The following is a 56,658-nucleotide window of genomic DNA, read 5'->3' on the forward strand; positions in this document are numbered from 1 at the left end:
TCCGGCGCCGGTGACCTGAGTTCCTGGGGTGCGGTGACCCTTCTTTCCCGTCACACCCGCGAAAGCGGGTGTCCACGAACACCGGGCGGCATCCCGGCCAGGGTGGATGCCCGCTTTCGCGGGCATGACGGGAAATGGCGCGGCGCGGGGAACCGGACCACGAACCAAGGACCCCTGCAATGACCTCTCCCCTGCTCGACGTGAGCGCATTGGAAGCCGCGCTGCAGCGCTTTGCCGATGCGCGCGACTGGAACGGCTTTCACACGCCGCGCAACCTGGTGCTGGCGCTCACCGGCGAGGTGGGCGAGCTGGCCGAGCTGTTCCAGTGGCTCACCGACGAGCAGGCCGCGCGCCTCGCGCAAGACCCCGCCACCGCCCGCGCCGTGCGCGACGAGCTGGCCGACGTGCTCATGTACCTCGTGCGCCTGTCCACCGTGCTCGGCGTGGACCTGGACGCCGCCGTGCGCGACAAGATCGCCGCCAACGCCGTGAAATACCCCGCGCCACCCGGCGCGGGCTACAGCGGGCCGGCCTGATCCCTGGCGCCCGCCGGCCGCCCCCGCCCCGTCGGCGCACTGCGCGTGGGCAGCTCCATGGGCAGCCGGGTTTCGGACTTCACCTCCTTCATCACCACGCTGGAGCGCACGTGCGTGACGCCGGGCAGGCGAAACGCCGTCTCGTGCAAAAACCTCTCGTACGCCTTGATGTCCGGCACCAGCACCTTGATGACGTAGTCCGCCTGCCCCGTGGTGGACCAGCAGGCCACGATCTGCGGGCTCTGCGCCACGGCGGCCTCGAAGCGCTGCACCTCGCCCTCTTCATGGCGGCCCAAGTTGATCTCGGCCAGCACGCAGAGCTGCAGGTTGACCTTCTCGCGGTCCACCAGCGCGGTGTAGCCGCGTATGACGCCACGGGACTCCAGCTCCTTGATGCGGCGCCAGCACGGCGTGCTGGAGAGGCCGACGGCCTCGGCCAGCTGCTGCACGGTCTGCCGTGCGTCGCGCTGCAGCTCCTGCAGCAACAGCACGTCATGGCGATCCAGCGAATCCATTCCAAACCTCCGCTTTTATTGAGAATGATTTTCTACCGCACCGCGTGAGGTGGAGCAGAAAAGAATCCCTTTCCAGTGCCGTGCGCCTAGGCTTGACCCCGATCAGAGCAGCCAAAGAGAGCGCGCATGAGCACGGAGACAAACCTGGCGGCCCCGCAGGCGGCGGCCGCACAAACACCCCTTCACGGCTACCGGCTGGACGACGCCCTGTGGGCGCCGAGCGGCCGCGTCTTCCTCACCGGCACGCAGGCGCTGGTGCGGCTGCTGCTGATGCAGCGCCAGCGCGACGCGGCCGCGGGCCTGGCCACGCGCGGCTTCATCAGCGGCTACCGCGGCTCGCCGCTGGGCATGGTGGACCAGACGGTGTGGAGCTGCGGCGAGCGGCTGAAGGCGCAGGGCATCGAGTTCCTGCCCGCCATCAACGAGGAGCTGGGCGCCACCGCCGTGCTGGGCACGCAGCGCGTGGAGGCCGACCCCGAGCGCACGGCCGAGGGCGTGTTCGCCCTGTGGTACGGCAAGGGCCCGGGCGTGGACCGCGCGGCCGACGCGCTCAAGCACGGCAACGCCTACGGCGCCTCGCCGCACGGCGGGGTGCTGATGGTGGCGGGCGACGACCACGGCTGCGTCAGCTCCTCCATGCCCCACCAGAGCGACCAGGTGTTCCAGAGCTTCCACGCGCCGGTGCTCTCGCCCTCCAGCGTCAGCGACCTCCTGGAATTCGGCCTCTACGGCTGGGCGCTGTCGCGCTTTTCCGGCTGCTGGGCCGGCCTGACCGCGCTGTCGGAAGTGGTGGAGAGCGGCGCCACGGTGGACCTGGACCTGATACACGGGCGCGCCGCCACCTGGCTGGACGGCGACGCCGTGCGCCAGCTCACCGGCCACGCGGCGCCGGCCGACGGGCTGCACTACCGCTGGCCGGACCTGCCCTCGCTCAAGATCGAGGAGCGGCTGCACGCCAAGCTGGAGGCGGTGCGCGCCTTCGCCCGCGTCAACTCGATAGACCGCACGGTGGTGGAGTGCCGGCAGGCGCGCGTGGGCATCCTCACCGCCGGCAAGGCGCACCACGACTTCATGGAGGTGCTGCGCCGGCTGGACATCTCGCCGGCCACCCTGGCCGGGCACGGCATACGCGTGCACAAGCTGGGGCTGACCTATCCCATCGAGCCGCGGCGCGCGCTGGACTTCTGCGAGGGCCTCTCGGAGGTGCTGGTCATCGAGGAGAAAGGCCCGGTGGTGGAGACGCAGCTTCGCGAGCTGCTCTACAACCGCGCGCGGCGGCCGGCCATCGTGGGCAAGCGCGACGCGGCGGAGCGGCCGCTGGTGTCCGCGCTGGGCGAGCTGCGGCCCTCGCGGCTCATCGCCCTGGTGGCCGACTGGCTCGTCCGCCACTGCCCGGACCTGGACCGCCGCCACCTGGTGCGCGACTTCACCCTGCCGGAGCTGCTGAGCAACGAGGCGGACGCCGTCAAGCGGCTGCCCTACTTCTGCGCCGGCTGCCCGCACAACACCAGCACGCGCGTGCCGGAAGGCTCCAAGGCGCAGGGCGGCATCGGCTGCCACTTCATGGCGAGCTGGATGCAGCGCGACACCGAGGGGCTGATCCAGATGGGCGGCGAAGGCGTGGACTGGGTGTCGCACGCCCTCTTCACCCGCGTGCCGCACGTGTTCCAGAACCTGGGCGACGGCACCTACGCGCACTCCGGCTACCTCGCCATACGTCAGGCCGTGGCCGCGGGCACGGCCATGACCTACAAGATCCTGTTCAACGACGCCGTGGCCATGACGGGCGGGCAGCCGGTGGACGCGCCGGTGAGCGTGGACGGCATCGCGCGCCAGGTGGAGGCCGAGGGCGTGAAGCAGGTGGCGGTGGTGTCCGACGACATCCGCAAGTACGACCTCATCCGCGACCGCTTCCCCGCCGGCACCACGTTCCACGACCGCGCCGAGCTGGACGCCGTGCAGCGCCGGCTGCGCGAGCTGCCCGGCGTGACGGTGCTGATCTACGAGCAGACCTGCGCGGCCGAGAAGCGCCGCCGCCGCAAGCGCGGCCAGCTGGAGGACGCGCCACGGCGCCTCTTCATCAACGAGGCCGTGTGCGAGGGCTGCGGCGACTGCGGCGTGCAAAGCAACTGCGTGGCCGTGCTGCCGCACGAAACGCCGCTGGGCCGCAAGCGCCGCATCGACCAGGCGGCCTGCAACAAAGACTATTCATGCGCCAACGGCTTCTGCCCGTCCTTCGTGAGCGTCGAAGGGGGCAAGCCGCGCAGGAAAGTCGGCTCGCTGACGGACCTGGGCGCTTTCGTCCGCGCCGTCGATGAGCTGCCGCACCCCGCCCCGCACGCGTGGAGCGGCCCCTACGACCTGCTGGTCACGGGCATGGGCGGCACGGGCGTGGTGACGGTGGGTGCGCTGGTGACGATGGCGGCGCACCTGGAGGGCAAGTCGGCGTCGGTGCTGGACTTCATGGGCTTCGCGCAAAAAGGCGGCGCGGTGCTCAGCCACGTGCGCCTGGCCGACCGGCCGGAGCGGCTCAACCAGGTGCGCATAGACACGCAGCAGGCGGACGCGCTGCTGGCCTGCGAGCTGGTCGTGGGCGCCAGCGCGGACGCGCTGCAGACCGTGCGGCGCGGTCGCACGCGCATCGTGGCCAACGTGCACGAGGTGCCCGTGGCCGAGCACCTGCGCAACCCCGACGCCACGCTGCGCGTGCCGCAACTGCTGCAAAAGCTCCACCACGCCGCGGGCGAGGAGCAGGTGGAAACGCTGGACGCGCAGGCGCTGTGCGAGACCTTCATGGGCGACACGGTGGCATCCAACATCCTCGCGCTGGGCCATGCCTGGCAGCGCGGCCTGGTGCCGGTGGGCCTGGAAGCGCTGCTGCGCGCCGTGGAGCTCAACGGCGTGGCGGTGGAAGCCAACAAGCTCGCCTTCTCGCTGGGCCGGCTGGCCGCGGGCAACCCGCGCGCGCTGCTGGCGCTGGGCAAGGCCGAGGTGGAGCCCGACCATGCCGACGAGCCGCTGGCGCTGCTGCGTGCGCGCGGCGTGGAGCTGCTGACGGCGTACCAGAGCGCCGCCTGGGCCGCGCGCTTCACCGCACTGGTGGACGAGGCCGCCGCGCGCGAGCGCGCGCTGCAGGCGGATGCGTCGCTGCCCTTCAGCCGTGCCGTGGCGCGCAGCCTCTTAAAACTCATGGCCTACAAGGACGAGTACGAAGTCGCCCGCCTCTTTGCCGACGGCAGCTTCGAGCGCGAGCTGCACCGGCAGTTCGAGGGCAATCTGAAATTGCGCTTCCACATGGCGCCGCCGCTGCTGTCGCGGGGCAAGGACGGCAAGCCGCCGGGGAAATGGACCTTCGGCCCCTGGCTGCTGCCGGCGCTGAAACTGCTCTCGCGCGGCAAGGCGCTGCGCGGCACGGTGCTGGACCCGTTCGGCGCCACGGCCGAGCGGCGCATGGAGCGCGCGCTCATTGCCGAGTACGAGCAGCGCGTGCGCGCCCTGCTGCCCTTGTTGAGCGCTGAAAAGCTGGCGCTGGCGGTGGAAGTCGCGCGCCTGCCGCTGTCCATGCGCGGCTACGGCCACGTGAAGGCGGCAGCCGTGGCGCAGGCCCGCGTGCGCGAGGCCGAACTGCTGTGGCGGCTGGACCCGGCCCACCACCCGCGCCCGGCGCCCTCGCGCGAGGCCGGGCAGATTCGCGGCATACGGGTGACGGCGCCGCTCCTGCGCTAGCCTCGCACTCCCAAACCAACGAGAGACACCTACACATGCAAGGCATCGTTTTGCGCGCACCGGCCGGCCTGGACCGCCTGGAGACCGTGGATCTGGCCGACCCCGGCGCGCCGGGCGCGGGACAGATCCGCGTGAAGCTGCACGCCAGCTCGCTCAACTACCACGACTACGCCGTGGCCCTAGGCTGGATTGCGGCGGCCGACGGGCGCATCCCCATGTCCGACGGCGCAGGCGTGGTGGAAGCGGTGGGCGACGGCGTCACGGAGTTCGCCGTGGGCGATTCGGTGGTCTCCTGCTTCTTCCCCACCTGGCAGGACGGCCCGGCGCGCATCGGCGACTTCTCCGCCACGCCGGGCGACGGCATCGACGGCTACGCGCGCGAGGCCGTCGTCACCCCCGCCACCTGGTTCACCCGGTCGCCCAAGGGCTACAGCCACGCCGAGGCCGCCACGCTCACCACCGCCGGCCTCACCGCCTGGCGCGCGCTGGTGGTCGAGGGCCAGATCAAGGCCGGCGACACGGTGCTGGTGCAGGGCAGCGGCGGCGTGTCGGTGTTCGCGCTGCAACTGGCCAAGGCCATGGGCGCGACGGTGATCGCCACCTCCTCCTCGGACGCCAAGCTGGAGCGGCTGCGCGCCCTGGGCGCCGACCACCTCATCAACTACAAGTCCCAGCCCAACTGGGGCCGCGCCGCGCGCGACTGGACCGGCGGCCAGGGCGTGGACCACGTGGTGGAAGTGGGCGGCCCCGGCACGCTGGCGCAGTCCATCGAGGCCGTGCGCATCGGCGGGCGCATCGCGCTCATCGGCATCCTCACCGGCATGGCGGGCGAGGTGCCCACGCTGGCGCTGATGGCGCGCCAGGCGCGGCTGCAAGGACTCATCGTCGGCAGCCGCACCCACCAGCAGGAGTTCATAAGCGCCCTGGACGCCACCGGCATCCGCCCGGTGATCGACTCGACCTACCCGCTCAAGGACCTGGCCGCCGCCTTCCGCCACCAGGGCGCCGGGGCGCACTTCGGCAAGATCTGCGTGGCGATCTGAGCGCGGGCCACCCGGCGTTCAGGCGACGGTCAACAGCAGGCCGTTGTTGCGGGCGTAGTAGGTGAGCAGTTCCATGGCCACGCCCGGGCGGGCGTGCAGGCGCTTGAAATCCAGGCCGTCGTGGAACAGGGGCGCGAGCTCGGCGGGCAGGTCCGGCGCGGGCTCGCCGTTGTCCACCCAGCGGCAGGCCATGGCCCACTGGCCGAAGCTGCGCTGCTCCACGGGCCCGCGCAGCAGCACCGTGACGCGGCGGTGGCGCGGGTCCTGGCGGATGCCGTCGAACACCTCGGCGACGGCGTCGCCCTCCCCTTCCAGGACTTGCATGTAGCCGCCATGCGCATACAGCAGCAGGCCGGTGATGCCCAGGCGGCGGTTGTTGCGCACGGACGTGGCCAGCAGGCCCTGCAGATCGGCAAGCGAAGGCTCCGCACCGGCCACCATGCTGATGTAGATGAGGTGCTGCAGCGGCATGGGGGTTCCTTCCCGGAAGGGCGACAGGTGCTCGTTCTGAGTCTCACGAGCAAATCCCGTGCGGGAAGGCCATGGCGGCCAGCGCGGCCTCAGTACGGCGTGCCGTCCTTGTGCTCGAAGCGCCAGCCCGCGGGCGTGCTGACGGCGCGCAGGTCGTCGTCCGGGTAGGTGGCCGCGTCGCCGGGGCTGCGGTCGCCGACCTCCAGGTAGACGGCCTCCTCGTCCGTGTCGTTGCGCAGGCAGTGGGCGTCGCCCATGCCGGCCTGGAAGCCGGCGCACATGCCGGGCGACAGCGGCGTGTCGCCCGCGTCCGTGCACAGCGTGGGGTGGCCGCGCAGCACGTAAACGAACTCGTCCTGCCGCGCATGCGCGTGGCGCAGCGCCGACACCGCGCCCGGCGCCAGGTGCACCAGGTTCACGCCGAAATTCCCCAGGCCGAACAGGTCGCCCAGCGGCCGCTTCAGCCGGCCGGCCATGCGTGAGGCGAAGGGCTCCGGGTAAATGGACGGCTTCGTTCGCAGCGGCGCCTCCTCGGCGACGACGGCAACGGGACGCTTGGGCTCGCTCATGGCTGGTGGCTCCGGGCTGGGACGGCGGCTCAGGCGGCCAGGGCGCGCCGCGCCTTCACGCTGTCGGCCAGGCGGCGCAGCACGCCGGCGGTCTGGGCCCAGCCGATGCAGGCGTCAGTGACGGAAACGCCGCGCTGCAGCGCCACGCCGGGCTTGATGTCCTGGCGGCCTTCTTCCAGGTGGCTTTCGATCATCAGGCCGGCGATGCGGCGCTCGCCCGCGGCGACGCGGTCGGCGATGTCGGCGGACACCTCGATCTGCCGGCGGTGCTGCTTGGCGGAGTTGGCGTGCGAGCAGTCCACCATCAGCGTCTCGCGCAGGCCGGCCTTGGCAAGCGCCGCGCAGGCGGCGTCGATGCTGGCCACGTCGTAGTTGGGGCCGCGCGATCCGCCGCGCAGGATGACGTGGCAGTCGTCGTTGCCGCGCGTCTCGAAGATGGCGGCCTGGCCCATCTTGGTCATGCCCATGAAGGCGTGCGAGGCGCGCGCGGCCTGCAAGGCGTCCACGGCGACTTGCACGCCCCCGTCGGTGCCATTTTTAAAACCGACCGGGCAGCTCAGGCCGGAGGCGAGCTGGCGGTGGCTCTGGCTCTCGGTGGTGCGCGCGCCGATGGCGCCCCAGCTCACGAGGTCGGCGATGTACTGCGGGCTGAGCAGGTCCAGGAACTCGGTGCCGCAGGGCAGGCCCAGGGCGGAGATGTCCAGCAGCAGCTCGCGCGCCTTCTTCAGGCCCTCGTTGATGCGGAAGCTGCCGTCCAGGCGCGGGTCGTTGATGTAGCCCTTCCAGCCCACCGTGGTGCGCGGCTTTTCGAAGTAGACGCGCATGACCAGCAGCAGCTCGCCCTTGAGCTCCTCGTGCAGGGCCTTGAGGCGGTGGGCGTACTCCATGGCCTGGCCGTGGTCGTGGATGGAGCACGGGCCGACGACGACGAGCAGCCTGTCGTCCTGCCCGCGCAGCACGGCGGCGGTGGCGCGGCGGGCGTCTTCCACCAGGGCGAGCACGGTGTCGGAGACGGGCACCTCGTCCTGCAGCAGCGCAGGCGAGATGAGCGGGCGCACGGCGCGAATGCGCACGTCGTCGATGCGCGTGAGGTCTTGCGTGCTGTCGGCGCTGCCGGCTTCGTGGTCGTGCTGGGGGTCGTCGATGCGGGAGGTCATTGGCGTTGGCCTGGTTTTCAGAGTTCGAAGATTTTTCCGGGATTGAGGATGTTCTTGGGGTCCAGCGCGCGCTTGATGGTGCGCATGACTTCCACCGCGCCGGCACCGGCCTCCTCCACGAGGAAACCCATCTTGTGCAGGCCGACGCCGTGCTCGCCGCTGCAGGTGCCGTCGAGCTGCAGCGCGCGGTGCACGAGCTTGTGGTTCAAGTCCTCGGCCACGGCGCGTTCGTGCTCGCTGCCGGGGTCGATCAGGTAGCCGAAGTGGAAATTGCCGTCGCCCACGTGGCCGACCAGGAAGTACGGCAGCCCTGAGGCCTCCACTTCCGCCACCGAGTCCAGCAGGCAGTCCGCCAGGCGCGAGATGGGCACGCAGGTGTCGGTGGACAGCGCCCGGCAGCCCGGGCGGGACTGGATGGCCGCGAAGTAGGCGTTGTGGCGCGCGGTCCACAGCCGCGTGCGCTCCTCCGGCGTGGTGGCCCATTCAAACGCCTGGCCGCCGAACTCGGCCGCGATCTCCTGCACCGTCTCAGCCTGCTCCTGCACGCCCGCGGGCGAGCCGTGGAACTCCATCAGCAGCATGGGCTCCTCGCGCAGGCCCAGTTTCGAATGCGCGTTGACCATGCGCACGGTGTTCGCGTCGATCAGCTCCACGCGGGCGATGGGCACGCCGAGCTGGATGGTCTGGATCGTCGTCCGCACCGCCGCCTCGATGCTCGGGAAGGAGCACACGGCCGCCGACACGGCCTCGGGCAACGGGTACAGCTTCAGCGTGATCTCGGTGATGACGCCCAGCGTCCCCTCGCTGCCCACCATCAGGCGCGTCAGGTCGTAGCCGGCGCTGCTCTTCCTGGCGCGGGTGCCGGTGCGGATGATCTTGCCTTCCGCCGTCACCACTTCCAGCGCCAGCACGTTCTCGCGCATGGTCCCGTAGCGCACGGCGTTGGTGCCGGAGGCGCGGGTGGCGCACATGCCGCCGATGGAGGCGTCGGCGCCCGGGTCGATGGGGAAGAACAGGCCCGTGGATTTCAGCTCGTCGTTGAGCCGCTTGCGCGTGATGCCGGGCTGGACGGTGACCGTGAGGTCGTCGGCGTCGATGGACAGCACCTGGTCCATGCGCGAAACGTCCAGGCTGATGCCGCCCTGCACCGCCAGCAGGTGCCCTTCCAGCGAGGAGCCGGCGCCGTAGGGAATCAGGGGCACCTCGAACTGGCTGCAGAGGTCCATCACCTCGGCCACCTCGGCGCTGCTCTGCGCGAACACCACGGCGGCCGGCGGCGGCACGGTGAAGGTGGACTCGTCGCTGCCGTGCTGCTCGCGCACGGCCTGGGCGGTGGAGCAGCGCGCGCCGAAGCGGGCGATGAGGGTTTCGACGAGGGCCGGCGGCACCGGGCGCTGCCGCACCACGGGCAGCGACGCGGCGGCAAGATCCGAGGGGTGTTGCATGAGGAGTCTCCGCGGGGGATGGAGCCCGGCGGCCGGGGGCCGGCGCTCACGGTGAGGCTGTGAGGAGCGGGGCACTATACGCCCGGGGGTGAGGCGCTTCTCCCAGGCGCGGACCGGGTGCAGGACGGCCCTCCGGCCGCGTCCCGGGGCGTGAGAAAAGTCGCGGCTGGTACAACAACGCCCGCCGGGACCGGCCTGTCCGCGCGCCGGCCATCCCCCATGGACCACCGCACCCAAGGAGACCGCATGCAGCTCGCCCAATGGCTGAACATTGATTTCCCGCTGATCCAGGCCCCCATGGCCGGCAGCCAGGACAGCCGCCTGGCCATCGCGGTGTCGAATGCCGGCGGCCTGGGCTCCTTGCCCTGCGCAATGCTCACGCCGGAGGCGCTGCACGCGTCGCTGCAGGAAATCCAGGCCGAGACGCGCCGGCCCTACAACGTCAATTTCTTCTGCCACGAAACACCCACGCCGGATGCGCAGCGCGAGGCCGCCTGGCGCCAGGCGCTGCAGCCCTATTACGACGAATTCGGCATAGACCCGGCCGACATCCCGACCGGCCCCGGCCGCGCGCCCTTCAGCCCCGAATTCGCCGACGTGCTGCAGGATTTCAAGCCGCCGGTGGTGAGCTTCCATTTCGGATTGCCGGCGCCGGATCTGCTGGCGCGGGTGAAAAGCTGGGGCTCGAAAGTGTTGTCGTCAGCCACGACCGTTGAAGAAGCCCTCTGGCTGGAAAAGCATGGCGCCGATGCCGTCATCGCCCAGGGTTTGGAAGCCGGCGGCCACCGAGGCATGTTCCTGACGGACGACGTGACCACGCAAATCGGCACCTTCGCGCTGGTGCCGCAATTGGTGAAAGCCTTGAATGTCCCGGTCATCGCCGCGGGCGGTATTGCCGATGCGGCGGGCGTGAAAGCCGCCATGGCCCTGGGTGCGGCCGGGGTGCAAATTGGCACCGCCTATTTGTTGGCCGAGGAATCGACCATCAGCGCCATTCACCGCGCGGCATTGAAAAGCGAGGCGGCCCGGCACACGGCATTGACCAATTTGTTCAGCGGCCGGCCGGCGCGCGGCATCGTGAATCGGTTCATGCGGGAAATGGGACCCCTATCGGCCTTGCCGCCGGCATTTCCCCTGGCGCCTGCCGGCATGACGCCCCTGCGTACCCAGGCCGAAGCCCAAGCATCGGGCGATTTCTCGCCCCTGTGGTCCGGCCAGCATGTCAATACCTCGCTGGGCGAAAGCGCGGCAGAAATCACGAAATCGCTGGCCCAGGCTTTCGCGGCCTGACGTGAGCCGCCAGGCAATTTAAAACCCGGTTACAGGCAAAACACGCGGATAAAGAATCAGGGCTCAAGAAGCGCAGGACGTTGACGATCAAGGCTGCAGACAGCCGGACAAGGAAGACCGCGAAATTCCCTTGATGCTTTGGGATTAGCGAACAACCACCGCTCCGGCCTGTTTCTCCCTCCACGGGGCGGGAGATATTTCACGGAATCGTCCCATGCGCTTTATGTCCTGGCGCCTGCGCCTTGCTGTGTCCGCATTTTTGTTTTGCTCGGCGGCAATTTCTCACGCTGCACCGGCCGGGGTGGATGGCGGCTGCCAGCCCTCGGTCACCGTGCGCACCGCGCCGCTGACCTACACCGAGGACGATTCCGGCGACGTGCGCGCCGTGACGGCGCTCAACCGCAAATCGTCCCTGCCGCTGACGCAGCGCAGTTTTGGCCTGGGCTCCACCTACGCCGAAAGCCGCGTCACGTCTTATTGGAAAAAGGACGCCAAGGGCTGCCCCGTGCTCGACCTGGAAGTGGGCTACCAGAAAACCGCCGTGCACATCGCCAGCGAGTTGAAGGACGACGCCTGCGCCTACGAGCATGTGCATGCCCATGAAATGCACCACCTGGCCATTTACCGGCAGTGGCTGGAGGAATCGCCCATGCGGCTGGGCGCCTTTTTCAAGGAGAAATTCTCCTCGCTGACGGCCATGGATTCGCTGTCCCGCAACCAGGAAACCATTCGCCTGGCGCTGCAGGAATTCGGCAAGGTGCGCGCGCAGCACGATGATTTTGATTCGGATACGGAGTATCAGGGGAATCAGGCGGTGTGCGGGCGGTTCATTCCGAAGATGCTGGACAGGTTGGAGAAGGAAGGGAAGTTGCCTTGAGGGCAGCGATTTGAGAATCGATGCACGAAGGCTGAGGTTTGAAAGTGCTGACCGGAGACTGATTCGCCACGCTTCCTACCTCGTCATTCCCGCGAAGGCGGGAATCCAGGCGGTCCCGCGTCAGAGCGTAGGAATAACGCAGGAAGCACGGTGTATTGCGCCTCGGCACGCCGATTCATGGACTTGCGGCTGACTTGGGGCCTCCTGGATTCCCGCCTTCGCGGGAATGACGAAGTAGAGAGGCCGAGATATTCGCTTGCGATATATACCCCAATACCTCAATACTTCAATACCCAAATATTTCACCAAATAATTTCAATTAAACCCTTTACTGAGATATCGGGACCCCTTCAACCCAAACCTCCACAGCTCATGCGCCGCCTTGGAAATTCCGATGCGTGGCCCAATGAGCAGTTCCACCGGCTCGGCCGGCCCGGGCAGCAGCTCAAAAGGCGGCTCGGACAGGGACAAGCCGTCCATCGCCCGCGTGATGCCCAGCGCCTGCGCCAGCCGCCCCGGGCCGGCGCACAGCAGCTCCACCTTTTCCACGCCCCGGCGCTCGCGCATTTGCTCCAGCCCGTGCGTGGGCTCCAGCGCGCGTATCAGCACCCCGGCGCCGTGGCCCGGCTCGCGGCACACGAAGTTCATGCACCAGTGCATGCCGTAGGAGCGGTAGACGTAGGCGTGCGCCGGGGGGCCGAACATGGAGGCGTTGCGCGGTGTCTGGCCTGAATAGGTGTGCGAGGCCGGGTCGCTCTGGTCGTAGGCCTCCGTCTCCACGATGCGGCCGCCCACGCCCTCCACCAGCAGCGTCACGCCTATGAGCTGCCGCGCCACCAGCAGCGAGTCGGCCGAGAAGTCGATGTGGGCGAGCGGAGTCATCGGCCCAGTATGGGCAAGGGTTGGGCCAGCCCCGGCGTTGCGGCCCGTCAACACCGGTCACATCCACCCATGTCTCCCGGTCGCCGCCGGCCCTACCGTGCGCGTTGCAGTGGCAGCTCTGACACAACCCACGGGAGAAGCGCATGGCGCAGGGCATGGCGAAGGTCAAACGCAGCGGGCTGGCCGCTGCGGCAGTGGTACTGGTGGCCCTGGCCGCCCTTCTGGTCTGGCACTTCTCCGGCACGCGGCCGGGCGGCGCGGCGCCCACGGCCCTCGCCGACCCGGACGCGCCCTTCACCGCGCTGGAGTGCAAGCCCCGTCTCTTCGACGACCGCCCCGCCCTGGCCGTCGTCTTCACCCAGCCGGTGGACGGCAGGCAGAACCTCAACGAGGCCCTGCGCGTGGTGGACCTGGGCCCGGCCGCCGCGGACGGCGACGCCCAGGAGCGCGGCGCCGAGCAGCCCGCCGCGTCCGCCCCCGGCACGCCGCTCGCGGGCTCGGCCCCCGCGGGCAAGCTGCTGCAGGGCGCCTGGGTCGTGGGCGACAACCCGCGCATCGCCTACTTCCCCTACGTCCAGCCGCAGCGGCGCTTCCACATCGAGGTGGCCGACACGCTCAAGGCGCAGGACGGGCGGCGCATCGCCGCCGCCCACGCCTGCGACGTCGCCAGCGAGGCCATGCCGCCCTCCTTCTTCTTCGCCAGCCGCGGCGTGGTGCTGCCCGCGGGCCAGAACGGCGGACTGCCGGTGGTGACCGTCAACGTGCCGGAGGTGGACATCCAGTTCCTGCGCGTGCTGCCGGAGCAGTTGCCCAAGTTCCTGGAGCGCGTGGCCGGCGCCCGCAAGAACGCGCGCGGTGAAGGCAGCGACGAGAACGGCGCCGGCCAGGAGGAGGAAGAAGACCCCTACCGCTACGACGACGGCAACAACCGCCGCCTGCAGGGCCTGGTGGGCGGCTGGCAACTGGACGAGCTGCGCAACCAAGCCCAAAGCGTGCACTTGGGCCGCTACGCCACCGACGACCAGCCCAACCGCCGCCACGTGAGCTTCATCCCCGTGGAAGGCATCAAGGAGCTGCAGGAGCCCGGCATCTACATCGCCGTGATGAGCCAGCCCGGCCGCTTCGCCCAGGAGTACCAGACGACCTACTTCTACGTCAGCGACATCGGCCTGATGGCGCGGCGTTACGCGCGGGGGCTGGACGCCTTCGCCAGCTCGCTCAAGTCCGGCGAGGCCCAGCGCGGCGTGGTGTTCGAGCTGCTGGACGAGAACGGCCGCAGCTTGGGCCGCGCCGAGGGCGACGGCGACGGGCACGGCCATTTCGAGGACGCGCCGGAATCCGCCGCCGTGCTCGTGGCCCGCCGCGGCGAAGGCGCCAAGGGCGCCATGAGCGTGCTGGCGCTGCGTGCGCCGGGGCTGGACCTGTCGGAGTTCGACGTCGGCGGCCACCCCTCACGCAACACCAAGCTGTTCGTGTGGGCCGGGCGCGACCTCTACCGCCCCGGCGAGCGCTTCGACGTTTCCGTGCTGGTGCGCGACGCGGACGGCAAGCCGCTGCCGCCGCAGCCGCTCACCGCCACGCTGAAGCGGCCGGATGGCCGCAGCGTCAGCACCACCGCCTGGAAGCCGAACGAGAAATTTCCCGGCTACCTGAGCCACGCCGTGGTGCTGCCGCCGGATGCGCCCACCGGCGCCTGGCAACTGGAGCTGCGCGCCGACCCCGGCGCCAAGCGGGCGGACGCGGCCTGGAAATTCCAGGTTGAGGAGTTCCTGCCCGAGCGCATGAAGCTGGAGCTGAACACCGCTCGCCCGGTGCTGCTGCCGGGGAATGATTTCGACGTGGCCGTGCGCGGCGACTACCTCTTCGGCGCCCCGGCCGCCGGCAACCGGCTGCTGGTGGCCGCCGCCACCTCGCGCCAGCGCTATGCCCTGCCGCAACAGTGGCCCGGCTTCGTGTTCGGCGACTTCAACGATGACGGCCAGGCCAAGCGCCAGGAAGTAGGCGACCAGGAGCTGGACGCCCAGGGCCGCACCCGCGTGAGCCTGCCGCTGCCGGACATGAAGCTGGACTCGCCCATGCTGGTGCGCGGCAGTTTCAGCCTGCTCGAAAGCGGCGGGCGGCCCGTGGTGCGCTCCATCGAGCGCGTGCTCTGGCCGGCGCCCAAGCTGTTGGCGGTGCGCCCGCTCTTCGACCGCGACGTGGCCCCGGACAACGCCCAGGCCGGCTTTGAGCTGACTCGGGTGGACGCCAATGGAAAACCGCAGCCGCTCAAGAAAGCCACCCTGCGCCTGGTGCGCGAGGACCGCCAGTGGTACTGGCGCCATGACGACCAGCGCGGCTGGACCTCCGGCTACACGGAGACGGACGAGCTGATCGAGTCCGGCGCCGTGGCCATCGCCACCCAGGGCGACCGCAGCCGCGTTTCGCTGCCCGTGCGCTGGGGCCGCTACCGCCTGGAGGTGGACGACCCCGAGACCGGCCTCACCCTGCGCTACCGCTTCCACGCCGGCTGGGGCGCGCAGGAGTCCGAAGACCTGGGCAACCGCCCCGATCGCGTGCAGTTGAAGCTGGCCCAGGCGCCGTTGAAAGCCGGCGAGCGGGCGCGGCTGACCATCACCCCGCCGCACGACGGCACGGCGCTGGTCACCGTGGAGGGCGACAAGCTGCTGTGGAGCCAGCGCGTGGACGTGCGCGCGGCCGGCACGGACATCGCCATTCCCGTGGACGCGGCCTGGGCGCGGCATGACCTTTACGTCGCCGTCACCGCGCTGCGGCCGGGCAGCCAGGGCGAGCGCGTGACGCCCGCGCGGGCCGTCGGCCTCATCCACCTGCCGCTGGCCCGCACGGAGCGGCAGTTGAAAGTGGCGCTGCAGGCGCCGGCCAAGGTGCTGCCGGAAAAGCGCGCCACGGTGCGGGTGAAGGCCGAGGGACTCGGCGGGCAGGCGGCGCTGGTGACCTTGTCGGCCGTGGACGTGGGCATCCTCAACATCACGCGCTTTCCCACGCCGGACCCGCTGGACTTCTTCTTCGGCAAGCACCGCTACGGGGCCGAGCAGCTCGACCTCTACGGCCGCCTGATCGAGAAGATGGAAGGCAGCACCGCCAGGCTGCGCTGGGGCGGCGACGCCAGCCTGCGCGACAGCAAGAGCCTGCCCAAGAAGGTGAAGCTGGTGGACCTGTTCAGCGGCCCGGTCCAGCTCAACGCCCAAGGCGAGGCGGACATTCCCGTGGACGTGCCGGACTTCAACGGCACGCTGCGGCTGATGGCGGTGGTGGCCACGGCCGACCGCTTCGGCAAGGCCGACGCCGAGATGGTGTCGGCCGCACCCATCGTCGCCGAGCTGGCCACGCCGCGCTTCATCTCGCCCGGCGACAGCGCCTTCATCGCACTGGACGTGACGAACCTGAGCGGCGCGCCGCAGGACCTCCAGATCAGCCTGCAGGGCGCCGAGCCCGTGCGCGTGGGCGGCAGCGAGCAGTCGCTGTCGCTGAAACATCAGCAGCGCGTGACGCTGCGTTTTCCGGTGGAGGCGACGGACGCTTACGGCCTAGGCCGGCTGCGGCTGCAGGTGGTGAGCGCCAGCGGCATCCGCATCGCGCGCGAGTCCGTGCTGCAGGTACAGCCGGCCGTGCCGCTGGAGACGGAAGTGCGCCGCCTGCGCGTGGCGCCGGGCGAGTCGCTCAAGCTGGAGGCGAACCTGCTGGAGCGCTTCCACAAGGGCTCGGCCACGCTGTCCCTGGCCGTGTCGGACAAGCCGCCGCTCAACGTGCGCCAGCTCGTCCAGGGGCTGCTGGACTACCCCTACGGCTGCCTGGAGCAGACCACCAGCGCGGCCTACCCGCACCTCTTCATCGACGAGGCGCAGGCCCAGGCGCTGGGTTTGAAAGCCCGCACGCGCGAGGAGCGCACGGCCTTCGTCGAAGGCGCCCTGGGCCGTCTGGCCGGCCTGCAAAAGGCCAACGGCGGGTTCACCTTGTGGGGCGACGGCGGCTATGAAACCTGGCTCTCGGCCTACGTGATGGGCTTCATGCAGGACGCCCGCGACCAGGGTTTTGCGGTGCCGGACGCCTTCTACCGCAAGGCGCAAGGCTGGCTGCTGCAGGAGCTGCAACAGGCGCCCAACCGCTTCCCGCAACTGCCGGCGCCCTTGCAGGCCGCGTTGGGTGCGAGCGCGGCGCGGCCGGCGGCCTCGGCGGCCAGCGCCGCGATGGACCGCGGCCTGAGCAGCCGCGACCTGGCCCTGCTGCGCGACAGCCACCAGCGCTTCGCGGAGCTGGCGCACGTGGGCTACATCCTGGCGCGCGACCAGAAGGCGCCGCTGGCCATGCTGCGCTACCTGCACGACCAGCAGCGGCTGAAGGCCCGCTCGCCGCTGCCGCTGGTGCACCTGGCCATCGCCTTGAAACTCATGGGCGACGAGGCGCGCTCGCAGGCCGCCTTGGACGACGCCCTGCGCCGCCCCTACGGCCTGCCCGGCGCCCGCGATGCGTGGTATTTCGAATGGCTCGGCGACTACGGCACCCCCGTGCGCGACGCCGCGCTGGCCTACGCGCTGCTGGCGCGGCACGAGATCAAGGCGGCGCGGCGCGACAACCTGCTCTTCGACGCGGCGGACCGATTGAATGGGCGCCCTTACCTCTCCACGCAGGAGCGGCTGTCGCTGTTCCTGGCCGCGCGCGCGGCCGGGCTCACCGGCGGTGGCGGCAGCGGCGACGGCTGGCAGGCGCAGTTGAGCGTGGGCGAGGCGGTGCAGGCGCTGGCCTCCAAGGGCGTGGAGCAGCGCAGCCTGGACGCGGCGGCGCTGGCGCGCGGCGTGTCGCTGGCCAACCGGCATGCGCAGCCGCTGCTGGTGGAGGTGCAGGCCTCCGGCTACCCGGTGAAGGCCCCGGCGCCGCGCGACACGGACATCGAGCTCAAGCGCGACTGGTTCGACGCGCAGGGCCAGCCGCTGGCGGCCGGGCGGGCGCTGCGCGTGGGCGACCTCGTGATCGTGCGCGTGCGGGCACGCGCGTCGCAGACGTTGGAGAACGGCCTGATCGTGGACCGCGTGCCGGCCGGCATGGAGGTGGAGAACCTCAACCTGTCGCAGGGCCCCAAGGCCGAGGAGTTCAGCATCGAGGGCGTGAACGTGGCCGCCGCCATGGCCGACGGCCGCTTGAAGCACCGCGAGTACCGCGACGACCGCTACGTGGCCGCGGCGCGGCTGGACCGCGAGTGGCTGCCGGTCTTCTACATGCTGCGCGTGGTCAGCCCCGGCCGCTTCGTGGTGCCCGCCCCCTTCGCCGAGGACATGTACCGGCCGGAGCTGCGCGGCGTGGGAGCGGACGGCGGCACGGTGCTGATCGAGGACCCGCGGGGGGCTGCGGGGCAGTGAGGGCGTGCAGGTCGGAGGCCGTGAGGACGATGCGGACAAAAGGCCATGAGATGCCCGCCGTGAGCCGGTGCCGACCGCCTCCTGCTTCGTCATGCCCGCGAAAGCGGGCATCCACGCCAGCCGGGGTGCTGGCGCGCCGACGCCACCCCTGGGCGATGCCGTTCGAAAACCACACCCCGGTGTTCGTGGATGCCCGCTTTCGCGGGCATGACGAAGTAGTAGGGGAGCCTCGCCGGCTTGCGGCCGGCGCCCAGGACGCTTCCCGAACCGCAGTGCGCCTTCGCGGGGATGGCGAAGTCTCGGTGGAGGCTCATCGGCTCACGGCGGGCGGCAAAGCGCCATGAGCCGACTGCGCCGCCTCGAACTCACCCTGGCCGCCCTGCTCGCCGTGCTGCTGGCGCTCGATCTGGCCTTCCCGCCGCCCATCCCCCGCGACGCCCCCGGCGCCGTGGTCGCTGCGCGCGACGGCACGCCGCTGCGCACCTGGCCGGACGCCGACGGCATCTGGCGCCAGCCCGTCACGCCGCAGAGCGTCTCCCCGCTCTACCTGCAAGCCGTACTCGGCTACGAGGACCGCTGGTTTCACCTCCACCCCGGCGTCAACCCGGTCGCCTTGGCGCGCGCGGCGGCGCAGTGGCTGCGGCATGGGCGCATCGTCTCCGGCGGCTCCACGCTGACCATGCAGGTCGCGCGCCTCCTGGACCCGCCGCCGCCCGGCGCCGGCAGCCGCAGCCTGCGCGCCAAGCTGCGCCAGATGGCCCGCGCACTGCAACTGGAGCTGCGCCTGTCCAAGCGCGAGATCCTGACGCTGTACCTCAACCGCGCCCCCATGGGCGGCATCGTCCAGGGCGTGGAGATGGCCAGCCGCGGCTACCTGGGCCGCCCCGCGCTGCACCTGAGCGCGGCGGAAGCCGCCCTGCTGGCCGCGCTGCCCCAGGCGCCCTCGCGGCTGCGCCCGGACCGCGACCCGGCCGCCGCCCAAGCCGCACGCGACAAGGTGCTGCAGCGGCTGCTGGACGTAGGCGTCTGGGATGCTCGAACCGTCGCCGACGCCCGCATGGAAAAGGTCGCCGTGCAGCCGCTGCGCGCGCAGTGGCTGGCGCCGCTGGCGGCCGAGCGCGTGCGCACCCAGGCTCGCGCCGCCGCAAAGGCCGCCAGGCCAGGCGCCGCCGCCACCGTGCTGCGCACCACGCTGTCGGCCGAGTTGCAGGCGGGCGTCGAGCGGCTGCTGCTGGACCGGGTCGATGCGCTGCCGCCGCGCGTGTCCATGGCCGTGCTGGTCATGGACAACGACACGCTGGAGCTGCTGGCCTACGCCGGCTCGGCCGACTTCACCGACCCGCGCCGTGCCGCGCACGTGGACATGGCGCGCGGCGTGCGCTCGCCGGGATCGACGCTCAAACCCTTTCTCTACGCGCTGGCGCTGGACGAGGGGCTGATCCACTCCGAGAGCCTGCTGGTGGATGCGCCGCAGAACTTCGGCGGCTACGCACCGGGCAACTTCCAGGCGTCCTTCAGCGGGCCGGTGAGCGTGGCCGAGGCACTGCAGAAGTCGCTCAACGTGCCGGCGGTGGACCTGCTGGAGCGGCTGACGCCGCAGCGCCTGGCCGCCGTGCTGCGCGCAGGCGGCTTGAAGTTGCGCATGGCGCCGGGGGCGGAGCCGAACCTCAGCCTCATCCTGGGCGGTGCGGGCACCACGCTGGAGGAGCTCGTGGGCGCCTACCGCGCGCTGGCGCGCGGCGGCCTGTCCGGCCTGCCGCGGCTCACGCCCGGCGCGCCGCGCGTGGAGGCGCGGCTGATGAGCGCGGGGGCGGCCTTCATCGTCCGCGACATCCTGGAAGGCGGCGGCCATCCCGAGCGGCCCTTCACCGAAGGCACGCGGCGCCTGGCCTGGAAGACGGGCACCAGCTTCGGTTTCCGGGACGCCTGGGCCGTGGGCGTGACAGACCAGCACACGGTGGGCGTCTGGGTGGGCCGGCCGGACGGCACGCCCAACCCGGGCTTCTTCGGCGCCAACACCGCTGCGCCGCTGCTGCAGGACATCGTGGCCCTGCTGCCGGAGGCCGAGGCGCCGACCGGCCAACGCACGCCCCCGCCCGGCGTGGCGCCGCTGCGCAGTTGCTGGCCGCTGGGCCTGAGCGCGCAGGCCACGGCGCCACGCCACTGCCTGGTGCAGCGCACGGGCTGGATGCTGGACGGCGCCGCGCCGCCCACCCTGCCGGACCGCGAGCGCAGCGGCGGCCTGCTTGGGCCGGGCTGCGCGGACAGCAGCGACGGCACCCCCGTGGCACGCTGGCCGCTGGCGCTGGCGCCCTGGGTGCAGGGCGGCGCGGGCGATTGCGGTGACGGCGGCAGCGCGCTGCGCATCGCCGGGCTGGAAGCCGGCACCGTGCTCAAACCCGTGCCGGGGCGCGCGGCGGTGGAGCTGAGCGTTTCGGCCCAGGGCGACGTGCCCGCGCGCGAGCCGCTGTACTGGCTGCTGGACGGCGTGCAGCAGCAGCGCAGCCGCGTGGGCGAAACCGTGACGCTGCGCCTGGAGCAGCCCGGCACGCACACGCTCACGGTGCTGGATGGCCAGGGGCGCTGGCAGCGCGTGGCGTTTCGCGTGAGCCGCTGAGCGCGGCGGGCCGGCAGGCGCCGTCCACGCCGCGCCTGTTAAGCAACCGTTGGTGACCGCATGCCTCATCCCGAGGGACGACAGGCGCCGTGGGCCGGGCTATTGCTAGTGCCGTCTGTACCAGGAGCAGCCCATGGTCGAAGACGGCACGGCATTCCCCACCACGCTTGCACCGCGGCGGCGGTGGCGGTGGCGGACCGCCGCAGCGCTGCTCCTGCCCCTGCTGCTGGCGCACGCCACGGGCTCCACGCAAAACAACACCCCACGCCTGCGGCCGCTGGCGGCCAACGCCCCCGCCCTGGCGCCGGCCTCGCGCATGCCGCCCGCCGCGGCCTCCCGCCATGCCGCCATAGACGCCGTGCTGGCCGCGGACCTGCTGGCCTGGGCCAGCCGGCTCTCAGGCCTGCCCAACCCGCCCGGCGAGGCGCTGCCGCGCTTCATCCCGCTGCCGCAGCGCGAGATCGCCAGGACGGTCTGCGACGACCGCCCCGCGGGCTGCGAGTCGCTGGTGGCCGTGTACGACACCGACCGGCGCCACATCCTCTACCGCGACACGCTGGACATGCGCGACCCGACGGACCAGTCCTTCATCGTCCACGAGCTGGTGCACCACCTGCAGTTCCTGCAGCGTGGCGAGTCGCTGTTCGCCAGTTGCCAGAGCACCTTGTCCGGCGAGGCCCAGGCCTACCGCGTGCAAAACCTCTACCAGGACCATTTCCGCCAATGGCAGCGCATGGGCGAGGTGCTGCGCTACATGCACTGCGACGGCAGCGGCGCCGAGCCGGTGGCGCGCTTGATGGGGCTGCCGGGAATGCCCGCGCGGTAAGGGGCCGGGCCGGCGCGGCGGCGCCGGCCGCGCCCTACACCCCCAGCCGCTGCGCCAGATCGACGAAATCCGACGCCACCACGTCCCAGTCCTGCTCGGGGCCGAGATTCTTCGTCTGCGACGGCCCGTACTCCGTGGGCCGGGGCATGAAAGCGGTGCGCAGCCCTTGCGCGCGGGCGGCCGCCAGGTCGTCGTTGTGCGCAGCGCACAGCATCAGCTCACCCGGCCGCAGGTCCAGCATGTGCGCCGCGCCCAAGTAGGTCTGCGGCAGCGGCTTGTAGGCATGGAAGGTCTCGGCGGAAAAGACCACGTCCCACGGCAGATCCGCATGCTTGGCCATGTTCACCAGCAGCGCCACGTTGCCGTTGGACAGCGTGCCGATGACGTACCGGGACTTCAGGCGCCGCAGCCCTTCGCGCACGTCGGCCCAGGGGTTCAGGCGGTGCCAGACGCGGTTGAGGTGGCAACGGTCCGCCTCGTCCAGGTGCTGCAGGCCGTACTTGGGCAGCAGCTCTTCCAGCGCCTCGCGGTGCAGCGCGTCCAGCACCGTCCAGGGCACGGCGCCGCTGCGCACGCGCTGCATCTGCGGCTGGTAGCGAGCGCGCCAGTCGTCGGCCAGCGCGGCCCAATCGCAGGCGATGCCGCGCTGCGCCCCCCAGGCGCCCAGGTCGGCGGCGATGCTGCCGCGCCAGTCCACCACCGTGCCGAACACGTCGAACACGAGGGCTTGAACTTGCGTCATGACGGTCTCCTCTCGCAGGCGCTGGCGGCCTGGCGCAAACGTGGGGAAACCAGTGTGCCGCAGGCCGCCAGCCCTGCCGGCTTGAAGGCAGGCACCCAAGAAAAAGCCCGCCGGAGGCGGGCTTGATGGCTGAAGGGCGCGGGGCCGATCAGAAGCGGTGGCGGATGCCCACGCCGTAGCTCTTGGCGGTGGTGTAGGTGGCCTTGGCCTCGTCCTTGTCGCTCATGGCGGCGACGTAGACGTCGGTGCGCTTGGACAGGAAGTAGTCGTAGCCCAGGCTGAAGGTCTTCTGGTCTGCGGAGCCGGGCCGGTTGAGCAGGCCGTAGGCAGCCAGCACCTTGCCGTTGCCCAGCGGGATGGCGGCGCTCACGTCGCTGAGCTTGCTCTTGGGCGAGCCGGCCACGGAGCGGTTCTCGACCTGCGTGTGCTGCGCGAACACCTTGACCACGCCGAAGTCATACGTGGCGCCGAGCTGCCACGTGCGGGTGTCGTCCACCTTCAAGGCGGTGGAGATGTCCTTTTCCACGTCCTGGTACACGGCCACGGCGGAGAAGTTGCCGACGTCGTAGTTCAGCCCGGCGCTCACGTTGCGATGGCCCACCTTCTCACCGGCCGCGGCCAGCACGCTGGCCTTGAAGCCGCCCAGCTTGGGCGAGGTGTACAGCACCGAGTCGCTCCAGCCGCTGTCGCCGGTCACCGGCGCCGTGATGGCCGAGGGCAGGAACACGTGGCGCACCGTCGGCGAGAAGGTGTAGGAGTCGCCGAAGGCGTTGTAGACGATGGTCGAGACGAACAGCAGCGTGGTGTTGCGGCCCAACTGCACGGTGCCCAGCGAGGCGCTGCTCAGGCCCACGTAGGCGTTGCGCGCGAAGAAGGCGTCGCCGTTGAAGCGGCCGCTGGCGCCGGTATCGGCCAGGAAGAAGCCTTCGGCCGCGAACACCGCGGACAGGCCGCCACCCAGGTCTTCCTTGCCGCGCAGGCCCCAGTAGCTGGTGGTCATGCCGCCAGGCTGCATCTTGGTCATGGACTTCGCGCCCGGGTCCTGGTAACGGCCGGCCGACAGGTCCACCAGGCCGTACAGCTGCACCGTGCTCTGCGCCTGCGCGGCACCGGCGCAGGCCATCAACGCGGCCAGAGCCAGGCCGCTGCGAGCAAAAAATTTCTTCATGGAGTCCCTCGGGGGGTAATGGGTTGTGGGGGTTATGGGTAATGCAAGCGCCGACCCGCCACGCAAGCGGCCCGGCCAGGGAACCGCTTCATGCAGTTTGTGTGCCAATTTGCGTGCACCGTAACGGGTCGCGTGTATACGATTTTCGAGGCTGCGGATTGCACGGCCCTTGCGCTAAGTCGTCAGGGCTTGAGATCGGCCGCCTTGATGGCCGGCGCCCAATCCGAGACCTGGTGGGCCACGAAAGCGGCGAAGGGTTCGCCGCCGGGCTTGGCCGGCGTGATGCCCAGTTCGGCGAAGCGCTTGACGGTGGCCGGGTCGGCCACGATGTCGGCCAACGCCTTGGAGAGCTTGTCCACCACGTCCTTGGGCAGCCCGGCCGGGCCGGAGACGCCGAAGTAGTTCTCCGCCACCAGTTGCGGCAGGCCCAGCTCGGTGACGCTGGGCACGTCGGGCAGCAGCGGCGAGCGCTCGCGCGTGCTCACGGCCAGGGCCTTGATCTGCCCGGCCTTGACCATGGGAACGAAGGCGGTGATGACGTCTATGCCCAGCGGGATGGTGCCGGCGATGAGGTCCGTGGTCATGGGCGCGCCGCCGCGGTAGGGCACGTGCGTCATCTGCAGCTTCATGGCGGCCTTGGTCATCTCGCCCACGATGTGGCCGATGGAGCCGGGGCCGCCGCTGCCGAAGGTGTAGCCCGGCGCGGCCGCGGCCTTGGGCAAGTCCTTGAGCGAGGCGGGCCCGCTCTTGGGATTGGCCATGAACAGCACCGGCGCCACGCCCAACAGCGCCACGTGCGTGAACTGCTTGACCGGGTCGTAGGGCTGGCGCGGCACGGCCCACGGGCCGATCGAGAGCGGCGTGGAGTTGGACAGCAGCAGCGTGTAGCCGTCGGCCGGCGCGCGCGCCACCTCCGACCCGCCAATCGTGCCGCCGGCGCCGGGCTTGTTGTCCACCACCACCGGCTGGCCAAGCGCGTGGGCCAGCGGATCGGCAATGGCGCGCGCGACGATGTCGCTGGCGCCGCCGGCGGCAAAGGTCACCACCAGCCGCACGGGCTTCTCCGGCCACGCGGCCTGCGCCGCGCCGGCCTGCAGGCCCAGCAGCAGCGTGCACGCGAGCACGGCACGACGACGCATCTTCAACATGGCTTGTCCTCCATCACAACGGAAGCCGCCCTTGACGCAAGGCATGCGCCAGCAACGTTGAACGGCCGGATCAGGAACCGCGGTAGGTGCTGTAGCTCCAGGGGCTCACCAGCAGCGGCACGTGGTAGTGCGAGGCCGGGTCGGCAATGCCGAAGTCCAGCGGCACCTCGTCGATGAAGGGCACCGCAGGCAACTCCGTGCCGCGGGCGCGGAAATACGGCGCCACCGAGAACACCAGGCGGTAGCGGCCGGCCTGCAGCGCCTCGCCCTCCAGCAGCGGGCCGCCGCCGCGGCCGTCGGCGTCCAGCGTGAGGCGGCGCAACTCCTGCGTGCCGCCTTCAGGCAGCAGCCGCAGCAGCGTCACCTGCATGCCCGCGGCGGGGCAGCCGTTGGCGGTATCGAGCACGTGGGTGCTGAGTTTTCCCATGGTTGTCGTCCTGGCTGATGATTGAAAGGCCCTGAGGGCTGCGCCGGCTACTGCCGGCTTGCCGTGGTGCGCAGCGCACCGCCCTGGCGCATGGCAAATCGCAATTGGTGCATACCATCATGCTGCGGGTTTGCACGCTGCGAATGCACGCCAAACTGTATACACTTTGGCGCACAGACCGCAAGCACTGATGTGGTGACGGCCTACACTTCGCCGCATCAGAACAACCTTTTTCGAGACACCATGCCACGCAGCCGCAGCCCGCTACAGCTCGTCGCCCCCGCCGCCCAGGCCAAGGCGGCGGCGTCCGCCCAACCGTCCGCGCGCAGCGAGGCCAGCGCCACGCAGCGCATCGCCGAGTCCATCACCACGGCCATCGTGGAGCGGCGGCTCATGCCCGGCACCAAGCTGGCCGAGCAGCAGATTGCCGACATCTTCAAGGTCTCGCGCACCCTCGTGCGCCAGGCCCTGAACCAGCTCAGCCGCGACCGCCTGGTGACGCTGGAGCCCGCGCGCGGCGCCTTCGTCGCGCAGCCCAGCGTGGACGAGGCGCGCCAGGTGTTCGAGGTGCGCAAGATGCTCGAAGGCGCCATGCTCAGGCAGTTGTGCACGCGCATCACCGACGCGCAGCTCGCCGAGCTGCGCGCCCACCTCAAGGCCGAGCGCACCGCCGTCACGCGCACCGACGTGACCGGCCGCACCCGGCTGCTGGCGGACTTCCACGTCATCCTGGCGCGCATGCTGGGCAACGAGGTGCTGGCGCAGATGCTCACGGACCTGCTCTCGCGCAGCTCGCTCATCAGCCTGATGTACCAGAGCTCGCATTCGGCCGAGCACTCGCAGGCCGAGCACGTGGCCATCGTGGACGCGCTGGAGCGCCGCGACGCGCGCGCGGCCGTCAAGCTCGTGGAGCAGCACCTGGGCAACGTCGAGCGCAACCTGCGCCTGAACCCGCGCGCCAGCGACCTCGCGCTGGCGCTGCAGCCGCTGGAGTGACGGCCCGGCCCGCTTCAGCCTCCTTCTCCCCCGCCCAAGGCCCGCTGCCCCCGCAGCGGGCAGACACACCCCACAAGCAAAGGCAGTACGAGACATGAGCACGAACCGCTACCCCCGCGACCTGGCCGGTTACGGCCGCAACGCCCCGCATGCGCGCTGGCCCGGCCATGCCCGCGTGGCGGTGCAGTTCGTCCTCAACTACGAGGAAGGCGGCGAGAACTCCGTGCTGCACGGCGACGCCGGCAGCGAGCAGTTCCTCTCCGAGATGTTCAACCCCGCGGCCTACCCCGCGCGGCACCTCTCCATGGAAGGCGTCTACGAGTACGGCTCGCGCGTGGGCGTGTGGCGCATCCTGCGCGAGTTCGAGCGCCGCGGTCTGCCGCTGACCATCTTCGGCGTGGGCATGGCGCTGCAGCGCTGCCCCGAGGTCACCGCCGCCTTCGTGGAGCTGGGCCACGAGATCGCCTGCCACGGCTGGCGCTGGATCCACTACCAGAACCTGGATGAGGCCACCGAGCGCGAGCACATGCGCTTGGGCATGGAAGCCATCGAGAAGCTCACCGGCGAGCGCGCCCTGGGCTGGTACACCGGCCGCGACAGCCCAAACACCCGCCGCCTGGTGGCCGACTACGGCGGCTTCGAGTACGACAGCGACTACTACGGCGACGACCTGCCCTTCTGGCTGCAGGTGAGGAAGACCGACGGCGAGCTGGCGCCGCAGTTGATCGTCCCTTACACGCTGGACTGCAACGACATGCGCTTCGCGCTGCCGCAAGGCTTCAGCCACGGCGACGAGTTCTTTGAATACCTGCGCGACGCCTTCGACGTGCACTACGCCGAGGGCGACGAGCGGCCAAGCATGATGAGCATCGGCATGCACTGCCGGCTGCTGGGCCGCCCGGGGCGCATGCGCGCGCTGCAGCGCTTCCTGGACCACGTGCAGCAGCACGAGCGCGTGTGGGTCGCGCGCCGCGTGGACATCGCCCGCCACTGGAAGGCCTACCACCCCTTCGACGCGGCCACGGCCTTCGTGTGGGAGTGAACGCCATGCTGACGCTGGACACCCTCAATGCCGCCTCGCAGGCGCAGTTCACCGAGCTGCTGGACGGCACCTACGAGCACTCGCCCTGGATCGCCGAAAAGGCCTGGCACCGCCGCCCCTTCGCCAGCCTCGCGCACCTGAAACGCGCGCTGGTGGAGGTACTGCAGGAAGCCGGGCGCGAGGCGCAACTGGGCCTCATCCGCGCCCACCCGGAGCTCGCCGGCAAGGCCATGGTGGCCCAGTCGCTCACGGCCGAGTCCACCAACGAGCAGGGCAAGGCGGGCCTGACCGACTGCACGCCCGCGGAATTCGACAAGCTGCAGCGCCTGAACGCCGACTACAACGCCAAGTTCGGCTGGCCCTTCATCCTGGCCGTGCGCGGGCCGCGCGGCGCGGGGCTCAACCGCTGGCAGATCATCGAGACCTTCGAGCGGCGCTTGATGAACCACCCGGACTTCGAGTTCGCCGAGGCGCTGCGCAACATCCACCGCATCGCCGAGATACGGCTGAACGACAAGTTCGGCTTCACGCCCACCATGGGTAACCTGGTGTGGGACTGGGCCGAATCGCTGGCCGAGTTCAGCGAGTTGCCCGACGCGCTCACCGTCACGTACCTGACCGAGCCGCACCGCGCCTGCGCCGCGCGCCTGGCCGAGTGGATGCGCGAGGGCTGCGGCTTCGACGAGGTGACGATTGACGCCGTGGGCAACGTGGTGGGCATCTACCACGGCAGCGACCCGCAGGCCAAGCGGCTGCTCACCGGCAGCCACTACGACACCGTGCGCAACGGCGGCAAGTACGACGGGCGCCTGGGCATCCTCGTGCCCATGGCCTGCGTGCGCCTGCTGCAGCGCGCCGGCCAGCGGCTGCCCTTCGGTATCGAGGTGGTTGGCTTCGCCGAGGAAGAGGGCCAGCGCTACAAGGCCACCTTCCTGGGCTCCGGCGCCTTGATCGGCCAGTTCGACTGGGGCTGGCTGGACCAGACCGATGCCAGCGGCGTCTCCATGCGCCAGGCCATGCAAGACGCCGGGCTGCGCACCGAGGACATTGCCTCGCTGCAGCGCGACCCGGCCCGCTATCTCGGCTTCGTGGAAGTGCACATCGAGCAGGGCCCGGTGCTGGACGCGCTGGACCTGCCGCTGGGCGTGGTCACGTCCATCAACGGCAGCGTGCGGCTGATGGGCGAGATCACCGGCCAGGCCAGCCACGCCGGCACCACGCCCATGGGCCAGCGCCGCGACGCGGCAGCCGCCGTGGCCGAGCTGCTGCTGTACGTGGAAAAGCGGGCGGCTGAAGTGCCGGACCTCGTGGGCACGGTGGGCATGCTGGAGGTGCCCAACGGCTCCATCAACGTCGTCCCCGGCCGCTGCCGCTTCAGCCTGGACATCCGCGCCACCACCAACGAGGTGCGCGACGCCTGCCTGGCCGACGTGCGCGCCGAGGCCCAGCGCCTCTGCGAGCGCCGCGGCGTGGCCTTGAAACTGGAAGAGACCCTGCGCGCCGCCGCAGCGCCCAGCGCGCCTGAGTGGCAGCAGCGCTGGGAGCAGGCCGTGCAGGCGCTTGGGCTGCCCGTGTTCCGCATGCCCAGCGGCGCCGGCCACGACGCCATGAAGCTGCACGAAGCCATGCCGCAAGCCATGCTGTTCCTGCGCGGCGGCAACGCCGGCATCAGCCACAACCCGCTGGAAACCATCACCAACGACGACGCCGAGCTGTGCGTCCAGGCCTTCAACCAGTTGCTGGCGCAACTGCAGTAAGACCGCCAGCAAGCCACCACATCATCATGACCAAGCCCTACGCCCAGCTCGACGCCTGGATAGACGCCCACTTCGACGAGGAGGTGTCTTTCCTCCAGGAGATGGTCCGCGTCCCCACCGACACCCCGCCCGGCAACAACGCCCCGCACGCCGAGCGCACCGCGCAACTGCTCGCGGGCTTCGGCTTCGAGGCCGAAAAGCACGCCGTCCCTGTCGAGGAAGTGAAGGCCGGCGGCCTGGAAAGCATCACCAACCTGATCGTGCGCCGCCGCTATGCCGACGGCGGCCGCACCATCGCCCTCAACGCCCACGGCGACGTGGTGCCGCCCGGCGAAGGCTGGACCCACGACCCCTACGGCGGCGAGATCGAAGGCGGCCAGCTCTTCGGCCGTGCCGCCGCCGTCAGCAAGAGCGACTTCGCCACTTTTACTTTTGCCGTGCGCGCGCTCGAAGCGCTGGGTAACCAGCTCAAAGGCGGCGTGGAGCTGCACTTCACTTATGACGAGGAGTTCGGCGGCGAACTGGGCCCGGGCTGGCTGCAGAAGAAGGGCCTGACCAAGCCCGACCTCGCGATGGCGGCAGGCTTCAGCTACCAGGTGGTGACGGCCCACAACGGCTGCCTGCAGATGGAAGTGACGGTGCAGGGCAAGATGGCCCACGCCGCCATTCCCGACACCGGCGTGGACGCGCTGCAGGGCGCCGTCACCATCCTCAACGCGCTGTACGAGCAGAACCGGCTCTACAAGCAGGTGACGTCGCAGGTGCCGGGCATCAACCACCCCTACCTCAACGTCGGCCGCATCGAGGGCGGCACCAACACCAACGTGGTGCCGGGCAAGGTGGTGCTGAAGCTGGACCGCCGCATGATCCCCGAGGAGAACCCCGAGCAGGTCGAGGCCGACATCCGCCGCGTCATCACCCAAGCCGCGCAGAGCTTCCCGGGCATCGGCGTGGACATCCGCCGCATGCTGCTGGCCCGCGCGCTGCAGCCGCTGGCGGGCAACGCGCCGCTGGTCCATGCGCTGCAGCAGCATGGCCGCGAGGTGTTCGGCGAAGAGATTCCCACCTCCGGCACGCCGCTCTACACCGACGTGCGCCTGTACTGCGAGCACGGCATCCCGGCCGTGATCTACGGCGCGGGCCCGCGCACCGTGCTGGAGAGCCACGCCAAGCGCAACGACGAGCGCCTGGACCTCGAAGACCTGCGCCGCGCCACCAAGGTCGTGGCCCGCAGCCTGCTCGACCTGCTGAGCTGACCTGCCCCGCGCACCAGGCTTGGGCCGGCCCTGGCCCGCCCTGGTGCGCGGCGTGCCGCCGCGGGGCGCGCACGCTGCAGTGGCTGTCCGGCCGCCACCTCGCGCCGCGCGTACATGCGGGCACGGATCATGCGATTGCATACACAACCGCATACCGGAGCCCTCATGATCCCGACCCCTTCCCGCCGTTTCGTCCTGACGCGCCTGGCCGGCCTGGCCCTGGCGTGCGCCGTGGCCGCTCCGGCCCTGGCGCAGGAGCGCGACGTACGCTTCCAGCTCGACTGGCGTTTCGAGGGCCCCGCGGCCCTGTTCCTCACGCCCGCGGCCAAGGGCTACTTCAAGGCCGAGAAGCTCAACGTCACCGTGGACGCCGGCAACGGCTCGGGTGGCGCGGTCACCCGCGTGGCGTCGGGCTCCTACGACATGGGCTTTGCCGACCTGGCCGCCCTCATGGAGTTCCACGCCAACAACCCCACGGCGCCCAACAAGCCGGTGGCGGTGATGATGGTCTACAACAACACGCCCGCCGCGGTGCTGGCGCTCAAGAAGAGCGGCATCAAGACGGCCGCGGACCTGAACGGCAAGAAGCTGGGCGCCCCGGTGTTCGACGCCGGCCGCCGCGGCTGGCCCATCTTCGCCAAGGCCAACCAGGTGCAGAACGTGGCCTGGACCAGCATGGACCCACCGCTGCGCGAGACCATGCTGGTGCGCGGCGACATCGACGCCATCACCGGCTTCAGCTTCACCTCGCTGCTCAACCTGGAAGCGCGCGGCGTGAAGACGGAGGACGCGGTCATCCTCCCCTACGCCACCCACGGCGTGAAGCTCTACGGCAACGCCATCATCGCGGGCGAGGAGTTCCTCAAGAAGAATCCCGAGGCGGTGAAGGCCTTCCTGCGCGCATTCACCCGCGGCGTGAAGGACGTGGTGGCCGACCCGCAGGCGGCCATCGCCACCGTCAAGGCGCGCGACGGCATCATCAACGAGGCGCTGGAGCTGCGCCGGCTGAAGCTGGCCATGGAGCAGACCGTGCTCACCGCCGACGCCAAGGCCGAGGGCTTCGGCGAGGTCAACCCGGCGCGGCTGTCGCTCATGGCCAGCCAGGTCTCCGATGCCTACGCAACCAAGGCGCGCGTCGATGCCACGGCGGTGTGGAACGGCGCCTTCCTGCCCAGCGCGGCCGACCGCAACATCTTCGCCGCGGCCAGGAAGTGAAGCCCTTCGTCGAGTTCCGCCAGGTCTGGCTGGCCTACAACGACGCGCTGCTGGCCCAGGGCCAGTACGCGGTCGAGGACATCTCGCTGCAGGCCCGCCAGGGCGAGTTCATCGCCATCGTGGGCCCGTCGGGCTGCGGCAAGAGCACCTTCATGAAGCTGGCCACCGGCTTGCGCCGGCCCAGCAAGGGCACGGTGGTCATCGACGGCCAGGAGGTCAGCGGGCCGCTGAAGATCACCGGCATGGCCTTCCAGGCGCCCAGCCTGCTGCCCTGGCGCACCACGCTGGACAACGTGCTGCTGCCGCTGGAAATCGTGGAGCCCTGGCGCTCGTCTTTCCGCGCCCACCGCGCCGAGTACCGCGAGAAGGCCCGCGCGCTGCTGGCAGGCGTGGGCCTGGCCGGCTACGAGGACAAGTTTCCCTGGCAACTGTCGGGGGGCATGCAGCAGCGCGCGAGCATCTGCCGTGCGTTGATCCATGAGCCGCGCATGCTGCTGCTGGACGAGCCCTTCGGCGCGCTGGACGCCTTCACCCGCGAGGAGCTGTGGTGCACGCTGCGCGACCTGCAGGCCGCGCGCGGCTTCAACGTCATCCTGGTCACGCACGACCTGCGCGAGAGCGTCTTCCTCGCCGACACGGTGTACGTGATGAGTAAAAGTCCGGGCCGCTTCGTGGTGCGACGCGACATCGAGCTGCCGCGCCCGCGCGACCTGGAAGTGACCTACACCCCCGCCTTCACCGACATCGTGCACGAGCTGCGCGGCCACATCGGCGCCATGCGCAAGAGCGGCACGGCGCTGGCCCAGTGAGGAGCACCACGCCATGACCCCCTTGGACAAGAAACTCGAAGCCGCCGCGCCCTGGCTGCTGCTCCTCGCCACCGTGCTGCTGTGGCAGGGCCTGTGCATGGCCCTGGACGTCAGCGAGTTCGTCTTCCCCAGCCCCGCGCGCATTGCAGAGCAGGCCTGGGAGCACCACGCAGCCATCCTCGCCCACGCCTGGCGCACTTTCTGGGTGACGATGGTGGGCTTTGCCATCGCCATCGTGGTGGGCGTGCTGTTGGGCGCGCTCATGGGCAGCTCGCGCCTGGCCTACAACGCCATGTACCCGCTGATGACGGGCTTCAACGCGCTGCCCAAGGCGGCCTTCGTGCCCATCCTGGTCGTGTGGTTCGGCATTGGCGTTGGGCCGGCGGTGCTCACGGCGTTCCTGATCAGCTTCTTCCCGATCATGGTGAACATCGCCACCGGGCTGGCGACGCTGGAGCCGGAGCTCGAAGACGTGCTGCGCGTGCTGGGCGCGCGGCGCAGCGACGTGCTGCTCAAGGTCGGCCTGCCGCGCTCGCTGCCCTACTTCTACGGCTCGTTGAAGGTGGCCATCACGCTGGCTTTCGTGGGCACGACGGTGAGCGAGATGACGGCCGCCAACGAAGGCATCGGCTACCTGCTGGTGTCGGCCGGCAGCTCCATGCAGATGGGCCTGGCCTTCGCCGGGCTGCTGGCCGTGGGCGTCATGGCCATGGCCATGTACGAGCTGTTCGCGGTGGTGGAAAAGCGCACCACGGCCTGGGCGCACCGCGGCCAGGGCTGATGCCTGAAGGCGGTGTGCGCCCTGCGCAGAATCGGGCCATGACGCACGCCGCTTCCACCCTCACCCCCGACCTCGCGCTGCACCTCCTGCGCCGCGCCAACGACATCGCCCGCCACGCCCTGGCCCGCGGCCACCATCCCTTTGGCGCGCTGCTGGCAGGGCCGGATGGCGAGGTGCTCATGGAGCAGGGCAACGTGGACAGCGTGAACCACGCCGAGGCCGTGCTGGCGCGCGAGGCGGCCGAGCGCTTCGACCCCGGCTTCCTCTGGCGCTGCACCCTGGTCACCACCGTCGAGCCTTGCGCCATGTGCGCGGGCACGCAGTACTGGGCCCACATCGGCGGCCTGCTCTACGGCATGAGCGAACGCGAGCTGCTGGCGCTCACCGGCGCCCACCCCGAGAACCCCACGCTGGACCTGCCCTGCCGCGAGGTCTTCAGCCGCGGCCAGAAGCCCATCGCCGTCACCGGGCCGGTGGCGCAGATGCGCGAGGACATCGCGGCCCTGCACCGCGACTTCTGGCGCACGCGCTGACGGCGCCGCCCCCCGGGGGCGGCCCGTGCGTCTGAGACACTTGCGCCTTTCCTTGACGTCCCCGACGCCGGCCCGCCGCGGCCGATGTCCCGCCGCATGGCCTGGCACGCAGAACTCTCCATCCGCTATTTCCGCGACAACGAGCGCACCACCGCGCTGGACCGCCACCAGGGCCCGCTGCGCGTGCTGCAGCGGCTCTACCCCGAAGGCCCGCGCACCTGCCACCACGTGCTGGTGCACCCGCCCGGCGGCGTGGCCGGCGGCGACGAGCTGCACCTGAGCCTGCAGCTCGAACCCGGCACCCACGCCCTGCTCACCACGCCCGGCGCCACGCGCTTCTACCGCAGCGCGGGCGAGACGGCGCTGCAGTCGGTCAAGGCCACGCTGCAGGGCGACGCGCGGCTGGAGTGGCTGCCGCTGGAAGCCATCGCCCACGACGCCTGCCGCGCCGAGAACCACCTGCGCTTCGAGCTGCAGGACCAGGCGCAGATGATGGGCTGCGACGTCATCGCCCTGGGCCTGCCCGCCGCGGGCGACCCGTGGCGCCGCGGCAGCTTCCTGCAGCACATGGAGTTGCCCGGCGTGTGGCTGGAGCGCGGCCACCTGGACGCCGCCGACACCCGGCTGCTGGACAGCCCGCTGGGCTGGGCCGGGCAGCGCGTGCTGGCCACGCTGTGGTTCGCCTCGGCGCAGCCGCTGCCCGCCGCGCTGCGCGAAGCGCTGCTCGAAGCCGGCCGCGCGCTGTGCGAGGGCGAACCCCGCGCCGGCGTCACCAGCCCCTCGCCGCGCGTGGTCGTCCTGCGCATGCTGGCCGCGCGCGTGGAGCCCGCGCAGCGGCTGCTGCAGCAGGTGTGGATGCGCTGGCGCGAGAGCGCCTGGCAACTGCCGCCCTGCCCGCCGCGCGTGTGGCGTACCTGAGGCCGCCGCGGGCCCGGCCCAGCCCGTCCCCGCGCGAAGGCAACAGAGTTTTTACTGGCGCAACAAATCACCGGACCGTGCTGGATAGAGTTTTGATGTCCAGGCACCACCTTGCACCGCGGCACCGGCCACCGGCATGGCGCGGCCAGGCGCAGGACGGCGGGACGGCGGGACGGGGCGAGTGCGGCTCGGCAGCCGGCTCACCCGTGATCAAAACGGCTGTATTTCGGTTTATGTCCAAGCTTGATCGTCGCCCGGTCTCGGAACCGGCTTACGGCACCACGCGTCGCCGCCCTGCGGCCACGGCGCCTGGGCGGCTGCGGCGGGGCCCGCGTGCCGACGCCGCGGGCAGGCTGCGGCAAAGCGAAGCGGCCCTGCGGGACAGCGAGCAGCGCTTCCGGCAGATGTTCGAGAAGAACCGCTCGGTCAAGCTGATCATCGACCCGGCCACCGGCCGCATCGAGGACGCCAACCAGGCCGCCTGCGACTTCTACGGCTACACCCGCGCGCAACTGCTGGCGCTGCGCATCTGCGACATCAACACCCTGCCGCCGGCGGAAGTCTCGCGGGAAATGGCGCAGGCCCGCGCCGAGCAGCGGCTGTACTTCAACTTCCGCCACCGGCTGGCCAGCGGCGAGGTCCGCGACGTCGAGGTCTACAGCGGGCCGCTGAGCACGCCGCAGGGCCAGCGGCTGTACTCCATCGTCCACGACGTGACGGCGCGCAAGGAATCCGAAGCCGAGCTCAGCAAGTTCCAGTTGTTCAGCGAGCACGCCAGCGACGCGCACATCCTGCTGGACCAGAACTCGCGCATCCGCTACGCCAACCGCCGCGCCTGCGAGCGGCTGGGCTACGGGCGGGAGGAAATCCTGCAGCTCGGCATCCCGGACATCGACCCGAACTACGACCACGCCATGGTCCAGGCCCACTTCCAGTGCTGCATAGAACGCCGCATGCCGCCGTTCGAGACCGTGCACCGCACAAAGGGCGGCGAGGAATTTCCGGTGGAGGTGTCTTCCACCGCGCTCCAGTTGCGCGGCGAGTGGTTTGCCTTCACCGCGTGCCGCGACATCACCGAGCGCAAGGCCGCCGAGGCGCAATTCAAGTTCCTGGCCCATTACGACGCGCTGACGCGGCTGCCCAACCGCGTGCTGTTGTCGGACCGCATGGCCCTGACCTTTGCCCAGGCGCGGCGCAGTGGCCAGCAGGTGGCCGTGTGCTACCTGGACCTGGACGGCTTCAAGGCCATCAACGACGAGCTGGGCCACGAGGCGGGCGACGCCGTGCTCGTGGAGGTGGCGCAGCGGCTGCAGCGCAGCGTGCGCGCGGGCGACACGCTGGCGCGCTTGGGCGGCGACGAATTCGTGCTGCTGCTGCAGGGGCTGGATGGCGGCCCGGCCTGCGCCGCGCTGCTGCAGCGCGTGCTGGAGGCCATCGCCGCGCCCCTGCACGTCGCGGGCTGCGAGCGATGCATCTCGGCCAGCCTGGGCTTCACGCTGTTCCCGGAGGATGACGGCGAGCCCGATGCGCTGCTGCGCCATGCCGACCAGGCCATGTACCGCGCCAAGCAGGCGGGCAAGAACCGCTTCTTCAGCTTCGCCGACCTCGCGTTGCCCAGGCGCTGAACCCTTGCTGAGCCGGTGCCGGGCCGGCGTGGCACGCCCGCGAAGGCGGACACCCACACAAGCTGCTGAACTGTTACCTTGAACCGGTGGGTCCCCGGACCTTCTTGAGGACCGGTTTCCAATTGACGGAAGGCGCGTGGATGCCCGCCTTCGCGGGCGAGGCCCCTCAAAAAGCAAGCCCCGTTCCAGCATGGGCGCACCGCAGGGGTGCATCGATGCCCCCGCAACGGCGGCAGGAACGTCATCGCCTCAAGCACCGATGCGAAAACGCCCGCTTTCGCACCACGGGCGGACGTGGAAAAGCCCGCGCCGGCGGCTCAGATCGCCACGAGGTTGCGCACCCCGTTGGCCTCCATGTCGCGCCCCGCGCCGCGGGCGACCACCTCGCCGCGCTCCATCACCAGGTACTGGTCGGCCAGCTCGGCGGCGAAGTCGTAGTACTGCTCCACCAGCAGGATGGCCATGTCGCCGCGCTCGGCCAGGCGGCGGATCACCCGGCCGATGTCCTTGATGATGCTGGGCTGGATGCCTTCGGTCGGCTCGTCCAGGATCAGCAGCTTCGGCCCCCCCGCCAGCGCCCGCGCGATGGCCAGTTGCTGCTGCTGGCCGCCCGACAAGTCGCCGCCGCGGCGGGAGAGCATCTGCTTGAGCACGGGGAAGAGCTCGAACAGCTCGGCCGGAACCGGCGTGCCGCCGGGCAGCTTGGCCAGGCCCATGCGCAGGTTCTCTTCCACCGTGAGGCGGCCGAAGATCTCCCGGCCCTGCGGCACGTAGCCCATGCCGGCGCGCACGCGCTCGTAGGGCGCGGCGCGCGAGACGTCCTGCCCTTCCAGCTTCACGTTGCCGCTCTTGATGGGCACCACGCCCATCAGGCTCTTGAGCAGCGTCGTCTTGCCCACGCCGTTGCGGCCCAGGATGACCGTCACCTCGCCGCGCCGTGCCTGGAAGGCCACGTTGCGCAGGATGTGCGAGCCGCCATAGAACTGGTTCAGGCCCTCGACCTGCAGCATCACTTCAGCGCCCAAGGTACACCTCCACCACGCGATCGTCGTTCTGCACCTGCGACAGCAGCCCCTCGGCCAGCACGTGGCCCTCGTGCAGCACCGTCACCTTGCGGTGGCCCTGCGTGAGCTGGTCCACGAACTTCATGTCGTGCTCCACCACCATCAGCGAGTGCTCGCCGGCCAGCGACAGGAACAGCTCCGCCGTGCGCTCGGTTTCCTCGTCCGTCATGCCGGCCACGGGCTCGTCCAGCAGCAGCAGCTTGGGGTCCTGCATCAGCAGCATGCCGATCTCCAGCCACTGCTTCTGGCCGTGCGACAAGAGGCCGGCCAGGCGCTGCGCCGAAGGCTTCAGGTGGATGCGCTCCAGCATGGCGCCTATGCGGTCGAGCTGTTCGCCCGTGAGGCGCGAGAACAGGCTGGCGCGCACGCGGCGGTCGGCCTTCAGGGCCAGCTCCAGGTTCTCGAAGACGCTGAGCTCCTCGTACACCGTGGGCTTCTGGAACTTGCGGCCGATGCCGATCTGGGCGATCTCGTTCTCGCGCAGGCGCAGCAGGTCGATGTTGGAGCCGAAGTGCACCTTGCCCTGGTCGGGCGCGGTCTTGCCGGTGATGACGTCCATCATGGTCGTCTTGCCCGCGCCGTTGGGTCCGATGATGCAGCGCAGCTCGCCCACGCCGATGGTGAGGCTCAGCGCGTTGAGGGCCTTGAAGCCGTCGAAGCTGACGGTCACGTCCTCCACGTACAGCGCCACGCCCTGCGCGAAGTCGGCCACGCCCTGGGCCATGGGCCGGCCGAAGCCGCCTTCCCAGGCCGAGCCGCCACCGACGGCGGCGAGCTTCTGCTGGTGCGCGGCCAGGGCGCGCGCGCCTTCATCCATCAGGTCCGGCGTCATGCCCGCTCCTCCTTCTTGAACCGGCGCAGCAGGCCGACGATGCCCTGCGGCATGAACAGCGTCACCGCGATGAACAGCGCGCCCAGGAAGTACAGCCAGTACTCGGGAAAGGCCTGCGTGAACCAGCTCTTGGCGCCGTTGACGAAGAACGCACCGACGATGGGCCCCACCAGCGTGGCGCGCCCGCCGACGGCCGCCCACACGGCGATCTCGATGGAGGCGGCCGGCGACATCTCGCCCGGGTTGATGATGCCCACCTGCGGCACGTACAGCGCCCCGGCCACCGCGCACATCACGGCCGACACCGTCCAGATCGCCAGCTTGTAGGCCAGCGGGTCGTAGCCCGTGAAGCGCACGCGGTTCTCGGCGTCGCGGATGGCCTGCAGCACGCGGCCGAAGCGGCTGTGCACCAGCGCGCGGGCCATCAGGTAGAAGCCGATGAGCGTCAGGCCCGTCATCACGAAGAGGACCATGCGGGTCGAGGGCTGCGCCAGCGGCACACCGACGATGCGCTTGAAATCGGTAAAGCCGTTGTTGCCGCCGAAACCCGTCTCGTTGCGGAAGAACAGCAGCATGGCCGCGTAGGTCAGGGCCTGCGTGATGATGGAGAAGTACACGCCCTTGATGCGCGAGCGGAAGGCGAAGTAGCCGAACACCCAGGACAGCAGCCCCGGCACGGCCAGCACCAGGACGAGCTGCAGCACCAGCGAATCGCTCCACAGCCAGTGCCAGGGCAGCTCCTTCCAGTCCAGGAACACCATGAAGTCCGGCAGGTCGCTCTTGTAGTTGCCGTCGTGGCCGATCTGGCGCATGAGGTACATGCCCATGCCGTAGCCGCCCAGGGCGAAAAAGAGCCCGTGGCCCAGGGACAGGATGCCCGTGTAGCCCCAGATCAGGTCCATGGCCAGTGCGCAGATGGCGTAGCACATGATCTTGCCCACCAGCGCCACCAGGTGGTCCGGCAGGTGCAGCGGGTGCGTGGCCGGCAGCATGAGGTTGAGCGACGGGACGATGACCAGCACCGCCATCAGCGCCGCGCCCACGCCGGCCCAGCCGCGCGTGCCCAGCAGCAGGCCGCGCCGCGGCGTCAGGCCCAGCGGCGATTGCAGTACCGCACTCATGCTTCCCTCCCCTTCAGGGCGAACAGGCCCTGCGGACGTTTCTGTATGAACACCACGATGAACACCAGCACCATGATCTTGGCCAGCACCGCGCCGGCCCAGCCTTCAAGCAGCTTGTTGAGCAGCCCAAGCCCCAGGGCGGCCCACACCGTGCCCGCGAGCTGGCCCACGCCGCCCAGCACCACGACCATGAAGCTGTCCACGATGTAGCTCTGGCCCAGGTCGGGGCCGACGTTGCCCACCTGGCTGAGCGCGCAACCCGCCAGGCCCGCCAGGCCCGCGCCCAGCGCGAAGGCCCAGGTGTCGATGCGGGCGGTGTGGATGCCCACGCAGGCGGCCATGCGGCGGTTTTGCGTGACGCCGCGGACGAACAGGCCCAGCCGCGTCTTGGAGATCAGCAGCGCCACCCCGGCCAGCACCAGGCCGGCGAACACGATGATGGCCAGCCGGTTGTAGGGCAGCGTCAGGTTGCTCGCCAGCGCCAGGCCGCCGGACAGCCACGCCGGGTTTTCCACCGGCACGTTCTGCGCGCCGAACAGCGAGCGCACGCCCTGCATCAGCACCAGGCTGATGCCCCAGGTGGCCAGCAGCGTTTCCAGCGGGCGGCCGTAGAGCCAGCGGATCACCAGCCGCTCCAGCACCGCGCCCACCAGCCCCGCGGCCAGGAAGGAGGCCGGAATGGCCACCAGCACGTAGTAGTCGAAGAAGTTGGGCAGCCAGGCGCGGAAGGCGTTCTGCACCACGTAGGTGGCGTAGGCGCCGATCATGATCAGCTCGCCGTGGGCCATGTTGATCACGCCCATGAGGCCGTAGGTGATCGCCAGGCCCAGGGCCGCCAGCAGCAGGATGGAGCCCAGGCTGAAGCCGGTGACCAGCACGCCCGCGCGCTCGCCCCAGGCCAGGCGCGACTCCACCTTGGTAATGGCCGCGGCGATGACGGTGCGCAGCTCGGGGTCGGTTTCCGCCTCCAGGCGCTGCAGCAGCAGCGCGCGCACGGCGGGCTCGCCGCTGCCGGCGAGCTGTTGGGCCGCTTCCAGGCGCTTGTTGCGGTCCGGCGAAGCCACCAGCACGTAGGCGCGCAGTTGGTTCAGGCGCTCCTTGAGGGTGCCGTCGGACTCGGCGGCGTAGGCCTTGTCGATGAGCGGGAGCTTGGAGTCGTCCACCTCGTCGGCCAGCGCCTTGATGGCGGCGGCGCGGGCGTCGCGCTCGGGGGAGAACAGGTTCAGGGCGGCCAGGGCCGACTGCAGCTCGCGCCGCATGCGGTTGTTGTTGGTGACGTCCTGCGCATCGCCGGGGAGCTGCGCGGCGGCGCCGGTGGCGGCGTCCACGGCCGAGCCGTCCTTCCTGACGATGAAGACGCGGTCGGCGGAAACGCGCACCGCGTCGTCCAGCAGGGCCTGCACGTAAGCGGCCAGCGTGGCGTCGCCGTTTTGCGCCACGGCCTCGATGAGGGCTTGTGCGCGCGTGTCGTTGTCGCCGTCGGCGATGGCGCGCGCCTGGGGCGGCGTCAGCGCCTGGGCCGAGAAGGCCAGCAGCGCCGTGAGCAGCGCGAGCAGGCCGCGCAGGAACGAGGTTTTCACAACCATTCCCTGTAGTTCCGTTGTGGGGGCGACAGTCCGGCAAGCGTCAATGGCTTGCGGCAGCCCGACAGCCAAGGCCTTGCGCCTACTACTTCGTCATTCCCGCGCAGGCGGGAATCCAGGCGGTCCCACGTCAAAGCGGAGCGACGGCGCAGGACCACCTGTTGACCTGGGTTTGCCTACCCCTGCGCCATTGGCTGGCTTGGGGACCGCCTGGATTCCCGCCTGCGCGGGAATGACGGATCTGGGGGGTGCGGCATTGCAGCGGCACGGCCACCAGGCGCTGGACAGCACCCGGTAGTGGCGTGCCGATGGCTTAACCGCCCCAGCCGCTTACTTGGCCGCGGCCATCTTCTCCGGCTCGTCCTTCTTCTTGTCGTTGCCGGGGATGTAGGGGCTCCAGGGGTTGGCGCGCACGGGGCCGGGGGTCTTCCAGACCACGGAGAACTGGCCGTCCGCCTTCACTTCGCCGATGAACACGGGCTTGTGCAGGTGGTGGTTCTTCTCGTCCATCTTGGCCACGAAGCCGCTGGGGGCCTTGAAGGTCTGGCCGGCCATGGCGGCGATGACCTTGTCGGTGTCCGTGCTCTTTGCCTTCTCGACGGCCTGCTTCCACATGTGCACGCCGATGTAGGTCGCCTCCATCGGGTCGTTGGTCAGCGGCTTGTCCTTGTGGCCGGCGATGTTCTTGGCCTTGGCGTAGGCGGACCACTTCTTGACGAACTCTTCGTTGGTCGGGTTCTTCAGGCTCATGAAGTAGTTCCAGGCGGCCAGGTGGCCCACCAGCGGCTTGGTGTCCACGCCGCGCAGTTCCTCTTCACCCACGGAGAAGGCCACCACCGGCACGTCGGTCGCCTTCAGGCCCTGGTTGCCCAGCTCCTTGTAGAAGGGCACGTTGGAGTCGCCGTTGATGGTGGAGACCACGGCCGTCTTCTTGCCCTCGGCCGAGAACTTCTTGATCTTGGCGATGATGCTCTGGTAGTCGGAGTGGCCGAAGGGGGTGTACTCCTCCATGATGTCGGCGTCGGCCACACCCTTGGACTTCAGGAAGGCGCGCAGGATCTTGTTGGTGGTGCGGGGGTAGACGTAGTCGGTGCCCAGCAGGACGAAGCGCTTGGCGCTGCCGCCGTCCTTGCTCATCAGGTATTCGACGGCGGGAATGGCTTGCTGGTTGGGGGCGGCGCCCGTGTAGAACACGTTCTTGCTCAGTTCCTCGCCCTCGTACTGCACGGGGTAGAACAGCAGGCCGTTGAGCTCCTCATACACCGGCAGCACCGACTTGCGGCTCACCGAGGTCCAGCAGCCGAAGGTGACGGCGACCTTGTCCTGGCTGATGAGCTGGCGGGCCTTTTCGGCGAACAGCGGCCAGTTGGAGGCGGGGTCCACGACCACGGGCTCCAGCTTCTTGCCCAGCACGCCGCCGGAGGCATTGATCTCGTCGATGGCCATGAGCACCGTGTCTTTCAGCACGGTCTCGGAGATGGCCATGGTGCCCGACAGCGAGTGCAGCACGCCGACCTTGATGGTGTCGGCGGCAGCCGCGGGCAGCGCGGTGGACACCAGCGAAGCCAGGGCCACGGCGCCCAGCGCCAGATTGAAACCGCGACGATTTGCCTTCATGTGCATTCCCCTCTAAGGGCCCCTGTGGCGGGCCGTTGATCGAACGGGATGCAGTGTCGAAGCGGGGGCGTCGCGCCGGAATACGACAACTTGCGTAGATACGCGCGGAGTACGACAGATGGCGTAGGGAGGCTTCCCCGGTGCGCCGGAGAAGCCTCCCGTGCGGGACGGCAGCAGCAGGCGTCAGATCGCCCCGACGCTGCCCGTCACCGGCAGCACGATGCCGGTGATGTAGCCCGCGCAGGCCGGCGCCGCCAGGAACACGTAGGCCGGCGACAGCTCCTCCGGTTGGGCGGCGCGCTTGAAGTCCGTCTTCTTGCCGAACTCGGCGACCTTCTCGGCCGGGGAGTCGGCCGGGTTGAGCGGCGTCCACACCGGGCCGGGCGCGACGGCGTTGACGCGAATGCCCTTGGGCAGCAGGTTGGAGGCCAGCGACTTGGTGAACGCGTGGATGGCCCCCTTGGTGGCGCTGTAGTCCAGCAGTTGCTGGCTGCCTTCCAGCCCGGTGACGGAGCCGGTGTTGATGATGGAGCTGCCCGCCTTGAGGTGGGGCAGCGCGGCCCTGGCCATGTGGAAGTAGCCGAAGACGTTGGTGCGCAGCGTCTCGTCCAGCCGCTCCTCGGTGATGTCCTCCAGGCTCTCGGCGTGCTCCTGGAAGGCGGCGTTGTTGACCAGGATGTCCAGCTTGCCGAATTCCTTGACCGCCTGTTCCACGGCCTGCTTGCAGAAGGCCATGTCCTTGACGTCGCCGGGAATGAGGATGCAGCGGCGCCCTTCCGCTTCCACGCAGCGTTTCGTCTCCTCGGCGTCCTGGTGCTCGTTGAGGTAGACGATGGCCACGTCCGCGCCCTCGCGCGCGTAGAGCACGGCCACGGCGCGGCCAATGCCGGAGTCGCCGCCCGTGATGAGTGCGGCCATGCCCTGCAGCTTCTCGCTGCCCTTGTAGTTGGGCGCCTGGAATTGGGGTTGCAGCTGCAGCTCGGCCTCGATGCCGGGCTTCTCGATGTGCTGGGCCGGCAGGTCGGTGGGTTGCCGGCGGGCGCCGGTCTGTGGCGGCTGCTGCGGTTCCCCACCGCCGCCCTGCTGGGCCTTGCGGTTGTCCTTCTGGTCCTGCTGCTTCTGGATGCCGCGCTGCTTGTCAGCCACGGCGTCGGCGTTTTGCTGCTTGTGCTGGGAATCGCCTTGCTGTTTCATGGGTGGGCTCCGTGTGGGGTGGGATGGAGCTGCGGTCGGCAGGTGGCGTGCCTGTTGAATCCGGCCGAAATATTGATATTCGCGTCCGTCCTTTTGCAATGACCGCCCGGCAATCGAATCACGCACAAACCGCAAGACGCTTTTCTTCCGAATGCACGAAGCCTTCGCCATTCATCATTAGAATGCGGACGGCCCATACACGTCAGCATCGATTCGACGCCAATCAATATGCATCTCACAGACGTCATTCCCTGGGGCCGCTCACTGGCCGAATACCAGGCCATGTTCTCGCTGTCGCAGGAGGATTTGAACAAGAAAAGAATTCTGGGTTGCGGCGACGGGCCGGCCAGCTTCAATGCCGAGGCCACGGCACAAGGTGGCCGCGTCATTTCCGCCGATCCAATATACGCCTTCTCCAGACAGCAAATTGAGAGTCGAATCCTGGAAAGCTATTCGACCATCGTGGCGCAGCTTGCCAGCCATCAGGCTGATTACATTTGGGATTTAATGCAGAGCGCGGAAAACGTGGGACGCCAGCGCATGCAAGCCATGAACAGGTTTCTGGCCGATTACGACATTGGCAAGCATCAAGAGCGCTACGTAGAGGCCGCACTGCCAACTTTGCCGTTTGAGAGCAAGAGTTTCGATCTGGCCCTATGCTCTCATTTCCTTTTTCTCTACAGCAGCCAAGTTGCTCTCAAGGCTCACCTTGAAGGCGCCCGCGAGATGTGCCGGGTTGCCGCAGAGGTCAGGATATACCCTCTTGTTGCGATGGAGGGCGGATTATCTCCTCATTTGCCGGCAGTCATGGACGCCTTGCAGGCGGAGGGCATACAGACAAATCTTGCCCCCGTTTCGTACCGTTTTCAAAAAGGCGCAACACAGATGCTGGTGTTGCGAAGGCAATAAAACCCACGCCTTTTCTCTTTGTCTATAACTCCCTCTTCACACTCGTCTGATTTTCCAAAATTTACAGCCATGTCCACCATCGCCCTGAATCCCAACCCCGAAGAAAATCCCCGCGTCAAAGCCGTCTTCGACGACATTCGCGCCACGCGGAAAACCGATTTCGTCAACAACATGTGGCGCGCCCTGGCATTCGACGCCACGCTGCTGGAAAACACCTGGGCCGAGGTCAAGGAGGTCATGGCCACGCCCTCCTCGCTGGACCCCCTGACCAAGGAAATGATTTACATCGCCGTGTCCGTGGCAAATTCCTGCAGCTATTGCATCCACTCCCACACGGCTGCCGCCAAGGCCAAGGGCATGACCAGCGAACAGCACGCGGAACTGCTCACCATCATTTCGCTGGCGGCCAAGACCAATCACCTCGCCAACGGGCTTCAATTGCCGCTGGATTCGGTGTTCGACGCCAACTCGGTGGCGCAGGCTTGAGCAGGCAACCGGGAATTCTTGAACGAATTCTTGATGCCGCACCGCCACAACCACGCCGCGTTTACAGACAATAAGAAGTCTGCTTCTCAAGCGGGATGCCGCGCAGATGGCACACAAGCCCACAACCTCGCTTGAGCCTCATCAAGGATTCAAGGGAACTATGAAAACAGTCCGCGTCAGCCTCTCCGCTCTTTCTGCCCTCGCCGCACTCGCTCTTGGCGGCTGTGCCTACAACACCATTCCCTACAGCGCCTCGGCCAAAAACGTTGAGAAAATAAAGGGGATCAACATTCAGCCCGTTGCCATTGAAAAATTCACGGCCGCGACACCGGGCAAGGATTCCATTGCATGCCGCGCCGCTGGCTCCGTCACTGTGAAACCGAATTTCGAGACGTATATCGAGCAGGCCTTCATAGACGAGCTCAAGATTGCTTCGGCATATGACGCCAAAGCCGCCACCAAGCTTTCCGGAAAAATCGACAATATCGATTTCAGCTCCGGCATTACCGACGGCAACTGGACCATCAGCCTGACACTGACCAACGGTAAGGCACAAAGCTACACCACCAAAACGGTGTTCCCGTTTTCCGGCAGCTTCGTCGCTGAAAAAGCTTGCCAGGAAGTGGCACAGTCATTCAACCCCGCCGTGCAAAAACTCATCCAGGACGTTGTCAGCGACCCGAAATTCAAGACGATTGCCAGCCAGTAAGCAAACAGCCACTGCCCAACGGCAAACTGGCTTTTTCTGAAAGACATTTGGATTGCAGCTGGGCCACACGACGTCTTGGGGACATCGGTGGCCCAGAGTCAGCTGCATTACTCTCGTGCCGCCGCCAGCGGCCCCAGCCTTTTCACCACCAGCGCCGCCGCCGCCGTGCGCGTTTCGACGCCCAGTTTCTCGAACACGTGCTCCAGGTGTTTCGTGACCGTGCGCGGGCTGGTGCCCAGGATGTCGCCGATATCGCGGTTGGTCTTGCCCTGCAGCACCCAATAAAGCACTTCGGATTCGCGTGCCGTGAGGCCAAAGGTCGGCCCAAGCGCGGCAATCGTCGCGGTGTCGTTCTGCTCGCGCAGCACCAGCAGCCATTCGTCCTCGCCCATGGCTTCGTGCAGCACGAAAGTCAGGCGGCGGGCAGCCTGCGTCACGGCCAGCGTCGCGCCCAGCGCGGGTTTTACGTTCAGCCAAGCACGCAGCGGCGCGGGGGCTGAACCGTCGGGCCCGGGAGCGTCGTCACCCGTAAAAAACTCGGCCAGGAGCTGGCGGGCCAGCGCCGTCTGCCACACCAAGCGGCCGTCGCGGGCGCGCAGCACCACGCTGGCGTGGCCGAAGGCGTCCAGCACCCGCCGCGCCTGCGTCTGCGAGCGGGCGCTGTGCAGGTGCGCGGCCATGCGCGCCAGCACCTCGCTCGTGCGCAGCGGTTTCGTGACGTAGTCGTTCACGCCGGCGGCGAAGGCCTTCACGAGGTGCTCACTCTCGGTCAGCCCAGTCATGAAGACGATGGGCGTGGCGGCGGTGCGCGGGTCGGCGCGCAGGCGGCGGGCGACTTCGAAGCCGTCCATGCCGGGCATCACGGCGTCCAGCAGCACGATGTCGGCCTGCGTGGCACGGGTGAGCGCCTGCTCGCCGGAGGTGGCCACCAGCACGGTGTAGCCGCCCTCGTCCAGCGCGTCGTGCAGCAGCGCCAGGTTGTCCGGCACGTCGTCCACCACCAGCACCACGCCGGCTCCTCTGTCCAGCTCAGGCACCTTGTTCATCTTGGGCTTCCAGGGTCTTGCGCACGGCGCCCGCCAGGGCGTCCAGCTCGAAACGCTGCAGCAGCGCGCGCAGCGGGGCCGCGAAGGCAGGCCCTTGTTGTGGGTCGGATTCGGCAATGCGCTCCAGCGCCGCCCTCGCCCCGCGCACATGGCCCAGGCGCAAGGCTTCATCCAGCGCGCGCAGCAGTTTCACATCGGGGCGCCACGCGGGATCAGCCGGCGCGGCCGCGGTGGCCGGGACCGGCGCGGCACGTGCGGGCTCCGGCTCGGCGGCCGGCGCCTGCTGCGACGCCGCGGCTGCCGGCAAAGCGGGCGCCGGCGCTGGATGCACGGGCAGCTCCTCAATCCACGCCAGTTTCAGCCGCCGCTCCAGCCAGTCCAGCAAATCGTCCACACGCACGGGTTTGACGAAAAAGTCGCGCGCGCGCACGCCGGGGTCGTTGTCCAGGCCGCGGTCAAACGCGTTGGCCGAGACGATGGCCACGGGCGCGTCGTCGGCCAGGCCCAGGGCGCGCAGGCGCTGCAGGGTCTGCCAGCCGTCCAGCCCGGGCATGGCCAGGTCCATGAAGAGGGCGTCCGGCCGCAGCGCGGGCCACAGCGCGATGGCCTCGGGGCCGCTGGCGGCCTGGTGGATCTCGAAACCCAGCGGCTGCAGCAGGTTGAGCAGCAGCTCGCGGTCCGGCGCCTCGTTGTCCACCACCATGAGTTTGCGGCGCGGCCCCAGGTAGCCGCGGCGCGCGCCGCGCACGGCCTGCGGCGGCGGCGCGTCCACCTGGGGCAGGAAGAGCTTCAGCGTGAACGTGCTGCCCTCGCCCGGCGTGCTGCGCGCGGCCAGCTCGCCGCCCATGAGGATGACCAGCATGCGCGCGATGGTGAGCCCCAGCCCCGAGCCGCCGCCCGCGGCGCTGCCGCGCTCGAAGGGGTCGAATACCCGCTCCAGCTCCTGCGCGTTCATGCCGGGGCCGCTGTCCTGCACTTCGAAGAGGGCCATCTGCCGCGCATAGCGGGCGCGCAGCGTGACGCTGCCCGCGGCGGTGAACTTCACGGCGTTGCCCAGCAGGTTGATCAGCACCTGGCGCAGCCGGCGCTCATCCGCCCGCACCCACGGCGGCATGGCGGTGTCTATCTCGGTGCGGAAGTCCAGGCCCTTGGCCGTGGCCTGCAGCTCGAAAAGGCGGGCAATTTCGCCCACCGCCTCGCGCAGCGCCATGGGCTTCACGTGGAGCTGCACCCGGCCGCTCTCGATGCGCGAGAGCTCCAGCGTGCCCTCGATCAGCGAGAGCAGGTGCTCGCCACCGCGGCGTATCACCTGCACGGCGTGCTGGCGGCGCGGGGGCATGTTGGCGTCGTCCTCCAGCAGTTGGGCGTAGCCCAGGATGGAATTCAGCGGCGTGCGCAGCTCGTGACTGATGGCGCTGATGTAGCGGCTCTTGGCCTGGTTGGCCGCGTCCGCGGCGCGCTTGGCCTGCTGCAGCGCGGCGTCGGTGCGGTGGTGGGCCTCGATCTCGCGCTGCAGCGCGGCGGTCTGGCGGCGGCTTTCCTCCTGCGCCAGGGCGCGGCTGCGCTGCGCCAGCACCAGCCACCACAGCACCATCCCGGCCGCCGGAAGCCCCAGCAAGGCTTCGCTGATGAAACTGCCGCCGGCGGCGGCGTGGCGGTGCAGCAGCCACAGCGCCAGCGCCAGCAGCGGCGCGCCGGGCAGCGCCGCCAGCAGGTAGGGCGCCAGGCCCTTGTCCAGATAGGCATAGGCGCCGCGCGGCAGCAGCGCGCGCAGCAGCCGCTCCCATTGCGCATCCAGCCGCGCGTGCGGCTTGCACAGGTCGCCGCAGCGCGCGTCCAGCGTGCAGCACAGCGAGCAGATGGAGCCCTGGTAGGCGGGGCAGCGCGCCATGTCGTCAGGCTCGTAGCGGCGCTCGCACACCACGCAGCGCACGCCTTTCAACGGCTTGTCCGGCGCCGCGGCGGCCTGGGCGGGCTTGGCGCTGGCCGCCTTGGCGTCGCCAGCCTTGGGCTCACCGGCGGGCCTGGCTTGGGCCGCCTTCTCCGCCGTCCACGGCGCCTCCTGCGGGGAGCGTGCGAGATAGAACCGGCCGCGCGTGGCGCGGGCCACCAGGGGCGAGGTCACCAGCGCGGTGACCATGGCGATCAGCGCCGAAAACGCCTGCGCCCCGGCGCCGAAGGCGCCCAGGTGGGCGGCCACCGAGAGCACCGAGGCCAGCCCCATGGCGCTCACGCCCACGGGGTTGACGTCGTACAGGTGGGCGCGGCGGAACTCGATGCCCGGCGGCGACCAGCCCAGCGGCTTGTTGACCACCAGGTCCGCCACCACGGCCATGATCCAGGCCACCGCCACGTTGGCGAACAGGCCCAGCACGTGGCCCAGGGCCTGGAACACGTCCATCTCCATCAGCGCCAGCGCGATGAGGGTGTTGAACACCATCCACACCACGCGCCCCGGATGGCTGTGCGTGGCGCGCGAGAAGAAGTTGCTCCAGGCCAGCGACCCGGCGTAGGCGTTGGTGACGTTGATCTTGAGCTGCGACACCACCACGAACAGCCCCGTCGCGGCCACCGCCCAGCCGTAGTGCGGAAAGACGAACTCGTAGGCCGCCAGGTACATGCGGCTCGGGTCCACGGCCAGCTCCAGCGGCACCATGTGCGTGAGCGCCAGGTGCGCCAGCAGCGCGCCGCCGAGCATCTTCAAGACGCCCGGAATCACCCACCCTGGCCCGCCCATGAGCACGGCCGCCCACCAGTTGAAGCGCCCGCGCCGGCCCGGCTTGGCCTCGGGCATGAAGCGCAGGTAGTCCGCCTGTTCGCCCATCTGCAGGATGAGCGCGCTGCCCACCGTCACCGCGGTGCCGAAGCCCAGCCAGCTGAAGCCCGCGCTGCCGTCCGGCCCGGCGTGCTGCATGAAACCCTGCAGCAGCGCCGGCTGCTCGCGCAGCACCACCACGTAGGGCGCGATGAGCATCACGAGCCACAGCGGCTGCGTCCAGAGCTGCAGCCGGCTGATGGTGGTGACGCCGTGCGTGACCAGCGGAATCACCACCAGCGAGCACAGCAAGTAGCCCCAGGCCGGCGGGAGGCCGAAGACGAGGTCCAGCGCGTAGGCCATGACCGCCGCTTCCAGCGCGAAGAAGATGAAGGTGAAGCAGGCGTAGACCAGCGACGTGACCGTGGAGCCCAGGTAGCCGAAGCCGGCGCCGCGGGTGAGCAGGTCCATGTCCACGCCATGGCGCGCGGCGTAGACGCTGATGGGCAGCCCGGCCAGAAAAATGATCAATCCCGTGACGAGGATGGCCAGCGCCGCATTCGTGAACCCGTGCTGGACCAGCAGCGTGGCGCCCACGGCCTCCAGCACCAGGAAGGACGACGCGCCGAAGGCCGTCTGCGCCACGCGCCAGGGGCTCCAGCGCCGGAAGGCGCGCGGGGTGAAGCGCAGCGCGTAGTCCTCCATGGACTCGCGCGCCACCCAGGCGTTGTAGTCGCGCCGGATCTTGACGACGCGCTGAAGCGGCTCACCGGCGGCAGGAGCGGCGGCGGGGGAAGGCGGGGACTGCATGGGTGTGGTCAAGCTCAACCGCCTTGCCGTTCAAGAAACGCACCAAGTCTCCCCCATTGGGGGGATGTCCGGCATCCATCGTGCTAAAAGCCCGGCCCATGGAACTCACGCCCCGCGAGAAAGACAAGCTGCTGATCTTCACCGCCGCGCTGCTGGCCGAACGGCGCCGCGCCCGCGGTTTGAAGCTCAACTACCCCGAGGCCGTCGCGCTGCTGAGCGCGGCCATCATGGAAGGCGCGCGCGACGGCAAGTCCGTGGCGCAGCTCATGGGCGAAGGCAAGACCCTCCTCACCCGCGACGACGTGATGGACGGCGTCGCCGAGATGATTCCTGAGATCCAGGTCGAGGCCACCTTCCCCGACGGCACCAAACTGGTGACCGTGCACCAACCCATTGCCTGACAACGCACTCAATCAGTGCAACAACAAGGACGAGGCACAAAAATGAAGCAACTCCTGATCGCGACGCTGGCCGGTTTCGCCGGCCTGGCACAGGCACACGAGGGCCACGGCCTGCCGGGTGCGGCGCACTGGCATTCGACCGATGCGGTGGGCTACGTGGTGCTGGCCGCCGTGGTGGCCGCGGCGCTGTGGAGCACGCGTCGCAAATGATTCCCGGCGAGCTCATCACCGACGACGGCGCCGAGCTGGAGCTCAACCCCGGCCGGCGCACGCTGGCGCTGGTGGTGGAGAACGCGGGCGACCGCCCCATCCAGGTCGGCTCCCACTACCACTTCGCCGAGACCAACGGCGCGCTGCGATTCGACCGCGAAGCCGCGCGCGGCATGCGGCTGAACATCCCGTCCGGCACGGCGGTGCGCTTCGAGCCGGGCCAGCAGCGCACGGTGGAACTGGTGGACTACGCCGGCACGCGCGAAGTCTGGGGTTTCAGAGGCCTCGTCCAAGGAAAGCTCTGAATGGCAAACATCTCCCGGCGTGCCTACGCCGAAATGCTCGGCCCCACCGTGGGCGACCGGCTGCGATTGGCCGACACCGAACTGCTGATCGAAGTTGAAAAGGACTTCACCCTGGCCGCGGGCGGCTACGGCGAGGAAGTGAAATTCGGCGGCGGCAAGACCGTGCGCGACGGCATGGGCCAGGGCCAGCGGCCCAACGGCCCTGGCGCGGCGGACGCGGTGGACTGCGTGATCACCAACGCGCTGATCGTGGACCACTGGGGCATCGTCAAGGCCGACATCGGCCTGCGCGGCAGCCGCATCGCGGCGATCGGCAAGGCGGGCAACCCGGACGTGCAGCCGGGCGTGGACATCGTCATCGGCCCGGGCACGGAAATCATCGCCGCCGAGGGGATGATCGTCACGGCCGGCGGCATCGACACGCACATCCACTGGATCTGCCCGCAGCAGATCGACGAGGCGCTGAACTCCGGCGTCACGACCATGATCGGCGGCGGCACGGGCCCGGCCACCGGCACCTTCGCCACCACCTGCACGCCCGGCCCCGAGAACATCGCCCGCATGCTGATGGCGGCCGAGGCCTTCCCCATGAACATCGGCTTCATGGGCAAGGGCAACGCCAGCCGCCCCGAGGGCCTGCGCCAGCAGATCGAGGCCGGCGCGCTGGGCCTGAAGCTGCACGAGGACTGGGGCACGACGCCCGCGGCGATCGACTGCTGCCTGAGCGTGGCCGAGGAAACCGACACCCAGGTGGCGATCCACACCGACACGCTCAACGAGTCGGGCTTCGTCGAGGACACCATCGCCGCCTTCAAGGGCCGCACCATCCACAGCTTCCACACGGAAGGCGCGGGGGGCGGCCATGCGCCGGACATCATGAAGGTGGTGGGCGAAGCCAACGTGCTGCCCTCCTCCACCAACCCGACGCGGCCCTACACGGTCAACACGCTGGACGAGCACCTGGACATGCTCATGGTGTGCCACCACCTGGACGCGTCCATCGCCGAGGACCTGGCGTTCGCCGAGAGTCGCATCCGCCGCGAGACCATCGCCGCCGAGGACGTGCTGCACGACCTGGGCGCCATCAGCATGTTCAGCTCCGACTCGCAGGCCATGGGCCGCGTGGGCGAGGTCGTCATCCGCTGCTGGCAGACGGCGCACAAGATGAAGGTGCAGCGCGGGCCGCTCGCCGGTGATTCCGCGCGCAACGACAACGAGCGCGTGAAGCGCTACGTGGCCAAGTACACGATCAACCCGGCGCTGGCGCACGGCATCTCGCACGAGGTGGGCTCCATAGCGGTGGGCAAGTGGGCCGACCTGGTGCTGTGGAAGCCGGCCTTCTTCGGCGTCAAGCCGAGCCTGGTGCTCAAGGGCGGCTTCATCGCCACGGCGGCCATGGGCGACGCCAATGCGTCCATCCCGACGCCGCAGCCCGTGCACTACCGGCCCATGTTCGGCGCCTTCGGCGGCGCGCTGTCGGCCACGTCGCTGACCTTCGTGTCGCAGGCGGCGCTGGGCGGCGGTGCGCTGGACCGGCTCAACCTGCGCAAGACGCTCTCGGCCGTGCGCGGCTGCCGCACGGTGAGGAAGGCCGACATGGTGCGCAACGGCTACGCGCCGCACATGGAAATCGACGCCCAAACCTACGAGGTCCGCGCCGACGGCCAGCTCCTGACCTGCGAGCCGGCCCAGGTGCTGCCCATGGCGCAGCGGTATTTCCTGTTCTGACGGGGTCATTCAACCGGCGGCTGGCCGCCGGGTTCAGCATCTCTCCATGGACACCCTTCTCCTCCCCTCCACGCCGCTGCTCTTCGCCTTCCTCGGCGCCAGCCTGGTGCTGGCGCTGACGCCGGGGCCGGCCGTCGTCTACATCCTCACGCGCACGCTGGCGCAGGGGCGCGCCAGCGGGCTGGCCTCGGTGGCGGGCGTGGCGCTCGGGAACCTGGGCAACGCGGCCGGCGCCGCGCTTGGGCTGGCGGCGCTGTTCGCGGTGTCGGCCGCGGCCTTCACGGTCGTGAAGTGGCTCGGGGCGGCCTACCTGATCTACCTGGGCCTGCGCCTGTGGCGCCAGGGCGATGCGACGGCCGGCGCGCCGCAGGTGCGGGCGCAAAGCCACCGCCGCGTGTTCGCCGACGGGTTCGTGGTCGCGCTGCTGAACCCCAAGACGGCGCTGTTCTTCGCCGCTTTCCTGCCGCAGTTCATGAACCCGCAAGGCGCGGTGCTGCCGCAAAGCCTGCTGTTGGGCGGGCTGTTCGTGGCCGTGGCGGCAAGCACCGACCTGCTCTACGTGCTGGGCGCGAGCGTGCTGGCGCCGCGGCTGCAGCGCGGCGTGGCGCAGGCGCGCTGGGGGCGGCGCATCGCCGGATCGTCCTTCATCGCGCTTGGGCTGCTCACGGCGTTTTCGGACCGGCCGCGGGCGTGATTCGCCCAAGCGCCACAGACCTTTTTTGACTTCTTCCGCCATGCCGCGCCCGCCAGGGCGGCCGGCAGACGCACTGCATACTGCCGCCCCATGCTGACCGTCAACAAACTCCTGCCCCGCGGCCAATCGCTGGCGCCCGCCCTGCGCCGCCGCGCCGCCACCGTCGAACTCGACTGGGACACGCGCCAGAAGAGCCGCTTCGAAGCCACCGACAGCCAGGGCCGCCAGCTCGGCGTCTTCCTGCCCCGCGGCAGCGTGGTGCGCGGCGGCGACGTGCTCGTGGCCGAGGACGGCTCGCTGGTGCTCGTCCAGGCCGCACCGCAAGCCGTGCTGGAAGTGCGCGCCGCCGAACCCTTCGCCCTGCTGCGCGCCGCCTACCACCTGGGCAACCGCCACGTGCAACTGGAACTGCAACCCGAGCTGCTCAAGCTGGAGCCTGACCACGTACTGGCGCAGATGCTGCAGCAGATGGGGCTGCAGGTAAGCGAGGCGCAGTCGGCCTTCGAACCCGAGAGCGGCGCCTACGCGGCGGGCGGCCCTGCGCAGGGCCACGATCACGCGCACGGCCACGACCACGGCCATGTGCATGGCCCGGGCTGCGGTCACGACCACTCGCAGGACCACGGCCACAGCCCAGCGCAAAGCCAGGACCACGGCCACGTGCACGGCCCGGGTTGCGGTCACGACCACGCGCACGACCACAAGCACGAACCCGCTCCCGCCCCCGCCGCGGCCCCGTCGCGCGGCAAGCCGCTGGGCATTCCCGTGGCCGCCGCGCCTGTGCCGCACGTGCACGGCCCCGGCTGCGGACACGACCACTGATGGCGCCGGGCGCCCTGCTGGACCTGCTGTGGCTGGCCTCGCCGGCCCTGCCGGTGGGCGGCTTCAGCTACTCCGAGGCGCTGGAAGCGGCCGTCGACACCGGCCTGGTCACCAACGAGGAGCAGGCCCGCGCCTGGCTGCTCGACCAGCTCCACCTGTCCCTCTCCCGCGCCGACTTGGCCGTGGTCGCCACTGCGCATGCGGCTTGGCAGGCGGGTGACGAATCGCGCATCCGCGAGCTCAACGACTGGGTGCTGCTCACCCGCGAGAGCAGCGAGTTGCGCCAGCAGGCCGAGCAGATGGGCCGCTCCATGCTGGAGTGGCTGCGCAACCAAGCCGACGCGGCCAGCGATCCGCGCCTGGCGCAGCTCGCCGCGCTGAAGCCGCCCACCTGGCCCGTGGCTTGGGCGCTGGGCGCGGCCCGCGGCGGCGCGGCGCTGGAGCCCACGCTGGTGGCCCACGCCTTCGGCTGGGCCGAGAACCTGGTGCAGGCCGCGCTCAAGGCCGTGCCGCTGGGCCAGAGCGCGGGGCAGCGCATCCTGGCAGCCTTGTCCAGGGACATTCCCGCCGCCGTGGCCCACGCCATGAGCCTGGACGACGCCCGCCGCCAGGCCTTCACGCCCATGCTGGCCATCCTCTCGGCCCGCCACGAGACCCAGTACTCCCGCCTCTTCCGTTCCTGAAACCGAAAACGAAGTGATGAACAAGCTGCACGCCATCCCCAACCGCACCAAGAAACTCCCGCCGCTGCGCGTGGGCGTGGGCGGCCCCGTGGGGTCGGGCAAGACCACCCTGGTCGAGATGCTGTGCAAGACCATGCGCGAGCGCTGGGACCTGGTGGTGGTGACCAACGACATCTACACCAAGGAAGACCAGCGCCTGCTCACCGTGGCCGGCGCGCTGGACCCCGAGCGCATCGTGGGCGTGGAAACCGGCGGCTGCCCGCACACGGCCATCCGCGAGGACGCCTCCATCAACCTGGAAGCCGTGGACCGCATGCTGGAGAAGTTCCCCGACGCGGACATCGTCTTCATCGAGTCCGGCGGCGACAACCTGGCCGCCACCTTCAGCCCCGAGCTGTCGGACCTGACGATCTACGTCATCGACGTGGCCGCGGGCGAGAAGATCCCGCGCAAGGGCGGCCCGGGCATCACCAAGAGCGACCTTTTCGTCATCAACAAGATCGACCTCGCGCCCCACGTCGGCGCCGACCTCTCGGTGATGGAGGCCGACACGCGCCGCATGCGTCCCAACCGTCCCTTCGTCATGACCAACCTGCGCACAAGGCAGGGCCTGCAGGACGTGGTGGAGTTCATCGAGCAGCGCGGCATGCTCACCGTCGCCTGAAAAGGATTGCGGCGGCCTTGAATCCGGCTGCGCCGGGCCGTGACGGCCGGCAGCCGCCGCGTCACAGCCGTATCCGCGCTTGACCCCGGGCCGCCCGGGGCACGCCGCCTGCTGACGGCGGGGCATCTCCAACGCCAAGTGAGGCATGCCCATGGGTCTGATCAATTTCGTCAAGGAAGCCGGCGAGAAGCTGTTCCACCGCGGTGGCGACGACAAAGCGGCCGCTGCCGCCGCCCCGGCCGCGGCGCCCACCCAGGCCGACGTGGCCGCGCTCAACCAGCAGGCGGGCGACGCCATAGAGCACTACGTGCAGCAGTTGGGCCTGCAGGTGCAGAACCTGCAGGTCACCTTCGACGGCGCCACCTCCACCGCTACCGTGGCCGGCCAGGCGCCGGACCAGGCAACCAAGGAGAAGGTGCTGCTGGCCTGCGGCAACGTGCAGCACGTGGCGGCCGTGACGGACCAGCTCACCGTGGCCGGCGCGCCCCAGGCCGCCGCCTCCCCCGAGCAGCAGCCGGCGCAGTTCCACACCGTGGCGTCGGGCGACAACCTGTCGAAAATTTCCGCCAAGTACTACGGCAGCGCGAACGACTACATGCGCATCTTCGAGGCCAACAAGCCCATGCTGTCGGATCCGAACAAGATCTATCCGGGCCAAGTACTGCGGATTCCGGCGAAAGCTTGAGGCGCTGCCGCGAGCTGAACGGCCCGCTGAAAACGACGATGCCCGCTCAAGAGCGGGCATCGGTGCTTGAAAAGGGTGCTTTCAGCGGGCGGTCACACCGGCATCAGCGAAATCACCGGCCGGCGCGGCGCGGCGGGCACGGGGGCCGGCAGCGGGCCCGTCACGGCGGCGATGCTGGTGGAGGCGGCGTGCTTGGCCAGCGCCTCTTCAAACGTCTCCACCGCGCAGTCCTGGCAGCAGCCGCAGTTGCGGGCAATGCAGGTGTCGTCCTGCAGCGTCTCGAAATCACGCGTACCCGTGCGGACCGCCTCGCGGATATCGCGGTCGCTGATTCGGTGGCACAGGCAGACGATCATGGCGGCACTCACTGAAGAAGTGCGTCCAGTATCGCAAATGAGAACGCTTCTCAGCAAGTATTCCCTGGCAACGACGAGGCGAAGCCCCGTGTAAAAGGCCGCAATCCGCGAGATCGCCGCAGAAAACCGGCGAACTCATGACTGCTCGGTCACAAAAAGAGGCGGCGTCCGGCTGGTTCCCCAAAAACAACGGGCTCCCGAGGAGCCCGTGGGTGCCAGCCGCTCGGCCGGTCCGGCA

49 protein-coding genes are annotated in these 56,658 nt (G+C 69.7%); 30 read left to right on the plus strand and 19 right to left on the minus strand.

What is annotated here, in order from left to right; translation table 11 throughout:
• The first annotated feature begins 179 nt into the window (after positions 1-179).
• Entirely contained in the window at positions 180-536 is a 357-nt protein-coding gene (locus SM757_RS21240; RefSeq protein WP_322466944.1) for a nucleotide pyrophosphohydrolase, read from the plus strand.
• Here SM757_RS21240 and SM757_RS21245 read toward each other — a convergent pair.
• Complete coding sequence (locus SM757_RS21245; protein ID WP_322466945.1) at positions 518-1,051, minus strand: Lrp/AsnC family transcriptional regulator; 534 nt, start codon at positions 1,049-1,051, stop codon at positions 518-520. The genes SM757_RS21240 and SM757_RS21245 overlap by 19 nt on opposite strands.
• 126 nt (positions 1,052-1,177) lie before the next feature.
• On the opposite strand from SM757_RS21245, the gene SM757_RS21250 reads away from it, so the two are divergent.
• Both SM757_RS21250 and SM757_RS21255 read left to right on the plus strand, forming a co-directional pair.
• The gene (locus tag SM757_RS21250) at positions 1,178-4,777 is read left to right on the plus strand and encodes an indolepyruvate ferredoxin oxidoreductase family protein (protein ID WP_322466946.1); all 3,600 of its coding nucleotides are present in this window, start codon (positions 1,178-1,180) and stop codon (positions 4,775-4,777) included.
• Between the two features lie 35 nt (positions 4,778-4,812).
• Positions 4,813-5,820: a zinc-dependent alcohol dehydrogenase family protein gene (locus SM757_RS21255; RefSeq protein WP_322466947.1), complete on the plus strand. Its 1,008-nt coding sequence runs from the start codon at positions 4,813-4,815 to the stop codon at positions 5,818-5,820.
• A gap of 18 nt (positions 5,821-5,838) precedes the next feature.
• Here the strand turns inward: SM757_RS21255 and SM757_RS21260 are convergent, their stop codons facing one another.
• The 4 genes from SM757_RS21260 to SM757_RS21275 all read right to left on the minus strand — a co-directional run bounded on the left by SM757_RS21260 (position 5,839) and on the right by SM757_RS21275 (position 9,462).
• Positions 5,839-6,291, minus strand: coding sequence for a BLUF domain-containing protein (locus SM757_RS21260; RefSeq protein ID WP_322466948.1), 453 nt, complete (start codon positions 6,289-6,291; stop codon positions 5,839-5,841).
• Positions 6,292-6,380: 89 nt separating this feature from the next.
• The gene (locus SM757_RS21265; RefSeq protein WP_322466949.1) at positions 6,381-6,860 is read right to left on the minus strand and encodes a cupin domain-containing protein; all 480 of its coding nucleotides are present in this window, start codon (positions 6,858-6,860) and stop codon (positions 6,381-6,383) included.
• 29 nt (positions 6,861-6,889) lie between these two features.
• Complete coding sequence (locus SM757_RS21270) at positions 6,890-8,017, minus strand: 3-deoxy-7-phosphoheptulonate synthase (RefSeq protein WP_066341338.1); 1,128 nt, start codon at positions 8,015-8,017, stop codon at positions 6,890-6,892.
• A gap of 17 nt (positions 8,018-8,034) precedes the next feature.
• Entirely contained in the window at positions 8,035-9,462 is a 1,428-nt protein-coding gene (locus tag SM757_RS21275) for an FAD-binding oxidoreductase (protein ID WP_322466950.1), read from the minus strand.
• A gap of 219 nt (positions 9,463-9,681) precedes the next feature.
• On the opposite strand from SM757_RS21275, the gene SM757_RS21280 reads away from it, so the two are divergent.
• Together SM757_RS21280 and SM757_RS21285 are read left to right on the plus strand one after the other, a co-directional pair.
• Entirely contained in the window at positions 9,682-10,752 is a 1,071-nt protein-coding gene (locus SM757_RS21280; protein WP_322466951.1) for an NAD(P)H-dependent flavin oxidoreductase, read from the plus strand.
• Between the two features lie 223 nt (positions 10,753-10,975).
• Entirely contained in the window at positions 10,976-11,629 is a 654-nt protein-coding gene (locus tag SM757_RS21285; RefSeq protein ID WP_322466952.1) for a hypothetical protein, read from the plus strand.
• Between the two features lie 315 nt (positions 11,630-11,944).
• Here the strand turns inward: SM757_RS21285 and SM757_RS21290 are convergent, their stop codons facing one another.
• Positions 11,945-12,511 carry a DNA-3-methyladenine glycosylase gene (locus tag SM757_RS21290; protein ID WP_066341350.1) on the minus strand — a complete coding sequence of 189 codons (567 nt, stop codon included), beginning with the start codon at positions 12,509-12,511 and terminating at the stop codon, positions 11,945-11,947.
• Positions 12,512-12,666: 155 nt separating this feature from the next.
• Here SM757_RS21290 and SM757_RS21295 point away from each other — a divergent pair, with 155 nt between their 5' ends.
• The 3 genes from SM757_RS21295 to SM757_RS21305 all read left to right on the plus strand — a co-directional run bounded on the left by SM757_RS21295 (position 12,667) and on the right by SM757_RS21305 (position 21,329).
• A complete protein-coding gene (locus SM757_RS21295) occupies positions 12,667-17,886 on the plus strand; it encodes an alpha-2-macroglobulin family protein (RefSeq protein ID WP_322466953.1) in 5,220 nt (1,739 codons plus the stop codon).
• 340 nt (positions 17,887-18,226) lie between these two features.
• A complete protein-coding gene (gene pbpC, locus SM757_RS21300) occupies positions 18,227-20,503 on the plus strand; it encodes a penicillin-binding protein 1C (protein ID WP_322466954.1) in 2,277 nt (758 codons plus the stop codon).
• 133 nt (positions 20,504-20,636) lie between these two features.
• On the plus strand, positions 20,637-21,329 hold the full coding sequence (locus tag SM757_RS21305; protein ID WP_322466955.1) for a hypothetical protein: 693 nt from the start codon (positions 20,637-20,639) through the stop codon (positions 21,327-21,329).
• Between the two features lie 34 nt (positions 21,330-21,363).
• Here the strand turns inward: SM757_RS21305 and SM757_RS21310 are convergent, their stop codons facing one another.
• The 4 genes from SM757_RS21310 to uraH all read right to left on the minus strand — a co-directional run bounded on the left by SM757_RS21310 (position 21,364) and on the right by uraH (position 24,814).
• A complete protein-coding gene (locus tag SM757_RS21310; RefSeq protein ID WP_322466956.1) occupies positions 21,364-22,071 on the minus strand; it encodes a haloacid dehalogenase type II in 708 nt (235 codons plus the stop codon).
• A gap of 148 nt (positions 22,072-22,219) precedes the next feature.
• Complete coding sequence (locus SM757_RS21315) at positions 22,220-23,239, minus strand: porin (RefSeq protein ID WP_322466957.1); 1,020 nt, start codon at positions 23,237-23,239, stop codon at positions 22,220-22,222.
• A gap of 182 nt (positions 23,240-23,421) precedes the next feature.
• Positions 23,422-24,387, minus strand: coding sequence for a Bug family tripartite tricarboxylate transporter substrate binding protein (locus tag SM757_RS21320; RefSeq protein ID WP_238455903.1), 966 nt, complete (start codon positions 24,385-24,387; stop codon positions 23,422-23,424).
• A gap of 70 nt (positions 24,388-24,457) precedes the next feature.
• The gene (uraH, locus tag SM757_RS21325) at positions 24,458-24,814 is read right to left on the minus strand and encodes a hydroxyisourate hydrolase (protein ID WP_322466958.1); all 357 of its coding nucleotides are present in this window, start codon (positions 24,812-24,814) and stop codon (positions 24,458-24,460) included.
• Between the two features lie 243 nt (positions 24,815-25,057).
• On the opposite strand from uraH, the gene SM757_RS21330 reads away from it, so the two are divergent.
• The 10 genes from SM757_RS21330 to SM757_RS21375 all read left to right on the plus strand — a co-directional run bounded on the left by SM757_RS21330 (position 25,058) and on the right by SM757_RS21375 (position 35,746).
• Positions 25,058-25,810 (plus strand): GntR family transcriptional regulator, encoded by a 753-nt coding sequence (locus tag SM757_RS21330; protein WP_066341360.1) that lies wholly within the window; start codon positions 25,058-25,060, stop codon positions 25,808-25,810.
• Between the two features lie 94 nt (positions 25,811-25,904).
• The gene (puuE, locus tag SM757_RS21335; protein ID WP_066341362.1) at positions 25,905-26,852 is read left to right on the plus strand and encodes an allantoinase PuuE; all 948 of its coding nucleotides are present in this window, start codon (positions 25,905-25,907) and stop codon (positions 26,850-26,852) included.
• 5 nt (positions 26,853-26,857) lie between these two features.
• On the plus strand, positions 26,858-28,609 hold the full coding sequence (uraD, locus tag SM757_RS21340) for a 2-oxo-4-hydroxy-4-carboxy-5-ureidoimidazoline decarboxylase (protein ID WP_322466959.1): 1,752 nt from the start codon (positions 26,858-26,860) through the stop codon (positions 28,607-28,609).
• 26 nt (positions 28,610-28,635) lie between these two features.
• On the plus strand, positions 28,636-29,865 hold the full coding sequence (locus tag SM757_RS21345; RefSeq protein ID WP_322466960.1) for a M20 family metallopeptidase: 1,230 nt from the start codon (positions 28,636-28,638) through the stop codon (positions 29,863-29,865).
• A 165-nt stretch (positions 29,866-30,030) separates the two neighbouring features.
• Entirely contained in the window at positions 30,031-31,080 is a 1,050-nt protein-coding gene (locus SM757_RS21350; protein ID WP_322466961.1) for an ABC transporter substrate-binding protein, read from the plus strand.
• Entirely contained in the window at positions 31,077-31,889 is an 813-nt protein-coding gene (locus tag SM757_RS21355; protein WP_066343444.1) for an ABC transporter ATP-binding protein, read from the plus strand. Before SM757_RS21350 ends, SM757_RS21355 begins: the two co-directional genes overlap by 4 nt.
• Positions 31,890-31,902: 13 nt before the next feature.
• Positions 31,903-32,670, plus strand: coding sequence for an ABC transporter permease (locus SM757_RS21360; protein WP_322466962.1), 768 nt, complete (start codon positions 31,903-31,905; stop codon positions 32,668-32,670).
• Between the two features lie 38 nt (positions 32,671-32,708).
• Positions 32,709-33,203 carry a nucleoside deaminase gene (locus SM757_RS21365; RefSeq protein ID WP_322466963.1) on the plus strand — a complete coding sequence of 165 codons (495 nt, stop codon included), beginning with the start codon at positions 32,709-32,711 and terminating at the stop codon, positions 33,201-33,203.
• A 96-nt stretch (positions 33,204-33,299) separates the two neighbouring features.
• Positions 33,300-34,121: an urease accessory protein UreD gene (locus SM757_RS21370; RefSeq protein ID WP_322466964.1), complete on the plus strand. Its 822-nt coding sequence runs from the start codon at positions 33,300-33,302 to the stop codon at positions 34,119-34,121.
• A 233-nt stretch (positions 34,122-34,354) separates the two neighbouring features.
• Complete coding sequence (locus SM757_RS21375; RefSeq protein WP_322466965.1) at positions 34,355-35,746, plus strand: sensor domain-containing protein; 1,392 nt, start codon at positions 34,355-34,357, stop codon at positions 35,744-35,746.
• A 317-nt stretch (positions 35,747-36,063) separates the two neighbouring features.
• On the opposite strand, the gene urtE is transcribed toward SM757_RS21375, so the two are convergent.
• The 6 genes from urtE to SM757_RS21405 form a co-directional block, all read right to left on the minus strand.
• The gene (gene urtE / locus SM757_RS21380; protein ID WP_322466986.1) at positions 36,064-36,756 is read right to left on the minus strand and encodes an urea ABC transporter ATP-binding subunit UrtE; all 693 of its coding nucleotides are present in this window, start codon (positions 36,754-36,756) and stop codon (positions 36,064-36,066) included.
• A 4-nt stretch (positions 36,757-36,760) separates the two neighbouring features.
• Positions 36,761-37,642, minus strand: coding sequence for an urea ABC transporter ATP-binding protein UrtD (urtD, locus tag SM757_RS21385; RefSeq protein ID WP_066341402.1), 882 nt, complete (start codon positions 37,640-37,642; stop codon positions 36,761-36,763).
• Positions 37,639-38,763, minus strand: a complete 1,125-nt coding sequence (gene urtC, locus SM757_RS21390; RefSeq protein ID WP_066341400.1) for an urea ABC transporter permease subunit UrtC — start codon at positions 38,761-38,763, stop codon at positions 37,639-37,641. Before urtC ends, urtD begins: the two co-directional genes overlap by 4 nt.
• Complete coding sequence (gene urtB / locus SM757_RS21395) at positions 38,760-40,349, minus strand: urea ABC transporter permease subunit UrtB (RefSeq protein WP_322466966.1); 1,590 nt, start codon at positions 40,347-40,349, stop codon at positions 38,760-38,762. The genes urtC and urtB overlap by 4 nt, the downstream gene beginning before the upstream one ends.
• Before the next feature lie 327 nt (positions 40,350-40,676).
• Positions 40,677-41,963, minus strand: coding sequence for an urea ABC transporter substrate-binding protein (gene urtA, locus SM757_RS21400; protein ID WP_066341411.1), 1,287 nt, complete (start codon positions 41,961-41,963; stop codon positions 40,677-40,679).
• Positions 41,964-42,146: 183 nt separating this feature from the next.
• The gene (locus SM757_RS21405) at positions 42,147-43,157 is read right to left on the minus strand and encodes an SDR family oxidoreductase (protein ID WP_322466967.1); all 1,011 of its coding nucleotides are present in this window, start codon (positions 43,155-43,157) and stop codon (positions 42,147-42,149) included.
• 228 nt (positions 43,158-43,385) lie between these two features.
• On the opposite strand from SM757_RS21405, the gene SM757_RS21410 reads away from it, so the two are divergent.
• The 3 genes from SM757_RS21410 (at position 43,386) to SM757_RS21420 (ending at position 45,261) form a co-directional block, all read left to right on the plus strand.
• Positions 43,386-44,066, plus strand: a complete 681-nt coding sequence (locus SM757_RS21410; protein WP_322466968.1) for a class I SAM-dependent methyltransferase — start codon at positions 43,386-43,388, stop codon at positions 44,064-44,066.
• A 69-nt stretch (positions 44,067-44,135) separates the two neighbouring features.
• Positions 44,136-44,552, plus strand: a complete 417-nt coding sequence (locus SM757_RS21415; RefSeq protein WP_322466969.1) for a carboxymuconolactone decarboxylase family protein — start codon at positions 44,136-44,138, stop codon at positions 44,550-44,552.
• 160 nt (positions 44,553-44,712) lie between these two features.
• On the plus strand, positions 44,713-45,261 hold the full coding sequence (locus tag SM757_RS21420; protein ID WP_322466970.1) for a hypothetical protein: 549 nt from the start codon (positions 44,713-44,715) through the stop codon (positions 45,259-45,261).
• A gap of 107 nt (positions 45,262-45,368) precedes the next feature.
• On the opposite strand, the gene SM757_RS21425 is transcribed toward SM757_RS21420, so the two are convergent.
• Both SM757_RS21425 and SM757_RS21430 read right to left on the minus strand, forming a co-directional pair.
• Positions 45,369-46,307, minus strand: a complete 939-nt coding sequence (locus tag SM757_RS21425) for a DNA-binding response regulator (RefSeq protein WP_322466971.1) — start codon at positions 46,305-46,307, stop codon at positions 45,369-45,371.
• On the minus strand, positions 46,291-49,872 hold the full coding sequence (locus SM757_RS21430; RefSeq protein WP_322466972.1) for a hybrid sensor histidine kinase/response regulator: 3,582 nt from the start codon (positions 49,870-49,872) through the stop codon (positions 46,291-46,293). The genes SM757_RS21425 and SM757_RS21430 overlap by 17 nt, the downstream gene beginning before the upstream one ends.
• A 98-nt stretch (positions 49,873-49,970) precedes the next feature.
• On the opposite strand from SM757_RS21430, the gene ureA reads away from it, so the two are divergent.
• The 9 genes from ureA (at position 49,971) to lysM (ending at position 56,064) form a co-directional block, all read left to right on the plus strand.
• Positions 49,971-50,273 carry an urease subunit gamma gene (gene ureA, locus SM757_RS21435; protein ID WP_066341382.1) on the plus strand — a complete coding sequence of 101 codons (303 nt, stop codon included), beginning with the start codon at positions 49,971-49,973 and terminating at the stop codon, positions 50,271-50,273.
• A gap of 42 nt (positions 50,274-50,315) precedes the next feature.
• Positions 50,316-50,483, plus strand: a complete 168-nt coding sequence (locus SM757_RS21440; protein ID WP_157119203.1) for a hypothetical protein — start codon at positions 50,316-50,318, stop codon at positions 50,481-50,483.
• Positions 50,480-50,788 carry an urease subunit beta gene (locus tag SM757_RS21445; protein WP_322466973.1) on the plus strand — a complete coding sequence of 103 codons (309 nt, stop codon included), beginning with the start codon at positions 50,480-50,482 and terminating at the stop codon, positions 50,786-50,788. Before SM757_RS21440 ends, SM757_RS21445 begins: the two co-directional genes overlap by 4 nt.
• Positions 50,789-52,516 (plus strand): urease subunit alpha, encoded by a 1,728-nt coding sequence (gene ureC / locus SM757_RS21450; protein ID WP_322466974.1) that lies wholly within the window; start codon positions 50,789-50,791, stop codon positions 52,514-52,516.
• A gap of 46 nt (positions 52,517-52,562) precedes the next feature.
• Positions 52,563-53,210 carry a LysE family translocator gene (locus SM757_RS21455; RefSeq protein ID WP_066341376.1) on the plus strand — a complete coding sequence of 216 codons (648 nt, stop codon included), beginning with the start codon at positions 52,563-52,565 and terminating at the stop codon, positions 53,208-53,210.
• Between the two features lie 90 nt (positions 53,211-53,300).
• Entirely contained in the window at positions 53,301-54,032 is a 732-nt protein-coding gene (ureE, locus tag SM757_RS21460) for an urease accessory protein UreE (RefSeq protein ID WP_322466975.1), read from the plus strand.
• Complete coding sequence (locus tag SM757_RS21465; RefSeq protein WP_066341374.1) at positions 54,032-54,715, plus strand: urease accessory protein UreF; 684 nt, start codon at positions 54,032-54,034, stop codon at positions 54,713-54,715. The genes ureE and SM757_RS21465 overlap by 1 nt, the downstream gene beginning before the upstream one ends.
• A gap of 16 nt (positions 54,716-54,731) precedes the next feature.
• Positions 54,732-55,379 (plus strand): urease accessory protein UreG, encoded by a 648-nt coding sequence (gene ureG / locus SM757_RS21470; RefSeq protein ID WP_322466976.1) that lies wholly within the window; start codon positions 54,732-54,734, stop codon positions 55,377-55,379.
• A gap of 151 nt (positions 55,380-55,530) precedes the next feature.
• Positions 55,531-56,064: a peptidoglycan-binding protein LysM gene (lysM, locus tag SM757_RS21475; protein ID WP_066341372.1), complete on the plus strand. Its 534-nt coding sequence runs from the start codon at positions 55,531-55,533 to the stop codon at positions 56,062-56,064.
• A 92-nt stretch (positions 56,065-56,156) separates the two neighbouring features.
• Here the strand turns inward: lysM and SM757_RS21480 are convergent, their stop codons facing one another.
• Positions 56,157-56,420 (minus strand): (2Fe-2S)-binding protein, encoded by a 264-nt coding sequence (locus tag SM757_RS21480; RefSeq protein ID WP_084267832.1) that lies wholly within the window; start codon positions 56,418-56,420, stop codon positions 56,157-56,159.
• Positions 56,421-56,658 lie beyond the last annotated feature (238 nt).

The organism is Azohydromonas lata (assembly GCF_034427735.1).
Lineage (GTDB): Bacteria > Pseudomonadota > Gammaproteobacteria > Burkholderiales > Burkholderiaceae_C > Azohydromonas > Azohydromonas lata.

Coding starts and splice junctions, on each gene's coding strand:
- SM757_RS21270 (WP_066341338.1), bottom strand. CDS start 8,017: ATGACCTCCCGCATCGACGACCCCCAGCACGACCACGAAGCCGGCAGC.
- ureG (WP_322466976.1), top strand. CDS start 54,732: ATGAACAAGCTGCACGCCATCCCCAACCGCACCAAGAAACTCCCGCCG.
- SM757_RS21280 (WP_322466951.1), top strand. CDS start 9,682: ATGGACCACCGCACCCAAGGAGACCGCATGCAGCTCGCCCAATGGCTG.
- SM757_RS21445 (WP_322466973.1), top strand. CDS start 50,480: ATGATTCCCGGCGAGCTCATCACCGACGACGGCGCCGAGCTGGAGCTC.
- urtB (WP_322466966.1), bottom strand. CDS start 40,349: ATGGTTGTGAAAACCTCGTTCCTGCGCGGCCTGCTCGCGCTGCTCACG.
- SM757_RS21440 (WP_157119203.1), top strand. CDS start 50,316: ATGAAGCAACTCCTGATCGCGACGCTGGCCGGTTTCGCCGGCCTGGCA.
- SM757_RS21245 (WP_322466945.1), bottom strand. CDS start 1,051: ATGGATTCGCTGGATCGCCATGACGTGCTGTTGCTGCAGGAGCTGCAG.
- SM757_RS21430 (WP_322466972.1), bottom strand. CDS start 49,872: ATGCAGTCCCCGCCTTCCCCCGCCGCCGCTCCTGCCGCCGGTGAGCCG.
- SM757_RS21255 (WP_322466947.1), top strand. CDS start 4,813: ATGCAAGGCATCGTTTTGCGCGCACCGGCCGGCCTGGACCGCCTGGAG.
- SM757_RS21350 (WP_322466961.1), top strand. CDS start 30,031: ATGATCCCGACCCCTTCCCGCCGTTTCGTCCTGACGCGCCTGGCCGGC.
- SM757_RS21265 (WP_322466949.1), bottom strand. CDS start 6,860: ATGAGCGAGCCCAAGCGTCCCGTTGCCGTCGTCGCCGAGGAGGCGCCG.
- uraD (WP_322466959.1), top strand. CDS start 26,858: ATGCTGACGCTGGACACCCTCAATGCCGCCTCGCAGGCGCAGTTCACC.
- SM757_RS21370 (WP_322466964.1), top strand. CDS start 33,300: ATGGCCTGGCACGCAGAACTCTCCATCCGCTATTTCCGCGACAACGAG.
- SM757_RS21375 (WP_322466965.1), top strand. CDS start 34,355: ATGTCCAAGCTTGATCGTCGCCCGGTCTCGGAACCGGCTTACGGCACC.
- SM757_RS21310 (WP_322466956.1), bottom strand. CDS start 22,071: ATGACGCAAGTTCAAGCCCTCGTGTTCGACGTGTTCGGCACGGTGGTG.
- SM757_RS21320 (WP_238455903.1), bottom strand. CDS start 24,387: ATGTTGAAGATGCGTCGTCGTGCCGTGCTCGCGTGCACGCTGCTGCTG.
- urtE (WP_322466986.1), bottom strand. CDS start 36,756: ATGCTGCAGGTCGAGGGCCTGAACCAGTTCTATGGCGGCTCGCACATC.
- SM757_RS21455 (WP_066341376.1), top strand. CDS start 52,563: ATGGACACCCTTCTCCTCCCCTCCACGCCGCTGCTCTTCGCCTTCCTC.
- SM757_RS21330 (WP_066341360.1), top strand. CDS start 25,058: ATGCCACGCAGCCGCAGCCCGCTACAGCTCGTCGCCCCCGCCGCCCAG.
- SM757_RS21405 (WP_322466967.1), bottom strand. CDS start 43,157: ATGAAACAGCAAGGCGATTCCCAGCACAAGCAGCAAAACGCCGACGCC.
- urtA (WP_066341411.1), bottom strand. CDS start 41,963: ATGAAGGCAAATCGTCGCGGTTTCAATCTGGCGCTGGGCGCCGTGGCC.
- SM757_RS21360 (WP_322466962.1), top strand. CDS start 31,903: ATGACCCCCTTGGACAAGAAACTCGAAGCCGCCGCGCCCTGGCTGCTG.
- lysM (WP_066341372.1), top strand. CDS start 55,531: ATGGGTCTGATCAATTTCGTCAAGGAAGCCGGCGAGAAGCTGTTCCAC.
- SM757_RS21315 (WP_322466957.1), bottom strand. CDS start 23,239: ATGAAGAAATTTTTTGCTCGCAGCGGCCTGGCTCTGGCCGCGTTGATG.
- SM757_RS21410 (WP_322466968.1), top strand. CDS start 43,386: ATGCATCTCACAGACGTCATTCCCTGGGGCCGCTCACTGGCCGAATAC.
- SM757_RS21480 (WP_084267832.1), bottom strand. CDS start 56,420: ATGATCGTCTGCCTGTGCCACCGAATCAGCGACCGCGATATCCGCGAG.
- SM757_RS21365 (WP_322466963.1), top strand. CDS start 32,709: ATGACGCACGCCGCTTCCACCCTCACCCCCGACCTCGCGCTGCACCTC.
- SM757_RS21465 (WP_066341374.1), top strand. CDS start 54,032: ATGGCGCCGGGCGCCCTGCTGGACCTGCTGTGGCTGGCCTCGCCGGCC.
- SM757_RS21240 (WP_322466944.1), top strand. CDS start 180: ATGACCTCTCCCCTGCTCGACGTGAGCGCATTGGAAGCCGCGCTGCAG.
- pbpC (WP_322466954.1), top strand. CDS start 18,227: ATGAGCCGACTGCGCCGCCTCGAACTCACCCTGGCCGCCCTGCTCGCC.
- SM757_RS21425 (WP_322466971.1), bottom strand. CDS start 46,307: ATGAACAAGGTGCCTGAGCTGGACAGAGGAGCCGGCGTGGTGCTGGTG.
- SM757_RS21250 (WP_322466946.1), top strand. CDS start 1,178: ATGAGCACGGAGACAAACCTGGCGGCCCCGCAGGCGGCGGCCGCACAA.
- SM757_RS21290 (WP_066341350.1), bottom strand. CDS start 12,511: ATGACTCCGCTCGCCCACATCGACTTCTCGGCCGACTCGCTGCTGGTG.
- uraH (WP_322466958.1), bottom strand. CDS start 24,814: ATGGGAAAACTCAGCACCCACGTGCTCGATACCGCCAACGGCTGCCCC.
- SM757_RS21345 (WP_322466960.1), top strand. CDS start 28,636: ATGACCAAGCCCTACGCCCAGCTCGACGCCTGGATAGACGCCCACTTC.
- SM757_RS21420 (WP_322466970.1), top strand. CDS start 44,713: ATGAAAACAGTCCGCGTCAGCCTCTCCGCTCTTTCTGCCCTCGCCGCA.
- ureA (WP_066341382.1), top strand. CDS start 49,971: ATGGAACTCACGCCCCGCGAGAAAGACAAGCTGCTGATCTTCACCGCC.
- ureC (WP_322466974.1), top strand. CDS start 50,789: ATGGCAAACATCTCCCGGCGTGCCTACGCCGAAATGCTCGGCCCCACC.
- urtC (WP_066341400.1), bottom strand. CDS start 38,763: ATGAGTGCGGTACTGCAATCGCCGCTGGGCCTGACGCCGCGGCGCGGC.
- SM757_RS21305 (WP_322466955.1), top strand. CDS start 20,637: ATGGTCGAAGACGGCACGGCATTCCCCACCACGCTTGCACCGCGGCGG.
- SM757_RS21415 (WP_322466969.1), top strand. CDS start 44,136: ATGTCCACCATCGCCCTGAATCCCAACCCCGAAGAAAATCCCCGCGTC.
- SM757_RS21260 (WP_322466948.1), bottom strand. CDS start 6,291: ATGCCGCTGCAGCACCTCATCTACATCAGCATGGTGGCCGGTGCGGAG.
- SM757_RS21285 (WP_322466952.1), top strand. CDS start 10,976: ATGTCCTGGCGCCTGCGCCTTGCTGTGTCCGCATTTTTGTTTTGCTCG.
- urtD (WP_066341402.1), bottom strand. CDS start 37,642: ATGACGCCGGACCTGATGGATGAAGGCGCGCGCGCCCTGGCCGCGCAC.
- ureE (WP_322466975.1), top strand. CDS start 53,301: ATGCTGACCGTCAACAAACTCCTGCCCCGCGGCCAATCGCTGGCGCCC.
- SM757_RS21275 (WP_322466950.1), bottom strand. CDS start 9,462: ATGCAACACCCCTCGGATCTTGCCGCCGCGTCGCTGCCCGTGGTGCGG.
- puuE (WP_066341362.1), top strand. CDS start 25,905: ATGAGCACGAACCGCTACCCCCGCGACCTGGCCGGTTACGGCCGCAAC.
- SM757_RS21295 (WP_322466953.1), top strand. CDS start 12,667: ATGGCGAAGGTCAAACGCAGCGGGCTGGCCGCTGCGGCAGTGGTACTG.